General features: G+C 39.5%; 52 protein-coding genes (2 of these 52 running past the window's edge). 19 read left to right on the forward strand and 33 right to left on the reverse strand.

From position 1 onward, the window contains the following. The 5 genes from DQW11_RS04485 to DQW11_RS04505 all read left to right on the forward strand — a co-directional run. Positions 1-1,218, forward strand: the final stretch of a protein-coding gene (locus DQW11_RS04485) for a carboxypeptidase-like regulatory domain-containing protein (RefSeq protein ID WP_113922781.1). The gene continues 1,656 nt to the left of window position 1, outside the view; the window shows 1,218 of its 2,874 coding nt (coding positions 1,657-2,874); its start codon lies beyond the left edge, outside the window; it ends in the stop codon at positions 1,216-1,218. A gap of 85 nt (positions 1,219-1,303) precedes the next feature. Then, entirely contained in the window at positions 1,304-1,489 is a 186-nt protein-coding gene (locus tag DQW11_RS04490; protein WP_113923206.1) for a hypothetical protein, read from the forward strand. A 255-nt stretch (positions 1,490-1,744) separates the two neighbouring features. Continuing rightward, entirely contained in the window at positions 1,745-2,065 is a 321-nt protein-coding gene (locus tag DQW11_RS04495; RefSeq protein ID WP_113923207.1) for an ArsR/SmtB family transcription factor, read from the forward strand. Beyond that, positions 2,062-2,577, forward strand: coding sequence for an SRPBCC family protein (locus DQW11_RS04500; protein ID WP_232826671.1), 516 nt, complete (start codon positions 2,062-2,064; stop codon positions 2,575-2,577). The genes DQW11_RS04495 and DQW11_RS04500 overlap by 4 nt, the downstream gene beginning before the upstream one ends. A gap of 288 nt (positions 2,578-2,865) precedes the next feature. After that, entirely contained in the window at positions 2,866-3,252 is a 387-nt protein-coding gene (locus DQW11_RS04505) for a DoxX family protein (RefSeq protein WP_113922782.1), read from the forward strand. Between the two features lie 201 nt (positions 3,253-3,453). Here the strand turns inward: DQW11_RS04505 and DQW11_RS04510 are convergent, their stop codons facing one another. Next, positions 3,454-3,966, reverse strand: a complete 513-nt coding sequence (locus tag DQW11_RS04510) for a DinB family protein (RefSeq protein ID WP_232826672.1) — start codon at positions 3,964-3,966, stop codon at positions 3,454-3,456. Positions 3,967-4,098: 132 nt separating this feature from the next. On the opposite strand from DQW11_RS04510, the gene DQW11_RS04515 reads away from it, so the two are divergent. Both DQW11_RS04515 and DQW11_RS04520 read left to right on the forward strand, forming a co-directional pair. Then, positions 4,099-5,058, forward strand: a complete 960-nt coding sequence (locus DQW11_RS04515; RefSeq protein ID WP_113923209.1) for a helix-turn-helix transcriptional regulator — start codon at positions 4,099-4,101, stop codon at positions 5,056-5,058. 174 nt (positions 5,059-5,232) lie between these two features. After that, positions 5,233-5,625, forward strand: a complete 393-nt coding sequence (locus DQW11_RS04520; RefSeq protein ID WP_113922783.1) for a DUF302 domain-containing protein — start codon at positions 5,233-5,235, stop codon at positions 5,623-5,625. Between the two features lie 602 nt (positions 5,626-6,227). Here the strand turns inward: DQW11_RS04520 and kdsB are convergent. The 7 genes from kdsB to DQW11_RS04570 form a co-directional block, all read right to left on the reverse strand. Next, complete coding sequence (gene kdsB, locus DQW11_RS04525; RefSeq protein ID WP_317047866.1) at positions 6,228-6,968, reverse strand: 3-deoxy-manno-octulosonate cytidylyltransferase; 741 nt, start codon at positions 6,966-6,968, stop codon at positions 6,228-6,230. 456 nt (positions 6,969-7,424) lie between these two features. Beyond that, entirely contained in the window at positions 7,425-9,881 is a 2,457-nt protein-coding gene (locus DQW11_RS04530; protein ID WP_113922785.1) for a GumC family protein, read from the reverse strand. Then, positions 9,878-10,693, reverse strand: coding sequence for a polysaccharide biosynthesis/export family protein (locus tag DQW11_RS04535; protein WP_113922786.1), 816 nt, complete (start codon positions 10,691-10,693; stop codon positions 9,878-9,880). The genes DQW11_RS04530 and DQW11_RS04535 overlap by 4 nt, the downstream gene beginning before the upstream one ends. A 2,328-nt stretch (positions 10,694-13,021) precedes the next feature. Beyond that, complete coding sequence (locus DQW11_RS04555; RefSeq protein WP_232826673.1) at positions 13,022-13,963, reverse strand: polysaccharide deacetylase family protein; 942 nt, start codon at positions 13,961-13,963, stop codon at positions 13,022-13,024. 1,059 nt (positions 13,964-15,022) lie between these two features. Then, positions 15,023-16,192, reverse strand: a complete 1,170-nt coding sequence (locus tag DQW11_RS04560) for a hypothetical protein (RefSeq protein WP_113922790.1) — start codon at positions 16,190-16,192, stop codon at positions 15,023-15,025. 64 nt (positions 16,193-16,256) lie between these two features. Further along, positions 16,257-17,345: a glycosyltransferase family protein gene (locus tag DQW11_RS04565; protein ID WP_232826674.1), complete on the reverse strand. Its 1,089-nt coding sequence runs from the start codon at positions 17,343-17,345 to the stop codon at positions 16,257-16,259. Positions 17,346-17,699: 354 nt separating this feature from the next. Next, positions 17,700-18,761 (reverse strand): glycosyltransferase family 4 protein, encoded by a 1,062-nt coding sequence (locus tag DQW11_RS04570; RefSeq protein WP_232826675.1) that lies wholly within the window; start codon positions 18,759-18,761, stop codon positions 17,700-17,702. A gap of 369 nt (positions 18,762-19,130) precedes the next feature. Between DQW11_RS04570 and DQW11_RS22610 the strand changes: the two genes are divergently transcribed. Next, complete coding sequence (locus tag DQW11_RS22610) at positions 19,131-19,253, forward strand: DUF559 domain-containing protein (protein ID WP_394337136.1); 123 nt, start codon at positions 19,131-19,133, stop codon at positions 19,251-19,253. 250 nt (positions 19,254-19,503) lie between these two features. Here the strand turns inward: DQW11_RS22610 and DQW11_RS04590 are convergent, their stop codons facing one another. The 19 genes from DQW11_RS04590 to DQW11_RS04680 all read right to left on the reverse strand — a co-directional run bounded on the left by DQW11_RS04590 (position 19,504) and on the right by DQW11_RS04680 (position 39,209). Then, positions 19,504-20,754 carry a hypothetical protein gene (locus tag DQW11_RS04590; protein ID WP_232826676.1) on the reverse strand — a complete coding sequence of 417 codons (1,251 nt, stop codon included), beginning with the start codon at positions 20,752-20,754 and terminating at the stop codon, positions 19,504-19,506. Positions 20,755-20,850: 96 nt separating this feature from the next. Next, positions 20,851-22,002 (reverse strand): glycosyltransferase, encoded by a 1,152-nt coding sequence (locus DQW11_RS04595; protein ID WP_113922794.1) that lies wholly within the window; start codon positions 22,000-22,002, stop codon positions 20,851-20,853. After that, the gene (locus tag DQW11_RS04600) at positions 21,992-23,092 is read right to left on the reverse strand and encodes a glycosyltransferase (protein WP_113922795.1); all 1,101 of its coding nucleotides are present in this window, start codon (positions 23,090-23,092) and stop codon (positions 21,992-21,994) included. Before DQW11_RS04600 ends, DQW11_RS04595 begins: the two co-directional genes overlap by 11 nt. Then, entirely contained in the window at positions 23,089-23,982 is an 894-nt protein-coding gene (locus tag DQW11_RS04605) for a glycosyltransferase family 2 protein (RefSeq protein WP_113922796.1), read from the reverse strand. Before DQW11_RS04605 ends, DQW11_RS04600 begins: the two co-directional genes overlap by 4 nt. Positions 23,983-23,985: 3 nt before the next feature. Continuing rightward, positions 23,986-24,870, reverse strand: a complete 885-nt coding sequence (locus tag DQW11_RS04610) for a glycosyltransferase (RefSeq protein ID WP_113922797.1) — start codon at positions 24,868-24,870, stop codon at positions 23,986-23,988. Beyond that, the gene (locus DQW11_RS04615) at positions 24,863-25,702 is read right to left on the reverse strand and encodes a glycosyltransferase (protein ID WP_113922798.1); all 840 of its coding nucleotides are present in this window, start codon (positions 25,700-25,702) and stop codon (positions 24,863-24,865) included. The genes DQW11_RS04610 and DQW11_RS04615 overlap by 8 nt, the downstream gene beginning before the upstream one ends. Continuing rightward, a complete protein-coding gene (locus tag DQW11_RS04620; protein ID WP_157966032.1) occupies positions 25,702-26,955 on the reverse strand; it encodes a glycosyltransferase family 4 protein in 1,254 nt (417 codons plus the stop codon). Before DQW11_RS04620 ends, DQW11_RS04615 begins: the two co-directional genes overlap by 1 nt. 25 nt (positions 26,956-26,980) lie before the next feature. Next, positions 26,981-27,934 carry a glycosyltransferase gene (locus DQW11_RS04625; protein ID WP_113922800.1) on the reverse strand — a complete coding sequence of 318 codons (954 nt, stop codon included), beginning with the start codon at positions 27,932-27,934 and terminating at the stop codon, positions 26,981-26,983. A gap of 109 nt (positions 27,935-28,043) precedes the next feature. Continuing rightward, positions 28,044-29,156, reverse strand: coding sequence for a TDP-N-acetylfucosamine:lipid II N-acetylfucosaminyltransferase (locus DQW11_RS04630; protein WP_113922801.1), 1,113 nt, complete (start codon positions 29,154-29,156; stop codon positions 28,044-28,046). A gap of 85 nt (positions 29,157-29,241) precedes the next feature. After that, complete coding sequence (locus DQW11_RS04635) at positions 29,242-29,994, reverse strand: glycosyltransferase domain-containing protein (protein ID WP_113922802.1); 753 nt, start codon at positions 29,992-29,994, stop codon at positions 29,242-29,244. A gap of 2 nt (positions 29,995-29,996) precedes the next feature. Beyond that, entirely contained in the window at positions 29,997-31,790 is a 1,794-nt protein-coding gene (locus DQW11_RS04640) for an ABC transporter ATP-binding protein (RefSeq protein WP_113922803.1), read from the reverse strand. Further along, positions 31,790-32,443: a methyltransferase domain-containing protein gene (locus tag DQW11_RS04645; RefSeq protein WP_113922804.1), complete on the reverse strand. Its 654-nt coding sequence runs from the start codon at positions 32,441-32,443 to the stop codon at positions 31,790-31,792. Before DQW11_RS04645 ends, DQW11_RS04640 begins: the two co-directional genes overlap by 1 nt. 34 nt (positions 32,444-32,477) lie before the next feature. Next, on the reverse strand, positions 32,478-33,098 hold the full coding sequence (locus DQW11_RS04650; protein WP_113922805.1) for an acetyltransferase: 621 nt from the start codon (positions 33,096-33,098) through the stop codon (positions 32,478-32,480). A gap of 3 nt (positions 33,099-33,101) precedes the next feature. Further along, positions 33,102-34,178, reverse strand: a complete 1,077-nt coding sequence (locus DQW11_RS04655; RefSeq protein ID WP_113922806.1) for a DegT/DnrJ/EryC1/StrS family aminotransferase — start codon at positions 34,176-34,178, stop codon at positions 33,102-33,104. 12 nt (positions 34,179-34,190) lie between these two features. Further along, a complete protein-coding gene (locus tag DQW11_RS04660; RefSeq protein WP_113922807.1) occupies positions 34,191-35,420 on the reverse strand; it encodes a glycosyltransferase family 39 protein in 1,230 nt (409 codons plus the stop codon). Between the two features lie 79 nt (positions 35,421-35,499). After that, complete coding sequence (locus tag DQW11_RS04665) at positions 35,500-36,672, reverse strand: hypothetical protein (RefSeq protein ID WP_113922808.1); 1,173 nt, start codon at positions 36,670-36,672, stop codon at positions 35,500-35,502. Between the two features lie 337 nt (positions 36,673-37,009). Continuing rightward, a complete protein-coding gene (locus DQW11_RS04670) occupies positions 37,010-37,954 on the reverse strand; it encodes a GNAT family N-acetyltransferase (protein ID WP_113922809.1) in 945 nt (314 codons plus the stop codon). Between the two features lie 3 nt (positions 37,955-37,957). Then, positions 37,958-38,776 carry an FkbM family methyltransferase gene (locus tag DQW11_RS04675; RefSeq protein WP_157966034.1) on the reverse strand — a complete coding sequence of 273 codons (819 nt, stop codon included), beginning with the start codon at positions 38,774-38,776 and terminating at the stop codon, positions 37,958-37,960. Positions 38,777-38,801: 25 nt separating this feature from the next. Further along, the gene (locus DQW11_RS04680) at positions 38,802-39,209 is read right to left on the reverse strand and encodes a sugar 3,4-ketoisomerase (RefSeq protein WP_113922811.1); all 408 of its coding nucleotides are present in this window, start codon (positions 39,207-39,209) and stop codon (positions 38,802-38,804) included. A 325-nt stretch (positions 39,210-39,534) separates the two neighbouring features. Between DQW11_RS04680 and DQW11_RS22210 the strand changes: the two genes are divergently transcribed. Together DQW11_RS22210 and DQW11_RS04685 are read left to right on the forward strand one after the other, a co-directional pair. Continuing rightward, entirely contained in the window at positions 39,535-39,825 is a 291-nt protein-coding gene (locus tag DQW11_RS22210) for a hypothetical protein (RefSeq protein WP_157966035.1), read from the forward strand. Between the two features lie 611 nt (positions 39,826-40,436). After that, on the forward strand, positions 40,437-41,132 hold the full coding sequence (locus DQW11_RS04685; RefSeq protein WP_113922812.1) for a hypothetical protein: 696 nt from the start codon (positions 40,437-40,439) through the stop codon (positions 41,130-41,132). Positions 41,133-41,377: 245 nt separating this feature from the next. Here the strand turns inward: DQW11_RS04685 and DQW11_RS04690 are convergent, their stop codons facing one another. From DQW11_RS04690 to DQW11_RS04705, 4 genes are all read right to left on the reverse strand, one after another. Continuing rightward, on the reverse strand, positions 41,378-42,310 hold the full coding sequence (locus tag DQW11_RS04690) for a hypothetical protein (RefSeq protein WP_113922813.1): 933 nt from the start codon (positions 42,308-42,310) through the stop codon (positions 41,378-41,380). A gap of 516 nt (positions 42,311-42,826) precedes the next feature. Then, entirely contained in the window at positions 42,827-44,284 is a 1,458-nt protein-coding gene (locus tag DQW11_RS04695; protein WP_157966036.1) for a hypothetical protein, read from the reverse strand. Positions 44,285-44,574: 290 nt separating this feature from the next. Then, a complete protein-coding gene (locus tag DQW11_RS04700) occupies positions 44,575-45,078 on the reverse strand; it encodes a winged helix-turn-helix domain-containing protein (protein ID WP_113922815.1) in 504 nt (167 codons plus the stop codon). A gap of 658 nt (positions 45,079-45,736) precedes the next feature. Beyond that, positions 45,737-46,447, reverse strand: coding sequence for a DsbA family oxidoreductase (locus DQW11_RS04705; protein ID WP_113922816.1), 711 nt, complete (start codon positions 46,445-46,447; stop codon positions 45,737-45,739). 45 nt (positions 46,448-46,492) lie between these two features. Between DQW11_RS04705 and DQW11_RS22360 the strand changes: the two genes are divergently transcribed. After that, the gene (locus tag DQW11_RS22360; RefSeq protein ID WP_198669842.1) at positions 46,493-46,660 is read left to right on the forward strand and encodes a hypothetical protein; all 168 of its coding nucleotides are present in this window, start codon (positions 46,493-46,495) and stop codon (positions 46,658-46,660) included. 42 nt (positions 46,661-46,702) lie between these two features. Here the strand turns inward: DQW11_RS22360 and DQW11_RS04710 are convergent, their stop codons facing one another. Continuing rightward, positions 46,703-47,812 (reverse strand): Fic family protein, encoded by a 1,110-nt coding sequence (locus DQW11_RS04710; RefSeq protein ID WP_232826677.1) that lies wholly within the window; start codon positions 47,810-47,812, stop codon positions 46,703-46,705. A 48-nt stretch (positions 47,813-47,860) separates the two neighbouring features. On the opposite strand from DQW11_RS04710, the gene DQW11_RS04715 reads away from it, so the two are divergent. After that, positions 47,861-49,123 carry an aminotransferase class V-fold PLP-dependent enzyme gene (locus DQW11_RS04715; protein ID WP_113922817.1) on the forward strand — a complete coding sequence of 421 codons (1,263 nt, stop codon included), beginning with the start codon at positions 47,861-47,863 and terminating at the stop codon, positions 49,121-49,123. Between the two features lie 2 nt (positions 49,124-49,125). On the opposite strand, the gene DQW11_RS04720 is transcribed toward DQW11_RS04715, so the two are convergent. Then, positions 49,126-50,532, reverse strand: coding sequence for a tetratricopeptide repeat protein (locus DQW11_RS04720; protein WP_113922818.1), 1,407 nt, complete (start codon positions 50,530-50,532; stop codon positions 49,126-49,128). Between the two features lie 613 nt (positions 50,533-51,145). Between DQW11_RS04720 and DQW11_RS04725 the strand changes: the two genes are divergently transcribed. The 7 genes in view from DQW11_RS04725 to DQW11_RS04755 are tightly spaced (at most 53 nt apart) and all read left to right on the forward strand, a layout consistent with a single transcriptional unit that may run on beyond the window. Further along, on the forward strand, positions 51,146-51,826 hold the full coding sequence (locus tag DQW11_RS04725) for a GNAT family N-acetyltransferase (protein ID WP_113922819.1): 681 nt from the start codon (positions 51,146-51,148) through the stop codon (positions 51,824-51,826). A gap of 45 nt (positions 51,827-51,871) precedes the next feature. Next, positions 51,872-53,068, forward strand: coding sequence for an argininosuccinate synthase (locus tag DQW11_RS04730; protein WP_113922820.1), 1,197 nt, complete (start codon positions 51,872-51,874; stop codon positions 53,066-53,068). Further along, positions 53,055-54,023: an N-acetyl-gamma-glutamyl-phosphate reductase gene (argC, locus tag DQW11_RS04735; protein WP_113922821.1), complete on the forward strand. Its 969-nt coding sequence runs from the start codon at positions 53,055-53,057 to the stop codon at positions 54,021-54,023. The genes DQW11_RS04730 and argC overlap by 14 nt, the downstream gene beginning before the upstream one ends. Positions 54,024-54,033: 10 nt before the next feature. After that, entirely contained in the window at positions 54,034-55,164 is a 1,131-nt protein-coding gene (locus tag DQW11_RS04740) for an aspartate aminotransferase family protein (protein WP_113922822.1), read from the forward strand. Between the two features lie 53 nt (positions 55,165-55,217). Continuing rightward, positions 55,218-56,168: an N-acetylornithine carbamoyltransferase gene (locus tag DQW11_RS04745; protein WP_113923215.1), complete on the forward strand. Its 951-nt coding sequence runs from the start codon at positions 55,218-55,220 to the stop codon at positions 56,166-56,168. A 51-nt stretch (positions 56,169-56,219) separates the two neighbouring features. Further along, positions 56,220-57,020 (forward strand): acetylglutamate kinase, encoded by an 801-nt coding sequence (argB, locus tag DQW11_RS04750; protein ID WP_113922823.1) that lies wholly within the window; start codon positions 56,220-56,222, stop codon positions 57,018-57,020. A gap of 29 nt (positions 57,021-57,049) precedes the next feature. Further along, positions 57,050-57,671, forward strand: partial view of a M20 family metallo-hydrolase gene (locus DQW11_RS04755; RefSeq protein WP_113922824.1) — the 5' portion only. The gene runs 461 nt beyond the window's last position; 622 of the gene's 1,083 nt are visible here — the first part of the coding sequence; the start codon lies at positions 57,050-57,052; its stop codon lies off the right edge, out of view.

Raw genomic sequence — 57,671 nt, forward strand, 5'->3', positions numbered from 1 at the left:
AGAAATCCCTGGATACAAGCCATTTGCCAGGGGTATGGCGCAAGCGGTTGGTGGCCAAACAAAGACCACCTTTCTGATGAACCTGATTCGGTCTCCATCAGTATCACCAATCCTTCGGATTTGGTAGCGGTGTCCAACGGGAGAAGGGTAGAAAAAGTGGAACTGGAAAATGGAAAAACAAGAACAACATGGCAGGTCTCCTACCCGATCAACAACTACAACATCACCCTGAATATCGGGAAATATGGGCAGATCGCAAAGATTTTCCCCTCACAGGAAGGTGAATTGGATGTCGAATACCATGTGATGGATTATCATTTGGAAAATGTGCCTTCGAAGTTTGCAACTACTGAAAAAGCCCTGAATACCTTTGAGAAGTACTTTGGACCCTATCCTTTTCCACGCGACGGGATCAAATTCTTAGAAACACCACATGCCTTGGAACATCAGAGTGCGGTGGCTTTGGGTTTTGAATATTTCCAAAATGGCGAAAATGAAGATACGGGAACCAAACCCGACTTTGCAGCAGGCGAACTTCCTGACCAGATTCTTTTGCATGAGTTTGCCCACGAGTGGTGGGGAAACAGTGTGAGTTGCACGGATAACGCTGAACTTTGGATCCATGAGGCATTTGCGACATACGCAGAATCGATTTTTATCGAAGAACAGTACAGCTATGAAGATGCTTTGGATTTTCTGAATTCAATGCAGCCAAGTGTTTCCAATCAAAATTCCGTCATAGGCCATTTTGGTGTCAATCATGTTCATTATAATATCGGGGACATGTATTCTAAAGGAGCCCTTTTCCTCAATACGCTAAGACATGTCATAGACAATGACAGCCTGTGGTTTGGAATAGTTAAAGGAATCCCCCAAGATTTTAAATACCAAAGCATCAACACCGATCAGATTTTGGAATACTTCAACCAAAAAACCGGAATGCAGTTTAGGCCAATATTCGACCAATACCTGAGATTGACAGAGATTCCAGTGCTTGAACTTAACGTGAAAGAAAAACCGTCAGGCAATATCCTCCAATACAGATGGAAAGCCAATGCCGAAGGATTCGCAATGCCGATTTCCTATCAGACTGCATCGGAGGAAAAGAAATGGATAAGTCCAAACTCAGATTGGCAAAAACTGGAGTTGGGTTTAACCGAGATCAAGGATCTGGATTTCCATACAGACAGGTTTTATTTCAAGATTGAAGAGGACTGATTTTCAGCCGATTTGGCAGAAAAAAAATGCTGGTATTTTTTTTGAAATGATGGTTAGCATCGGAAATTATCTAAATTCGAACCAGATGAACCTAGTGGCTAAACTCTTCAAACCAGTTTGGAAATCTATCCGCAACCTCGCTTGGGCGTTGATTGTGGCTTTTATGTTGGGCGTCCATAATTTTTACACGGGTGAAACCAAATCCAAAGACGACATCGTATTCACTGTCGAGCAGGATGTGATTGAAGAAGATGCTGCTCCGAAGGATTGATTAGTATTGACATTTTTTCAGCAAACGGAAATCCCTATTCTTTGAATTTCTTTAATCTCTTTCCGAAACATAGAATTCCAAAACTGTAATAAGATCAACTTTCACAGAAACGCTTAGATGTAAGCGGGAAACACGAAAGGTTATTTCTCAATGCTCTCAGGGTTCTCTTGTGGTAAAAAAATGAAAAATCTTTTGCGCAACCAAATAATTGCATATATATTTGCAACCATATAGTAGCAAATAACAATTATGGATATCAGAAGAGATGTGTTTCAGGCAATAGCGGATCCGACAAGACGGGCAATTATACTGCTATTGGCAATTGGTTCGATGACTCCAAATGGGTTAGCTGATCATTTTCAAACAAGCCGTCAAGCAGTTTCTAAGCATATCAAGGTATTGACTGAATGTGAAATTCTGACTCAGCAACAGCAGGGAAGGGAGATTATCTACCATCTAAATGCAGATAAAATGAAAGATATCGAAAAATGGCTGGAGCAATTTCGACTGTTATTAGCAAAAAGATTTGACCAATTAGATGAAGTATTACAACAACTAAAACAAAACAAAAAATGAACCCAGCAATTCTTTTCAATTTTGAAGTGGACAAGGAATCAAATTCCATCCACGTAAAGCGTTCCTTCAATGCACCCATTAACCTGGTCTGGGCTGCTTGGACTGAACCCGATATCCTAGACCAATGGTGGGCACCAAAACCGTATAAATCTGTAACAAAATCCATGGATTTTCGGGTTGGGGGAAGCTGGCTGTACAACATGTTTGGCCCGGAAGGTGATATCTATTGGAGTCTGTTTGATTATGAATCAATTGATAAGGAGAAATCTTTTGCAGGAATCGACGCTTTTTGTGATGAAAATGGAAAGATCAACGATACAAAACCTAGGGTCAAATGGAGGAATGAATTCTCAGCGGATTCAGACAGTACTTTGGTAAATATCCACCTGAATTTTGAAACATTAAAAGATCTTGAGACCATCATCCAAATGGGCTTTAAGGAAGGATTTACTGCAGGACTGGAAAATCTCGACCAATACATCAATGCCCATTTTTCTGAGAAAACAGAATAAGCCTAACAATCAGGCAAGAGTCTCTATCTATCAGACCGAATCTTCTATGCACTTTCCGACGGAGGAAAAAAAGTGCCGCTTCAGGATACGTTTTGGGATGCTTACTTTGGTAGTTTTACTGATAGGTCTGGGATTAATTGGATGGTGAATTTTCAAAACAAATAATTGAGATTAATTGAAAAAAAATTGACGCAAATGACCTATAACAATGTCGTAATCGTCTAGTGGAATAATTTAATCTACCAGGTAATTTTGAAGAATAAATTTTGGCCAACCATTATAATCAAAATGAAAAAAGACAAAATCATTTACTGGACAGCGACCACTTTCGTATTCTTGTTTGAAGGTGTGATGCCGGCCTTGACAGGCCACACAGAATTAGCCAAGGAAGGTATCAGGAATTTGGGTTATCCGGAATACTTCGGAGTGATGCTGACAGTGGCTAAGGTGATGGGATCTTTGGCTTTGATAATTCCAGCAATCCCAAAAAGAGTGAAAGAATGGGCCTATGCCGGCCTTACTTTTGAATTAGTAGCTGCGTTTATCAGCCATTGGGCGGTAGATGGACTAAATGCACTGACATTTTTCCCAATATTTATACTGGCTGTTCTCATGGTTTCGTACATCTATTTTCACAAGTTAAATCCAGATCCCGGAGTAGTTCGCCAAGTTTAGTATTATAAATTTACATATACATGAAAAAAGCCCGGAGCAAGTCTCCGGGCTTTTCCCATTTTACAAAACTCATTTTTCTAGCTTCTCGTCTCTCGTTTCTCGCTTCAAATTTCTTGTCTCTTATACATTAAATCGGAAAACTACCAACTGAAACTGTCTACTCCAAATCTCGCATCTAGTCTCTCGCATCTCGCTTCTCTCTTATCTTTCCCAAAAATTCGGTGGTGCAATTCCCAATGCCCTCAAATAAACATAACCTTGTGCACGGTGATGGATTTCGTTGTCTATAAAATAAAGGATACTGCAATACACCTTGTCTTCATATTGGCCAAAAGCCACGACGGTATCCTGAAAGTGGTCCAAGGGGATTTTTGACCACCATTCATCCAATTCCCCGGTTGCTTTGTCCCATTCCTCAAGCAGTTTGGATTTGCTTCCATTCAATTCCATGTTTTCATCTAATGGTTCCCAAACATCTGTGGCCATGCCTTTGATACCCGGAACGGCGATACCCAAGAGTTCTTTGGCCAAATCAGAAAATGGCCTCATTCCACCTACACTGAATGAAAATAATTGATCCTCAGGAAATGCTTCGATAACTCTTCTGGTGAGTTGTCTGTGTCCCTGCCAATGAGCCAGAAGTTGGTCCGAGGAAATGATAGGCAATTCTTTTTCTTTGATTTCCATAATGCTTTTTGTTGTGATGTTTAACATTGTTTTAATACTTCAAAAAAACAGTAGCCCAGTGACAGCCCTATGTCAGTAGGGTCTGAAAAAAATTGGAATATTTTCGGGAAACATTTTTTCAGAAATAAAGTACCTTTAGGAACCATCTTTTTTTTAATAATGAACCGTCTTGACAGACTTACTGCTATCCTTACACATCTTCAATCCAAGCGTACCATCAAGGCGCAGGAGATTGCAGACCGCTTTGGTATCAGTCTCAGGACTGTCTACCGGGATGTAAGGGCATTGGAGGAAGCGGGCATTCCGGTTATTGGCGAGGCAGGAATGGGCTATTCTTTGTTGGAAGGTTACCGTCTTCCGCCGGTTATGTTTACAAAAGAAGAGGCCATGTCTTTTTTGGTAGCTGAAAAAATCTATGAAAAGGTAGCTGATACAAGCAGTGCCCAACATTTCAATTCCGCCATCACCAAAATCAAGTCGGTTCTAAGGAATTCTGAAAAAGATACTTTGGAAAGTATCTCACCTTTGATCGGTGTGTTCAGGAACAGGAATACACTTCACCAAAAAGGCAATATTCTCCAACTTATCCTCGACAGTTTGGGTAAAAATTTCCTGATCCATTTGGATTACACCACCTTCGAAAAAGAAGAAACTACCTCACGGATCGTGGAGCCCGTCGGGCTTTACCATGCTTTTGAACAGTGGTACCTCATTGCATGGTGCAGGTTGAGAGAAGATTACCGTACTTTCAGACTGGATAGAGTTATCAACCTCAAAATACTGAGTGAAAGATTCCAGGCCATCCACCCCTCTCTCAATGAGTATTTGGAAAAGGAAGCCAAAAACGAAAACCTCCTTAAAGTAGTATTGGAAATCCCCAAAACCGACGTAAAATACCTGAAAGTACAGCGGTATAATCACGGATTTATATTTGAAAAATACAAAGAAAGATCTGTGGAAATGACATTTATGACCTCTTCCCTCGAGGGCTTTGTAAGGTGGATTGTCATGTTGGCGGATTTCGTCAGGGTGATCGAACCCATGGTAGTCAAAAATAGATTGGTGGAATTATTGGGTCAGATGATCCAAAACAGCACTCACCCCCAAAATGAGCAATAAAAAATTTCTTTGGATAGAAGCCATCTCACTTTTTGAACAACACCTTTCGATTTTTGGAAATTCTTTTAGCCTGTTGAATAGGAGCAAACTTTGAAAAGAAATCCAAAACGTAACAATTATCACGTTTTACAAAATCCTGATCCTTTACTTTTATAAAAATAACGCAACATATCCATGAACTTCCATATCTCAAAAACCCTCCCAAAACAAGATTTTCTTGCTGTCAAGGAAAAAATCACCGAAGCCTTGAAATCTGAAGGCTTTGGAGTCCTGACAGAAATCGATGTACAGGCCACTATGAAAAAGAAACTGGACAAGGACTACAAGCCTTTCCTGATTTTGGGTGCCTGCAATCCAGTCTATGCTGACAAAGTGCTGACCATTGATCCCCACATGAGTGCCCTCCTGCCCTGTAATGTGACCCTGCGTGAATTGGAATCTGGCGAAATAGAAGTATCTGCCGTTGACCCTGTGGCTGCCATGGGAGGTATGGGAAATGAGAAAATCAAACCCCTAGCCCGTGATGTACAGCAAAAACTCGAAAAGGTAATCCAAAAGATAGTTTAAAGACCTTCAAGTGATTAAAGGTGGATGCAACTTTGTGGGAGGATAAAAGCAAAAATAATCCTTGATGACCCCATTGGAGATTTGAGGATTTAAACCTAACTTTTATAAAATTTACTAGCCATGTCAAAAGAAAAAACAGTAAAAAAGGAAGAGAAAAAGAAGCCTGGTAAAAACCTCAAAGAAAAAAGAGCTGAAAAGAAAGCCAAAAAAGACGGTAAGAAAAATGATTGATTTTCGAAAGAAGTCAATACAACAGGCCATAGAAAAGCCCTTGGAACCAGGTTCTAAGGGCTTTTTCTTTTTACATCCAAAAAGCTGCCAATAAATCGTTAGACCAAAAGAACCATAGATACATTCTTGCTTTCTTACCAAAGATTACTTGATAATGGTTTGGAATATAGAAATCTTACTCTTTCAAAATATTTCAATTTGGAACACTAGCGGGGAGGACGAAATTTTTCCGGGCCGGCGAAGGCCAAGTGTGGAGGAGGATTAAAATTTCTTGCCTTTTTTGGTTACTTTTTGTGGTAAGACAAAAAGTGACAAAAGAAAAGGAGCTATTTGATTCAAAAGCAAGGTTTTATTGAGAAATAATGATACTTCTAAAATTTTATTCTCCCCATATACCACGCCACTGCCCTTTCCAGATCCTCCTTGGTATCAACCGCAATAGCCTGATGGGTGGTCGGTACCATCTTGATCCGAACCCCATTTTCCAACAACCTCAACTGCTCCAACATCTCTGTGGTTTCCAAAAACGACTTGTGCAATCCTGTAAAAGCCAAAAGGGATTCCTTGCGGTAGGCATAGATCCCCACATGCTTCCAATAGGAAATCTCCACCGCTTTCTCCCTCACATATGGAATGGGGCTTCTGCTAAAGTAAAGCGCAAAATTATCCTTATCCAAAACCACTTTGACAGCATTTGGATTTTGGGCTTCAGCAGCAGAAATGGAAAACATCATAGAAGCCACCTTTACCTCAGGGTCAGAAAAAACAGCCGTCAGGTCCAAAAGCGACTGGGTATCCTGAAAAGGCTCATCCCCCTGCACATTCACAAAAATCCCAGCATCCATTGCCTGTGCAGCTTCAGCAATCCTATCAGAACCGCTTTCAAATTCCCTGGTACTGAAAAACACATCCCCTCCTACAGCAACAATTTGGTCGGCTATTGCCTGATGGTCTGTCACCACCACCACCTGATCAAAAACCCCGGTTTGGACTGTACTCAAATATGTCCTCTGGATGACCGACATGCCACATAGATCCTGTACCAACTTGGCAGGAAACCTAGTAGACGCATACCGCGCAGGAATCAAAGCAACTTTTTTCAATTTTTCCACAACAAGAGAAAGTAAACAGAAATTAGTATCAAGTAAGAAGTATCATGTACCAAGTACGAAGTATCAAGAATCAAGTACGAAGTATCAAGTATCAAGCCTGAACCAAACCCGACAACTTGACAACGCGAAGCTGACAACCCGACAACAATTACAACAACTAGAACAATTACAACAACTAGAACAATTACAACAACTAGAACAATTACAACAACTAGAACAATTACAACTACTACAACCAGAGACCCTTCGTTCCTCAGGATGACGCCCGACAACCTGACAACGCGAAGCAGACAACAATTACAACCACTACAACAAATACAACCTGACAACTGGATAACTTGACAACGCGAAGCTGACAACCACAACAACCTGATAACTGGACAACTTGACAACGCGAAGCAGACAACCACTACAACCTCCCCTGAGATTCTTCGCTACACTCAGAATGACGCTCCGTTACACCCTAAACTTCGCAAAAAACTTATCTATCCAAAATGTAGGTTTCTTCTCCCCTTCAGCATCTTCGTAATAGTTTCCGGTGACATTGTTTTTCTTCATGTAAGAATAATTGTAGCCATACCCATAATTATAGCCTCCAAAATCATACACATCTCCCCCGGCACGGATACCGTTAAATACCGCATAGAAATCCCTCACCTGATCGTTGGCATACAGGTCATTGATCATCAAAAGGTACTTTTTGTGGGTATAATCCTGACGGATGATATATAGATTGATGTCCGAAAAACGCAATAAGTCAGTGGTCTCGGATACCAACCCAATAGGTGGTGTATCCATGACGATGACATCAAAGTGCCCTTCCAAATAAATGAGAAACTCGGCCATCTTATCCTTCAGCAACAATTCTGCAGGGTTTGGAGGGATAGGTCCTGAAGGGACAATAAACAGGTTGTCGTATTTGGTTTGGATTACGATTTCCTCTTGGGTCGACCTATCCACCAAATAGGAGGACAAACCTACCTTGTTCCCAACGCCCACATAATCCGCGATCCGAGGCTTTCTTAGATCCAATCCGATCAACACAGTCCTCTTACCACTCAAAGCCATGGCAGCAGCAAGGTTGAGACTGACAAAAGTCTTGCCCTCTCCCGAAACTGACGAAGTGACCAAAATCTTTTTACACTTTTTCTCACTGGCAATGTAAAAAAGTGCTGACCTCAAGGACCTGAAAGATTCAGATACCATCGCCTTGGGATGCTCGGCCACGATCATATTGGTTTCCTTATTACTCAAACCAATGGTTCCCAACAAAGGAATCCGAAGTGAATTCTTAAGTTGGATCTGATCCATAATCCTGTTATTGAGATAGTGGTAAGCAAACAATACCAATAAAGGAATGAAAAAACCCAACCCAAATGCCAATCCATAATTCTGTGTTTTCTTGGGAAAAATCAGACTTCCCCTCCGGGCATAATCAAGGACGGCATTGTCTGAAACGTTGGAAGCTTTGGCAATGCCTGCCTCCGCCCGTTTTTCCAAAAGGTAATTATATAAGTTTTCCCTGAGTTTAAACTGCCTCAGGATTTTGGTATAATCAGATTCAGTTTGAGGCAACTGCGCAAATTTGTCATCCAATTGCGAAAGTTTTTTCTGGGCTTCGGCCTTTCTCCTTTTTGTATTGGAAACAAGGTTGTTGATATTTTCAAAAATGTTTTCCCGCAGCTTGCTGATCTGTTCATCCAACACCACCACATTGGGATGGTTATCATTGACTACTGCCAAAAGTTTTCGCCTTTCCATGGACACTTGTACCAAACTTTGGATCAAGCCGTTCAAAAACCCGTCACTCAAGCCTACAATTGAAGGCGCAATAATATCCCCATAATCCATGGTTTTAGTACTGAGGTAGGTCTGAAGAGATTCATAATAACTCAGCTCAAAATCTATGTTTTGGATCATTCCTTCCAATTCTTGGATATTGCCCAAAACACCTCCAAATTCCGAATTGACATCCATCAGTTTATTATCTACCTTAAAATTGAGCATGGAGCTTTCCACCATCTTCAGGGTATCTTCCAGGATATGCATTTGGTCGTCAATAAACCTCAGGGTGTTTTCAGTAATCCGGTTCTTTTCGCGCAAGTCAAACTCAATGTAGGAATCCATCAGGGCATTGACATAATCCCTTCCTTTCTCCACCACCTGCGACACCATCGTCACCTGCAATACCGTTCCCAGGTTATTGATAGGCCTCACGGTGACTGCCCTAGAGTAACGATCCAAAACATCCACAGGACTATGGATGATAAAATAGAGTTTATCATCTACTGCCATATCCTTTACTTGTTGGACGACAAACTTGGACCTGTCAGACAGAATGACTTCCCCGAATTTAAAGGTCTTGTTCAAAATGGCCTCATCCAATGGCCGGTTGTTTTTGGAATTGAAAAAATCAAAAAAAGTTTTGTCCTCCTGTGTCAGGGTAAACTCTGTATCTGAAACCTTGGTGAGATGGACAGTACCCCCTTCGGCCTGATGGACAGACCAGTCTACCAAAACCTTAATGGGTGATTTATCATACAACTCTACCTCCTTGATATTGGTGGAAGCATAATAGCTTACCTCAAAATGCACTTTTTTCAAAGCTTCCTCAGCCAGATTTTTGGAGCTAAAAAGCAGGATATCGTTTTCAAGGTTATTTCCTCCGGAAAAAATGTTGGACCTGTCCAATATCCGTACTTCAGGAGAATTTTTGGGTTTGATCAAAACACTGCCCTGCACCTGATATTCTTCTAAAGAGTACCTGTGAAAAAGGAATACCAATACCATCGCAATAAATATACAGGTGGCATACAACGGCCAATACCTTGAGTATTTGATCAGGTAATACTTGATGTCAATTGGCTTAGCTTCTTGCTCAAACTTCGAAATATCTATTTTGCCGTCAATCATAAATTACCACTGATTAATGCGAAAATCAACAACAAGGAAGTCGTTACAGAAATGATCAAACCCAAAGAAGCAGAAAAATTATCTGCATTGCCTATCTGCCTGATTTTCATAGGCTCCAAATAAAGGATATCATTGGGTTGTATAAAATAATAGGGCGATGCCAACAATGCCCGGTCATTCAGATTGATTTGATGGATTTTGGTTCCCCCATCATATTGCCTGATCAAAAACAGTTTGTTTTTTCTCGCCAGGATATTGGATTCACCGGCCATGGATATGGCGTCAAAAATGGTCGCCCTGTTTTTCATAATCACCATAGGTCCCCCAGCATTGAACTCACCCATAGCCGTAAAACGGATGCCTCCTATCCTGAGCTTCACAAACACCTCTTCTTTGAAATAGGCCCTGATTTCTTCCTGAACCTTGACCCTTGCCTCTTCTTCACTCAACCCTGCGATTTTCAATCTCCCGATCTTTGGCAAAAGGATAAACCCTTCCTGATCGAGAGAATACCCCGTAAAGTAAAATATATCCCCTGCCCCTCCGGCTCCACCGCCAACTCCGCCTCTCATGCTTCTTGAGCCCTGAAATTCAAATGCCTTGGTCAACTCCTCATTGGAAGAAGCAAAATCAATGTCTACAATGTCAAATGGCTGTAGGATATACCTATATTCCACTTCTGCAAAGGGGATAAACTCATCCAATTCAATGGGTTCATTTTCAGGAAGATTTTGGAGGTAGGTGATCCTTTTGTTGCTGATACAGGAAACTGCTAAAAGTAAAAAAACAATCCAGAGGGTAAGTTGCTTCATAAATACTAAGCGGGGTCGATAAGGCTTCAAATATAAATAAATAAAGTAAATATGGTAATAAATTCCCCATTTTGAAATTCTTCCACGGAAAGGAAAAAACTACCTCACGCAAAGCCGCAGAGAAAAGGAATGAAAAATGATGAATTCAGAAGGATGAAGGAAAAGGGATGAAGGAGTGTCGATCCCTGTGTGACCTAGGTGGTAATCAAACGAAAAAATTAATCACCACAGAGAGCGCTGAGAAAAAGGAGAAACAAAAAAGGATGAAGGAAAAAGGATGAAGGATGATGAATCTTTTCTCTGTGCCCTCGGTGAGCTCGGTGGTAAAAAAATTAGATCCAGCTTCTTGAGAAGGATAGGTTGGCCTTCGGATCTTTTCTCCGTGCCCTCTCTGCCCTCTGTGGTTAGTTAATTGCTCCACTTTGCGATACCATAGCGCCCATTGCGGTAAGTTCCATTCAGCCCTGAAAGGGCGAAATATCCCAACGATGGGTGTAGCCCATCGATAAACCATAACGAATCAATCACAAAAGCCCTGAAAGGGCGAAACATGACGAAGAAATTATTCCGCCCCTTCAGGGCTCGCGAGAATCCACCACACTTCTATGGATGGGCTTCACCCATCCCTTGGATATCCCGCCCCTTCAGGGCTCTAACCAACAAATTACAAAAACTCTGCGCTCCCTGTGTCCTCTGTGGTGAAAGAATAACTTTTTGATGTCCATTGCGATACCATAGCGCCCATTGCGGTAAGTTCCACTCAGCCCTGAAAGGGCGAAATACCTCAACGATGGGTGTAGCCCATCGATAAACCATAACGAATCAATCACAAAAGCCCTGAAAGGGCGAAACTTAAACAAGAAATTATCCCGCCCTTTCTCTAAGCAAGATATTGCAATACTCTGTGCCCTCTGTGGTGAAAGAATAACTTTTTATGTCACCCATCCCTTGGATATCCCTCCCCTTCAGGGCTCTAACCAACAAATAACAAAAACTCCGTGCCCTCTGTGCCCTCTGTGGTAATATCATTGACCTCACTTTGCGTCCCTTGCGAAACCTTAGCGCCCATTGCAGTAAGTTCAATTCAGCCCTGAAAGGGCGAAATATCCCAACGATGGGTGCAGCCCATCGATAAACAATAACAAATGAATCACAAAAGCCCTGAAAGGGCGAAACTTGACGAAAAAATTGTTCCGCCCTTTCTCTAAGCAAGATATTGCAATACTCTGTGCTCTCTGTGCCCTCTGTGGTGAAAGAATAACTTTTTATGTCACCCATCCCTTGGAAATCCCGCCCCTTCAGGGCTCTAACCACAATAAATAACAAAAACTCTGCGTCTCCTGCGCCCTCTGTGGTGAAAGAATAACTTTTTGATGTCCATTGCGATACCATAGCGCCCATTGCGGTAAGTTACATTCAGCCCTGAAAGGGCGAAATATCCCAACGATGGGTGCAGCCCATCGATAAACAATAACGAATGAATCACAAAAGCCCTGAAAGGGCGAAACTTAACAAAGAAATTATACCACCCCTTCAGGGCTCGCGAGAATCCATAACACTTCTATGGATGGGCTTCACCCATCCCTTGGATATCCCGCCCCTTCAGGGCTCTAACCAACAAATAACAAAAACTCTGATCCCTCTCTGCCCTCCGTGGTAATATCATTGACCTCGCTTTGCGTCCCTTGCGAAACCTTAGCATCCATTGCGGTAAAAAACAATCATATCACGCAAAGCCGCAGAGAAAAGGAATGAAGAAGAATAAATTCAGAATGAATGAACTCTGCGCCCTCTGTGCCCTCAGTGGTGATAAATCCATGACCTCACTTTGCGTCCCTTGCGAAACCTTAGAGCCCATTGCGGTAAAAAACAATCATATCACGCAGAGCCGCAGAGAAAAGGAATGAAGAAGGATAAATTCAGAATGAATGAACTCTGCGCCCTCTGTGGTAAGTTAATTGCTCCCCTTTGCTAAACCATCACGCCCATTGCGGAGAAAAAAAGAAAAATAAAGTAGGGCTAAAAAATCTTCTTTTGACAATCCCTACCTAGTTTAGAAATCTTTCGATAAAAAATCAATGCTAAAAATCGCTTAATCACCCGAACCAAAAGTAAAAAAAGACTAAACAAAAAAAAATACCCTAATCAGGGTATTTTTTTAAATTCCATTAATATATTTCTTTATTTCAGACTTATATTTCTATTAATATGGTTTTTTTAATATGAAATTAAATTTTATTTATTTACCCATTCTACCTAACAACCCATTTTCAACAGAATTATAACGTCATCGTACTTCCAACTTCCTTTCTTCCCAACTACCCTTCTCTAATTCCCCCTCACCAATTCCGCCGTTTCCTTCATGTTCAATGATTTCATCCCATACTCTTCTCTAAGCCCATCAAAGAAAACCAACAATTCCTCCAGGTACTGAAGATTTTGTTTGGGGAAGTGACCAAAATTGTGCGGATGCCACCACAAGTGATATACCATACCCTTTTCAGCAGTTCTTTGCATCTCCGATTTGATCCGTGAAAACCGTTGCAGGTGACTAATCCTGTTGCCTACATAAGGACGTAGCAACCTTGAGGTAGGAAGCAAAACAGGCCCTTCAACAGCATTTACCTCAGGCAAAGGATAAAAACTATCCTTTCCCAACGGGATCAACGTATCGCCTGTCCGGAACAACCTTTTCACAAAACTCCTTACCTCAGTATGTTTCCAAAACCAGTCTGCCGGATTGGAGCGCAAGGTTCTAAATCCCTCTTCCCAAGCCACCTGCAGCACCTGAGGGTCATATTGGTTTCTTGGAAAAACAAGACTCTCTAGCTTCGTATTGAATTTTTGTTCGGCCAGATTTTGGGCAGCCTTCAAATCCGCCCTAAACTGTGCCAATTCTTGACCCTTTTCGCAGGTATAATAATGGGCATAGGTATGGCAACCCAATTCCTGTCCTTTGGTTAGCAAAATTTCCTTGACCAATTGGGGTGCAAACAGTGTTTCAGGAAAAATCTCTTTTTGGGAATCCAACCAGGAGTAGGCCGAATACCCTTTCTCCTCATAAGAAGGCAAAACCTTAGGCGAATAATGCCTCCATTCTTCTACATTTTCAGCCATCAACCCACCTACCGCCGCCCAAGTGGCATGCACTCCATGATTATCAAACAGTTCAAGGATTTTGGGAATAACTTTTCTAGTCTCCGAATAATAGGAAAGGCACTTCTCCACAGGATATTTATCAAACCTTCCCCAGTGGAGTTCAAAATCCAACGAAATTGTTAAAATAGGCCCTATCAAATCCAAGAATAGTTAAACTCTTTCCAAATTATTTCAAAGAATACAATGATATGATTAAATCATTAAATTTTTACTTACAATACAATTGTTTTTACCTCCTTAAAATTCTAACATATTGTAGCCTGACTGCAGTAAATCCTAACCTTCAAAGAATTCTCAATGCTAAAAAGAAAAATAAATATCATTTTTTTAGCTACTTTTTTTCTTGACAAAAAAAGTAGCCCAAAAAGTCAAGACGGTTTACCGCACAATCTGGCTATTAAAACTCCCGTTTTAATCCCTTATCCACGCACAAGGCCAGTGCCGGCCTCCCGAAGTTTCGGGATCATCCAGCCCACCTCGAACAAATGAGGTTAATTTGAAAAGGGAATTTCGAAATTACTCAGGATCATGCATTAATGAGTTATCCAAAAATATTTCAACCTTATATCAACCATATTTCTACCTTATTTCAATATAAAAATGATATATGCTTCGCGATATACTTTGATATATGCCTGCGGCGATATAATTTTTAGCATCAAAACTGATTTACAGAGTTGAGGTTTGATCTCTGCAACTAAAATGATATATGCTTCGCGATATACTTTGATATATGCCTGCGGCGATATAATTTTTAGCATCAAAACTGATTTACAGAATTGAGGTTTGATCTATTTCAACTTTATTTCAAAAATATTTCTACCTTATTTCTACCTTATTTCACTAAATATCCACCAATATCCAATATCAACTAATATCTATAATTTCAATCTTATATCTACCGTATTTCAACTTTATATTTACAGTATTTCAACCATATTTCTACCTTATTTCAATAAATATCCATCAATATCCAATATCAACTTATATCAGTTATTTCAATTTATTTGAACCTTATTTCTACATTATTTCGAAATCAATATCTATGAATATTACATCAATATCGGATGGATATGTTTGCTTTCTTGTCACTACCCATAAAAAACTCGGATTGAAGTTCTATTGTCGCGGCTATGGACTGTCGACCATGGACTGTGGTCCGATTGATCCTCATATTGCCTTTGATGTGGAATCATGCAAAAGACCCCAACCATATCCCCCTATCATATACAAAAAAACCATATACGTACTCTTCATCCTCACCATTATCCCCAGATTATTCAGCGTCAAGGCATACACCACCCCCATCAACACCATCACGGCCAACCCGGCATAAAACACCCCCGGAATAGATAACCTTATTTTCTTATACCAAGCATACACCTGACCCAAAACCAACCCAATCAATAAAACAAAGGCAAAGGTGTTTTCAACCACCGCTACCAAATCCCAAAAATCCCTGACTTCATGCCAGAAAGGCCTGAAAAAAAAGGTCCACAACTTTTGGCCCCAGCCATATTCCTCCATGGGAACCTCCGATCCTGCCCCAAATCCCCTCAAAAACTCCTGTTGCCCGGAAATAAATTGCAAAACCGCCTCTAAAGAATATTCTTCCAAATGCATGGAGACAAATACCCTGTTCAATGCCAAAATCCCAACCGCCACTACCAAAATACTGACAGCTAACTTTGCAGGAAGGGAAATCCCTGGTTGAAACAATAAATAAACCCACGCCACGCCACCCAAGACCACTCCTGCTATAGGACGTACCCAAAATGAAAGCAATACCCCCAACACCAAAAATACCCAATGCCTCGGCAAATCCCCCATGCCTTTCACAGCCCAACCCATCCCCAATACCAAGAGAGCTTCCTTGCCAACTCCTGCTGACCAAAAATGGAGATTGGGAAGGAAAAACAAACCCAACCAACCAATCTGTATCCATTTGGAAGAGGTTTCAGGACAATATTTTACCGCTACCAAATAGATCTCCCTAATCCCCAAAAAGGAAAAAAAAGCATACAGGACATTGCCAAACAAAAATCCCAGACCAAAAACCTTGGAAGGGATATAATTGAGCCATTGGATAAAAAAAGTCCTGCTTCCCCAATAGTCCATCCAAGAAACAGGGTTTTGGGATATGTCAGCAGTCAGTTCCCAATAACGTATGGCATCACCCCCGTTTTTCTGAAGGTAATAGTTAAAAACAAAGGAAAACAGGAAATGATAAATGCAAAGGACCTGCAGAAAATTCGTCTGAATTTTGGACAAACCGATCTTTATACCCAGCCTCACATTCAACCAAAGTAACAATACCAGTAGCCCAAAGATCAATACCATTTCCACCCCTATCACCTCAAATCCTATTATTCTGCATTATGAATTCAGAATTCTACATTCCTTTTTATGCATTCAACACTCCCAAATAACTTTCCACACTCTTCTCGAGACTAAACTTCTCCATCCCAAAATCCCTGATTTTCCCTTTATCCAACTTGCCCAATCCCCCAAGCCATTCCTGAAGCCGAACCGTAAACAACTCACCGTCGGAGGAATCCATAAGAAAACAAAAATCCTTATCCTTTAGCATTTCCTCCGTGTCGCCCACTCCTGATGAGGCAATGACAGGCAAACCACACAAAAAATATTCTCCAAGCTTGATAGGAGCAATCCCTGCAAGACTAGGTGCAGATTTCCTTAAACTCAGACCCAAGTCAGCTGCAGACAGGTAAAATGGAATTTCTGAATACGCCCCATTTTTGATGACTATGGATTTTTGGAGGTTGTCGGGGATCCTTTCTTCCACATAACCGGGATTCCGTGTCAAAATCAGAAATTTTGAGTGTGGATGAGCCAAATGGTGCTTTTCAAACAACCCCAACATCTCATCTACCATATATTGGGGACCAACAGTTCCGGTATAAACCCACAACAAGTCCTTATCCATAATCCCCAACTCCTGACGGATCTTCAACCGGCTTTCAAGGTCGGGTTGAAAAATCTTGCTGTCACGTCCATTTCCTACTACATAAAATTTATAACGCTGTGAAATACCAATGTTTGCCACATGGATTTCCATTGCCCTTTTTGATCTTGTCAATACTTTATGTGAACGATGAAGAATCTTCTTCTCTTCATTTTTTAAAAACCGGTACTGATTTCCCTTGGGATCCAATCCTACATAGTCCACCCGCTCCTCTAAAGGAAAACCGTCTGCATCAAAAACCAAAGAAACGGGCTGTTTGCGAAGCCAAGCCCAAAGTCTATTGACCATCATCGCAGGCATCGTCGACCGGGGCATCAATATCTCGATATGATGCTCTTGAATATACCGCTTGATATAAAAAGTACCTTGATAAATAGACCAAAGCGCCCCGATGGAAGCCACCGGTTTGCGGTGGATCGGGTGTTGGATATAAGTGATATCAAGGGAAGCGGCCAAGTCAGTCAGCCGCTGAACTTCAATTTGACTTGCCCAGGAAAATTGCACCACATGCACACGGATACCCCCATGTTCTTGTAATCCCTTAAAAATCGGAAAAAACAGAGATTCCAGGTAATTCGTACTTTCCGAATCCCAGGTTACAAAAAGAAGGTTCTTTGTCTTATTCAGGGGTAGTATTGGTTGTGATTGTTGTAATTGTTCTAGTGGTTGTAATTGTTCTAGTGGTTGTAATTGTTGTCCGGTTGCCTGCTTCGCGTTATCAGGTTGTCGAACGTCACCCTGAGGAACGAAGGGTCTCTTTCAAGTGGTTGTAATTGTTCTGGTGGTTGTAATTGTTGTCGGAGCTGTTGACTGAAAACTGAGACTGCCGACCTATTCTCGTTTCTCGCCTCTCGTCTCTTCCTACTTCCCACTTAATTCCCTCTTAATTACTTCAAAATTCCGCTCTATGGTATAATGCTCCTTAACCAACGCAAACCCCTTCCCTCCCATTTCCCTTCTCAACTCCCCATCCAAAATTAACATTTTGAGATAGCCATACCACTCCTCCTGTGTCTTGGCCAAAAATCCATTTTCGCCATGAACAACTACATCCACATTCATCCCAACAGGAGATGCCACAACAGGCAAGCCACAAGCCATATATTGGATCAGCTTATAAGCACATTTCCCTTTTTCCCATGGATCATCGGGTAATGGCATCACACCGATATCCATCCCTTGGATAGCAAATACCTCCCCATCTTCTGTCCATTGGATCAATTTTAGACTCCCGTCAAACCGCCAACCCCTGTTTCCACCCACCACATGAATCACCACATCCAATTCTTTGCTTAATTTCTCCAAGACAGGCCTGATCTCATTGAGATACTTCAGGGTGGTAGGCGAACCAATCCATCCTACCACAACTGGATATGAAGAAGTGTATTCCTTAAAGGAATATCGTAAAGGATTTATGACAGTAGGTAAAATCACTACTCTTTTTGCCCCTGCCTTTGTCGCCCAATTTCCCAAATAAGAATTCCCTGCCCAAACTATATTGGCATGGCGCATCACCCCATCTATTTTTTTTCCCAACCATTTCCTCACTACCGGACGCCTTGCCATGTCATAACGGTGAAACACCGCATCATCATAATCCACCACATAACCTTTGCCCAACTTTGACAATACCCACTCTGCCCATGCAGGAAAAAAGGGAAACAACTCTTTTTCAACCCAAATCAAATCATATTTCCAAAAACCCATCAATATCCAAAGCCTGTTCAGGTAGCTAGACAACACATTGCTTTTGGTAACCCCTTGACCTTTGTATTTTTCTTTAAGGTAAAATTCATTGAAAAAAGGAGAAACTTTGACCTCATAACCTGCCTTTATCCAAGAAGGTAAAAATTGATAAGTCCGCAGCCGGCTACTCGCCCCCATCCTGGGGTACTTGGGAAGAAAAAGGATTTTTTTAGACACTAAGTAATTTAGAATAAGTTTTTTGCATAAAGCCTAAAAACTGGTTTTACTAAAGATTCGCTATTAAACTAAAGCTATTTGTTTATGGCGCAGGGCAATGAAGGCGAAGGTTACAATTGTAATAACTTAGCCTGGGATAGATATTCTGAGAATCTTGTTCTTAAAGCAAACTTATACAATAACGCTGTGGGGAGGAGGAAATTTTTCCGGGCCGGCGTCGGCCTAGCGGGCAGAAGGATTAAAATTTCTTGTCCCGATAGCAATCGGGATTGGTTACTTTTTTGGTTAAGCAAAAAAGTGACAGAAGAAAATGACATATCTATTTCTCTTAGCCAATAAAACATCATAAAGGTTTGTATCTGTCTAAGAATCCTCAATTGCCATAAACTCCGACTGATTATTGAACTTGACGGAGGCATCCACCTCAATCGGGATCAGGCAGAATATGACCTAGGCAGGAACTTCGATCTCAACCAAATTGGAATTGATTGATAAGAATTACAAACGATGAACTAAGGGTTGATATGGATGCAGTATCATTCAAAATCCAAGAAAAAATGTCCAAGATCAGACTTTCCATTGGAAGGAGGTAAAACCCCACCCCGACCCTCCCCAAAAAGGGAGGGAGAAACCAAACCAATATGGCAAATCCGAAACTTAGAGGATTCAATTCCAATACTTTCCCTGTATTTCAATCTTGTCAACATATTCCCCCTTCAGGGGGATACAGGGGGTAAAGTCTTCAGGGGGATACAGGGGGTGAAGTCTCCGCCTTCTTCCTGATAATCTCCTCCCTCTTCTGATAATACCGCATCTTTTCCTGCACTTTCAACAACCGCAAGTGCTTGTTGTATGCGATCAAAAAGAAACAAAACAACAAAAAATAAATCATCGTCATGTTCTTCATCCGCATGACAATTCCAAGGTTACTCAACGAGTTCATAAAAGCCAATGTGACAGGAATAAAAGTGATCATCCCGGCCTTGATAAACAAAGGCATATCCCTGATCGCCTCGGGAGTCCAATTCCTATAAATAAACAAACTCAACCACAGATAAAGTACATTTTCAAAACTACTGAAAAAGGATACTATATTATGTGCATCAAAGAACAGGGGTCGGAACATATAAGTGAATAACTTCATCGGCCAAGAATACGATGAAAGATTCACTCCTGAACCAACGTTTGAGTTATTGAGATACCCAACTTTTTGACCTGCCAAATCTCCTAGGGTCTCCAAAGAAAAATCTTCAATCCTAAGTGCTTCTAAAGTAGTGGAACTCAAATAAACAACCCCAATTAGAGTTATTGAACTCAATATAATCTTTGCTGTTGGTTTGATATCAGAACCCAATAATATGGCAATACCCGAACCTGCCAATAAGGCAAAACCAACATGTGGTCTCGCCATATAGACAAAAAACAAAGCAAAGACTGCCTGCCACCAACGGTCTTTGTATTGCTGGAGGGCAAACAGAAACCAAGCAATACCCCAAAAACAAATACTGTCTTTCCCTACCCCTGCTGACCAAAAATGGAGATTGAGAAAATAAAAGACTGTTGGAAACAAGGGGATATTCAATACAGAATGATTTGCAGGAAACAAATCCGCCACCATCACAAAAATATACCTGATCCCAATAAAGCCCAAAAAACCAAATAAGATATTGCCAGTCAAATAAGACAATCCCAACAATTGACTTGGGATATAACACAACCATAGGATAAAAGTCGTTCCATCACCAAAATAAGAGAACCAGGAAATGTCTCCTCGAACAATGACTTGTTGCATGGTAAACTTCCAATATCCCTGAGAATCACCACCAAAATTTAAAATATAATAAGTGAAGAATAGGCTAAAAAGAAAATGGTAAATTAATAAATATTGAAGGTGGAGCTCATATTTGGCAGGCAAACCAAATCTCTTAGAAATACTTCTATTAGTATTAGCCAAGGCTATAAGGCAACCGACCACAATGATTATATCTAACAATTTTTCTCCTTTTAAACTTTATTACAAAACCAAAAACACCTACTATCATTCCTTACGCCCAATTTTCTGCTAAGGTAAGCCTACTTTAGAAATCTACTATTTTTCCAAATTGCTTTCCAACAAGTTATTGTACAATTTCTCAATTTGTTGGCAATATCTTTCTGAGGTATAATTAGCAACCGCCCTTTCGTAACCTGCACGTCCCATTTGAATCCTAAGTTTAGGATTATCAATTAAAAGTTGGAGCTTTTTTCCAATTTCAGGAGGCGAAAAAGGAGGTACCAAAAAACCGGTTTTGTTGTCAATAACCACATCTTTCAACCCTCCAACAGCTGTTGCAACAACCGGTAGGTAATGTAACATTGCTTCTGCTGCAACCAGACCAAACCCCTCATTGGCCGAAGGGAGGGAAAATATATCCATGATAGAATAAAAAGGAGAAGTATTTTCTTGATAACCAACAGGTATGAACTGTCCCTCTAATCCAAGTTCAGAAGCCTTTGATTTTAATATTTCCAAATCCGGTCCTTGACCAACCAATAGAAATTTTACTCTCGGATTCCTGATTTCTTTAATTGCTTCCAAAAGATCAGAAAATCTCTTTACGGGATCATAAACTCTTCCAACCGAACCAATTACAATATCTCCATTTTCTATTCCCAATTCTCTCCTTAATAGGTCACATTCCACATTATCCGTCAATAAAGGTAATGGCACACCATTATTAACCAACAAAACTTTTTCTTTTGGAATTCTTGCTTTTCCCTCCAAGAAATCAACAACAGATGGGGAAATCCCAATAACTTTAGTCGCTACTTTACTTAGTTGCCTTTGAAGCCAAATTGCTTTTTTGGACCTGTTTTGTGGATCAGAAGTTTCTTCCAAAATAACAATAGGAACTCTTCCTAAAAAGCCCCCCACAGCAGCCATACTCATCCCCTCAAATACAGCTCCATGAATGATTTGAGGCTTATAAGACCTGATAATAGATAGGACTATCCGATATTTATCCCACTCGAAGGGGCTTTTGAAAGCCCCAACATCATAAATACGAACCCCTTCTTGTTCCAATGCCAATTTGATCGGGCCTTTAGAGTTGGTACAAATTATCCTTAATTCAAATTTTTCTTTGTCAAGATACTGGGCAAACCCCAATCTCACTTTCTCCACGCCACCCGAAGAAATTGTTTCTATGCAATGCAGGACCCTAATTTTTGAAAGGCTATTTCTTTCCAAATCATTTGTCATTTATCAACCCAGTATACAGTTTGGTCAAGTTGCCTACATAGCTATTTAACGAAAAAAACTGTCCTCTTTTGACAGCATTTTCTTTCATTTTATTTCTTTCAATTGAATTCATTGATAAAGTGGTCTTCATCCTACTTTTCAAATCCCCCTTGTCACCCGGATCAATCAAAAAGCCGCTTTTACCATCCTCAATGATTTCGGAAGGTCCTCCAACTTTGGTGGCTATTGTAGGTAAACCCATCAGCATAGCTTCGACCAATGAAATTGAAAAACCTTCTGATAAAGAGGGCAAGACAAAGGCATCAGCTTGCTTGAGAAAAGGAAATACATCCTTTTGGAACCCAAAAAAATGGATATATTTTTCTATTTCAAGGATTTTGGATAGCTTCTCTAGATTATTTTGTTCAGGTCCGGATCCAATTATCCAAAGCATGATCTTGGTATTTTTGATTTCATTGATCAATTCACTGAATTCCCTTAGCAGCAAGGCAATGTTTTTAATGGGAACCAATCTACAAGTAACCACGAAAACAAATTTATCCTCTTTATTAAGTTCCGTAAAAGAAGGAATCTCTGAATATTCAGGTAAAGCTACGGGGTTATATATTACAATAGCTTTATAGGAAGGGATTTCCCCAAGGGAAATAAGTTGGTCCGCAACTGCCTTTGAAATACCAATGACAACATGTGAAGTTCTATAAGTCAAATTAAAAATCATTTTCCAAAGCTTTCCATGATTTGGAAAACCAATTTCCTCACCAATCCTGACAGGTATTCTTGCTATTTTGGCAGCCAACAACCCGTGAAAATTGGCTTCGCTTCCCGAGGTATGGACTACATCAGGTTTATGATTTTTCAAAAAATCAATGAGTCTAAAAAACAGACCTACATTGGGAATCCTGAAGTTTTCGCCTAAAATATGAATTTCAAAACCCAATCCCTCTAATTCCTTAGAGATTCTACCCCCTTTTCCCAAAACAACAATTTGTAATTGGATTTCGGGATGGTCTTTGAATCCAAGTGCTGTCAATTTGATTCTTTGTTCTACTCCTCCAAAATCCAAAGCCGGAATTATCCTGCAAACTTTCATAAAGGAATACCTTTCATAAGTTCATGCCTTAATCTTTTGTATTTATTGTGATTCCATATAGAATCAAGAAAAATATTGGCCGACGGAATAAACCTTCCCTCAAAAAACAATAATCCGGCATATTTAAATACCTTCTTTAATGCCATATTAAAAGGCTCATTAACATTGAGTAAAATGGTCATTTGATTGGTCTTAACCTCATGGGCTTTCCCGATTTTTGTTTTTTCACCCTTTCGCTGATCTCTATCGTGACGGATAAATGCACCTGAGATCAAAATGGCCTGAAATCCGAAAAAACGCAACCGCTGTTGGAAATTAATATCCTCACCATAATGGAAAAACGATTCTGAAAAAAGACCGATCTCTTTAATTATCGACGCATCTAATAGCCATGCCGCGGCATTCACCGAATAAATCGGATAAAAAGGTTTTGCCCTTTTTAAGGTCATGTCAGAAACAAATCCCGGGCAAAGGCCTTCTGTCAGACAACTTTGAAACCCAAAATCTAATCCTTCCCCTTTGCCATTGAGATGAACAGGCGAAACCAAACCTATTTTTGAACCGAAGCCAAAACCTGCAAGACAACGCGAAATCGTGTTTTCATCTAAATAGGCATCTTGGTTGAGTAAAAATATATATTCAGCCCCCTCTTCCATCGCTAATTTAGCACCCAAATTATTGGCCTTTCCAAAACCGAGGTTTGTTTTGCTTTGGATCAGGTGCATTTCAGGAAAAGCTTCAGAGATAAAAGCACAAGTTACATCCGTGGATCCATTATCAACAATAATGGTTTTTAATGGATAATGTGATGCCTTGATGGAAGACAAAGTTTTTGGCAACCATTTCATGCCATTATAGGTCACAATGACACAATAGATTCTTGCTACCATGGATTACCTTTTGGTTTCATGGCCTCGTATCAAAAAAAAATACTCCTTCCAAGCGCCTATAGTAATGGCCACACAAACCGCAAAAATCGCCCACGACTCTTTAGGTGGAACCGTAAAGAATTTTTTGGCGGAAAATTTCACCCTTCGAAAAGAGAAATTAATTAGATGTTTCAAAAATGGAAGTGGTTTATGTTCAAACTTCCTCTTGTATGTTCCTCCTAAAAGTCTACGATACTTGTAAACCAATTCATTTACATGGTACCTAGAAGGATGTCTCACAATGACTTCAGGAGCAAAAACAATTCTATACTTCTTTGATATCCTTCCTGAAAGGTCTGTATCCCCATTTGATTTTAACTGATGGTCAAAACCTCCAAACTCTTCCATGGTCTTTTTATAAGAAAACCAATTTCCAGCCCCACATGTACCCTCTGCAACATATGATTTAAAATCAAATCCTGTATATTTTTCATATATCTCAGCATAAGTTAATTTTTTGTCATTCAGAAAAAAAAGCGGTACGTCTCCAGCCAAAATTCCAAGGGAAAAATCCTTGTCTGCTTCAAAATATCTTTTAGCATTTAGAAGCCAATCTGGGTCGGGTATACAATCTGAGTCGGTCAAAGCTAAAATTTTTGCAGATGCAAGTTTTATCCCTAGATTCCTTGCAGCATAAGAACCGGGAGTTTTTTCATCGGACACTTTTAAGCTCAACTTTTTGAAATAAATAGCATCTATTTCTGCAGACTCATTTGGATCATTATTAACCACGATGACTTCAAACTCATCTGAATGAAGCGTTTGGGCAATCAATGCTTTTAAACATAGATTTAACCTAACGTTGTCTTTATAGGCCGGTATGATTACTGAAAAATAAAAACTATCCATTGGATTTGATTTTCTTTAAAATGAGCTTAGGGATTTTCTTTGATTGTCTTTTGAAATACTTAATTGAATAGGATATTTTTTCTGAAAGGGATGCTTTATTTATAAACTTAAAGCTGAAATCAGAAACCAATCCAGGTGGAAAAAAGAAAACGGGCAAACCTGCAAACTTTGTACTATCATTGACAGCATGCATATTCATACACCAAAGTCTTTTTTTGGATGTGATTTCAAGCCTCTTTTCTTCAAATAAAAAATCAGTATGAGATTGAAAACATACTGTTTTAATAGGAATATTACTCTCAATTTTTTCTATTAATGAAATAAAAGGATTCGATCGGTTTTTTGATTTTCCAAGTAACCCGGTTCTTAAATCATGTACTAAGCCGAAAGTGAAATTGATTGACAAATATTTCTGAAAATCAAATTTAGACTGGACCTCATCGATATATTCCCTATGGATTAGATCATCACTATCTATTCTACTTGTAATTATATATGGGCAATCTTTATCGATGAGATTTTTGATATCCTCTGGTGCATGTGTTGTGAGAGATTCAAATCCTCCATTTCTTAAAAGGATTTTAAAATTTTGGTTGCTAGAAATCTTAGTCTGAAGCTGATTAACAAAAAAATCAGGAGTCCGAAAATCCAGATAAATTAACCATGTAAAATTTTGGCAATTTTGATTGACTACTGAGGGGAAGCAAGTTTTAAAGAATAAATCAAACCGATAATTCAGCCATTTTTGTTCATCAATGTTTTTATTCAAAATTCTTTCTTTGTACCCAAGATTAATTCTTGTGATAAGAAAATGGTTAAACTTAAGATTCATTAATTCTCAATATTTATTCTGTATAATTGCTCTAAACTTTCTCCCAATTTCAAATGGGAATAATTGCTTTCTACAAACTCCCTACCTGCCTTGCCCATAACTTCCCTAAGTTGATCATCCTCAATCAATTTCTTTAAAGCTTTTACAAATTCTTTCACATCACCCTTAGGGACAACAAAACCTGTCTCGCCTTGTACCATTCCATATTTTATACCTCCAACATCAGAAACAACTACCGGAAGATTAATAGCTTGGGCTTCTTGAACCACAAGGCCCTGTGTTTCACACCTGCCTGTGTCAGGGTCATTAATTCCGGGAAAAAGAAATATATCAGCTTGGTTAAACTCCTGAATTATCTTCTCTTGCAAAAGGCCTTTCGTAAATCGGACCCGGTCTCCCAAGTTATATTTTTTGGTTAATTCGATCAAATCTGGATATTGTGGCCCATCTCCGATAATGGTCAGGGTGCCGTTAAACTGGTGTTCTTTAACCAGAACATGCATAATTTCAATTGCCAAGTTTGCTCCTTTCAAAGGAATTAACCTGCCACAAAACAAAATATTAATCGATTTCTTGGGAATATTTGGCTTTTTGGAAAACTTATCGAGATCAAGCCCTACAGGAAGATGGAATATTTTGTTATTATCTTGAAATCCAATGTCATTCAAAAGTTTTTTCCCATAAGGTGAGTTAACTGTTAATTGAGATGCAAATTGGAATAAATTTTTGTACCTATTCCTATTCAATTTTTCCTCATTTGGGCTTAAATCAAAACCATGAAAAGACACTATTAAGGGAATATTTTTTAATACACCGATTTTTTTATAAAAGGACATCCATAATCCCGATGTTCCAAAATGGGCATGGATGATATCCTGTTCTTTTAATCTACCTAGAAAAATAAAGTTGTAAGCTACATAAAGTGAAAGACCGTGTTTTCCAAGCTTGAAAAAATTAAGGCACTTCAATATTTCGATAAAATAGGACCAATTAAAATTGGTAGCCAATGACTTCAAGATGATATAAAGTCTTTTCGTGAATTTTCTTGGTATCGGAGGTATAAAAATTGTGCTTTCTAAAAGTCGGTACTCCAGGATCTGTGGATGAACGCGATCCAAATTCCCTTTTGACCGGGAATAAATGGTGACCTCATGCCCCCGGTCAATTAAAAAGGTGATTTGGTTTATGATAAATGTTTCCGACAAAGTCGGGAATTCATTCACCACAATAGCAATTTTGAAATTCTCTTTCACTATTTAATTCAAGAAAGTCATCTTTTTAATCAACAGGTAAATTATTCCTTTTCGACCTTAAAGGGCTTAATAAGTACTTAAAACTTTTTGTTAAAAAATAATTGCTCAATTTTGGATTTACAATGATAAGTTCTACAATACCTTTAAACTCTGCTGTAAAATTTTTTATTTTATTTTTCTTCCAATAATAAGAAAGTAATCCAAATCTCCTGTTTAATAAGGGTCGACTTAGTAAAGGGTTTTTGTTAAAATGATTGTAAATAAAATTATATGTCTTGAATGCCTCTTTCAGACTTTTTTCATAATTAATTGATGACCAAACACCTCCATTATGAACGCGATAGGATGTCCCTGATATTTCTTTTTCATAATAAAAACTACCTTTTTCAGCTAAAAGAAGAAATAAAAATGTATCTCCATTTAAAACAGAAGAAAAATCTTTGGGGAAATTTCGGATGCAGTTTCTAAAAACCACCGTTTGTGTTGGAACTGTAAATACTCCTTGAGCCAAATCACTAAAATTCAGATCTCTTTTAATTGAAGTTGGCAAACTGCTCTTCCGTAATAGTTCACCTTTAGTATTCACAACCGATCTGTCATGAAAACTCAAAACATACTTACTATTGTTCTCCAAAAAATCAACTTGTCGCTGTAATTTATCCGGGTCTGTCCAATAATCATCACCTTCACAAATAGCAATATATTTGCCTGAACATTGCTTCAAGGTCCATTCAAAATTTGGAATTGCTCCCATATTTATCGAATGCTTGTGGTAGACAATTTCTATTGATCCGTTTGATTTGTTCAAATATTTTTGAACAACCTCTTCAGTTCGATCTGGTGAAGCATCATCGGAAATAATAAGCTCTACTTTAAAATTGGTTTCTTGAATCAATACACCTTCAATAGCCGTCGCCAAAAATTCGGAATGCTTATAGGTAATCATACAAACGCTTAACGTAATTGAACTTTGATCCATTTAATAAAAATTATAATAAATAATGATATAAACCATTTATTGTAAAAAGTCGATTAATAATTAAAAATTACTTAACAAGCTTCACTTAATCAAAAAAATACTGATGAATCTAATTACCTAAAGATTGTAACATTGTTCTGGTTTTTTTGAACATAGTTTCACGACCCCATATTTTTACCAACTTATTTCTTATAAACTCAACATTTAATTCAGGTAATTCTCCATTTTTGACATCTTCGATACAAAAGATTGGTATATTTTGATTTTTAAAATACATGTAAACTGGATTCCTCCGATCAAGAATTACATAAGCTCCTAAATACAACATTAATACAATGTTACCCATTGCCAATTGCCTCAAACTATTTACAAATACATATTTACATGAAAGTAAATTATTAACATATTCAGAATACTCTAAAAAACCATTTATGGGAATAAATCGATTGCCATATAAATCTGAACCTAAGTTAATTACCTTTTCCTTATTATTTCTATCCCCGTAATTTAAAGGGCAAATAATATTATCAAATTTAATTTTGAAATCTTTGATGTCATCAAAACCGTCCAAATGGTTGTTTAGTGGATTGGCACTATTTCCAAATAGTAAGTTATTTCCAAGTATTATGGAATTTTCAAAACCCTTAATAATATCATCCTCAATTGTCAAATAATTCCAATCCAAAAAGGAGATGGGATGGTTAGGGAAATAATTTGATACAAACTCAAATTCGTTCTCTAATACTGGCGCAAAAAAATTTATATTATTCATAACTAAATCATCATCTACTTTTTTATTCAAAAAAGGCAATAACCTATTTCTGATTATTTCTAAATCTGAATTTTCAAATTCGACTAACAATTTATTTGTTTTTTCCTTAAAAAGTCTTCCATCGTAATATTTAGAATAGTCAAATCCCCATCCAATCCATATTACAGGTACACTTTTTCTATTTTTTATAATAAAGTATTTTAAAAATTCACTATTCAAACCATGAATGATAATTGATTTATACTTCCACTTCAAAAACGGCCAAAAATAATAAAGATATGTTGGCTTTAAGAAACGGACTTTTGCAGATTTTATATAAAATAGTTTGCTCTTTTTTCCAAAGATTATAAAATCATTATAACCAGGTTCTACTTCTTCAAACACTCTGTAAGCAGAATCAAAAAACTTTTCATCTCTGACAATATGTAAATTTTTTTTCTTAGAACACATTATGGAGCTATTTTGGCATATCTAGAAAAAATTTATTTTCCATATTCTTATGGTGAGCTGATTATTCTTATAAATAAGAACATTATTATTTAAGTAATAGAATAAAATTTATCAGTATAATTGAAAGCTTTTTTTTAGCTTTATCAATAAGTTTTATTTTTTTTGGACTTTTTAAGTAATGTTCCCTTATGTGTTCATGGAAAAGTGAATATTTATTTGATTTTCTATTTCCTTCTAAAAGGCCGATTTGAATTTTTTCTTTCCAGATTAGGTAAGGCAAAGACAACTGGTCTCTTCTTGAAAATTTCTCAACTTCTTTCCACCATTTCATTAAAAAAGAAGAGTTTTTTAAGTTCTTCTTATTTATAACTAAAATGGAATTTTCATTTAATCCATTTCTCTTTGGCATTCCAAAAACACTGTAAACTATAACCTGCTTCAAAATTTCCCTGTTCAAATCTTTATTTCTTTTTATACAAATTTTAGCTTCCTCATAAAAACAATTTCTATGGGGATGTTCAAAACTTGATAAGAAGTTGTAGTTTGAAGATTTGACTAAGTCCAAAATTTTCGAATGATCCATTTGAAGATTTCCATCATGGTATACTAAATATTCAAAATCTGGCAAATACGTATATCCTAAAATTTTATAATGCTTTGAGGTTTTTGAGAAATCTTTTCCAATTGGTAAAGCTTTAATGACATTATAGATTGAGCTTTTTAACTCATTTTGATCTGTAAAACAGAAATATTCAATTCCAGAGTTTAATGAAAAATTTATCGGATCATTTAGGATGTCTTTACTCCCAAAGATGGATGTATAAACAGCAATTTTCACAACTAAAACTCCTGTGCCTCCACCATTCTTTTAAAACTCTCGGAACTGGAAGCCAATCCTTCAAAATTATCCATCTGCAAAATTTCCCCTTTATTCAATAGGATTATTTTATCAGCATGCTTTACAGTTGAAAGCCTGTGTGCAATCATAATGATAGTTATCTTACCTTTCAGGAATTCCATATTTTGTTTGATCAGCTGTTCGGTTTCTGAATCCAAAGCAGAAGTGGCTTCATCCATCATTAAAAAGTCAACCTCCTTATACAATTCTCTGGCAATGGAGAACCTTTGTTTTTGTCCCCCTGACACCATAATCCCATTATTCCCCAATCGGGTATTTTCCACATTTGGCAATCCTTTTACAAAATCCACAATGGAGGCCTGTTCCAAAGCTTTCCAAAATTTTCGTTGATTGGCTTCGTTTGGTTCAGCCCAAAAAGTCACATTGTTAAAAACCGTGTCGTCAAAAATAACCGGGTCTTGGGTGATATAGCCGATTTTCTTTTGGTAGGTGGTTCTGTCAAGATCAACAATTGACTTCCCATCAATTGTGATAATTCCACGATCAGGCAATACCAAACCTGAAAGAAGATTCATCAAGGTAGTTTTGCCTGAACCGCTCTCCCCTACCAAGGCAACAGTTTGGTTTTTTTTGATAGAGAAGGAAATATCATTCAAAATCACCGCTTCCCGATAATGAAACCCAACTCCTTTTAAAACAATTTCATTTTCAAAACCCTTGAAAACTTCCTGCCCATTATTTTCTTTGCCGGATTCCAATTCTATCAAAAACTCCTGCATATTTTCCAATGAACCGTGATTGGCCAAAAATGCATTCCAGTAATTCTGTAAATTCATCAGGTAAGTCAATGCACGATAAAAAAACAAGAGACTCAATAATATCAAATTGATACTTCCCCCAAATACATTGATTTCCAAAATAATGACACCCACCACTACCATAATCACCAAAGGCTCTCTAACCCCATTAATAAAAGAACTCAGGATACCAATCCTTTTGAGATAACCCTCTATTTCTAAAACCTTTTCTTTAAGCTTACCGCTGAAGTCTTTCAATTGACCTGTGGCCTTTAGGTATTTAAAAAAAGCAACCTTTTGGATAAGCAAACCCTGAAATTCGTGGTTACTGTCTGTTAGTTCTCTGGAAATAGACTTTGTTTTTTTAAATATCCAAGAATATAACAAATTACTCAAACTACCTCCAAGAATTACCAATAGCGTAAACTGCGGATTGACAGTAAAAGCCAAACCGGTGTACACCATCACCATAATAAATCCTTGCATTGCAAAAAAATACCCGTTGTAGGCTCCCAATACCTTGTTGACTTCACCGGAAACCGTATTTTGGATTCGCCCGGAATCAGCCATGACAAAAGATTTGTAATTATAATCTGTCAAAAGGTCAATTTGGGAAAACCTGATTTTCTGTATAAAATAACGTTGGAGAATTACCTTATAATACCCTTCAATAAACTTCACGATCCCTTTTAAGATAAAAAATACCAGCATTACCAACAATACGGAGGTGATGGTCAATGAAATATCCAAAGCATCTAATCCATCCAATAAAAAACTTAAATTACCTAGGGCCTCTGAAGATTTTTCTCCACCCCCCATCATTTCCAATAAGGGTAGAAACATCGCCAAGCCCAATCCGTCCAAAACGGCAACCCCGATACTCAACCCAAAAGAAATAAATATTCTAAAACCTAAAATGGAATAGAAATATAAAAAGTACTTAAAGGATTGTTTAAACTGTTTTTTTAAAAATTCCATTATAAGTTTTGAATCCTTTGATAAATATAAAAGTCGGAAAAAGAAGTATTGTCTGTTCCATCAAAAGGATACCTATTCTTAATCGTATTGATCAATTTGAAATCCTTAGCATTCTTCTCAGTCCAGTCAGTAAACTTGCGATGCTTAACATGTGGAGAATGATTTTTTGGATTTTGATTGGTATTGGAAGAATATATGATGACAAAATTTAAAGAAGAATCAAATAATCGAGTCATATACTCATGGAAAATCCTATCCTCAACCAAATGGAAAATCACATCTAAAGACAAGGTCAAATCCGCTTTTTCATTTGCATAGTCATCTGTCAATTTGAATTCTTTTGTTTGATCCCCATGAAAAATTGATTTACAAATCCCTAAGGCTGTGGTAGAAACATCAAATCCGGTATATTTTAGGTAATTCATCAATTTTAATTGGTTACCATCACCACATCCAAATTCAATAACTGAATTGATATTCTCCTTATCAATAAAACCGTTAATTACATCTGCTTTAAATTCTGCCAAATGATTATAAGAACCGGGACCTGAATTGCCTCCCTTTTGGTATCTTTTTTTCCAATATTCATTCGAGTTTTTAAATAAAAACATTTTACTTATCCACCTTTTAATTCGATTTAATTTTTTATTCATTGTTATTTTCTTTTGGTGAGTGAATCAGTTTCAATTAATTTTTATTTTTTATTATTCTGCCCGGAACACCTACCATGGTGACATTGTCCGGGACATCTTTGGTAATTACAGACCCTGCCCCGATAATGACAAGGTTTCCGATCTTGATTTTAGGTAGGATGGTGGCATTGGCCCCTATCCTGGTTTGGTTCCCTATTTTGGCAGCTCCCAGAATAACCGCCCTTGGACTGATTTCACAAAACTCCCCGACCTGCACCTCGTGGTGTACCTGCGCACCGGTATTGACCAAGGTACCTTTTCCGACTAGTACTTGAGACCCTATAAAGCAATGGTTGAAAATATCCGCCCCTTCAAATTGCGCAAAAGGGCTGATCGTATTTTGGAATCCCAAGAGGTTGACCATGCTTCCTCCTGCCCTGATAAACTTTTCATAAAACAGCACCCTATACCTTGGATTGCCTACCGCCAGGATAAACCTTGGGTCTTTGGCAAAATGGCTTTCAACCCTGTTGAATTCCCTGATGATGGCATACTTCTGAAGTACCATTTGCTCAGTAGTGATATCATCAAAAAATTCTAATAGATCCGGAAGAGCTTTTTGGGCAAGGATATCAAAACATTCTAAGGCATGTCCGCCTGCGCCTGCTACCAACATATCTTAATTATTTTGGACACGGAGCAAAATCCTGGCAATCATTTTCTGTTCCTCTTTGCTAAGGCCATGATACAAGGGAAGACACAACACCCTACTGCTGATACTGTCAGACACAGGCGTCTCACCCGAGGTATAATCCAAGTGATTCAATCCCGGGAAGAAATACCTCCTTGCCCCGATCTCATGATCTGAAAGCATTGCCATGCTTTTCTCTAGCTGAACTTCATTTTCAAAAATGATGGGGAAATAGGCATAGTTATAGGATTCGATACCTGCTATATCCAAAAACTTCACCTTCATTCCTTTGAGGATGTCAAGGTAATGGTGAAACTGAAACTTCCTAGCGGCAAGGATCTCAGACAGATAGTCAAGGTTTACCAATCCCATGGCAGCATGGAATTCAGAGTTTTTTCCGTTGATGCCGACACCATTGAATTTTAAAAAACCATCATGACCAAAGTTCCTGAGGTAGGACATCCGCTTGAGCAACTCAGGATCCTTGGTGAATACACCTCCCCCTTCTATGCTATGGAATACTTTGGTGGCATGAAAACTGCAGGTACTGATGTCTCCATATTCAAAAATGGAGCGTCCTTTGATTTTCACCCCAAAAGCATGTGCCCCATCATAGATCACTTTGAGGTGGTGCTTTTTTGCGATTTTCTCAATGGCTTCCACATCACAGGGAGTTCCGTACACATGGGTAGCCAAGATCGCAGAGGTCAATGGGGTGATGGCTTCCTCTATTTTGGAAGGATCAATATTCAGCGTCTTGGGATCAATGTCTACAAACACAGGCGTACAGCCTTCCCAAACAATGCTACTCGTAGTGGCGACATAGGAGAAAGGTGTGGTGATGATTTCACCGGTTAAGCCAAGAGCTTTGATAGCGATCTGAATGGCGATCGTGCCATTATTGGTGAAAAGCAGGTGATTTACATCCAGGTGGCTCTTCAGCTTAAGCTCCAGTTCATTGACCAACGGACCGTTGTTGGTGAGCCAATTACGCTCCCAAATTCCGTCCAGGTAGCGGTTGTATTCCTCCTTAGGAGGCAGAAAAGGTTTGGTTACAGGTATCAAATTGAAAATGTTTTAAAACTTGGGTAAAAAGGAATTTTCTAAATTATCGGTTACAAAATGCAGTTTTGGCTTTTTTTCATTTTCGGCAAATAAATGGCTTATACCAAGACCTGCCGGAATCAATATCACAGGCAGTACCGGAATCAAAAACCGGCCATCCCAGTCTTCCGTCATGATCCCTACTATCATGGCGTGAAAGAGGATATACACCATCACAAACACTGATTCTTCTCCTGTCACTGTTTTTTTGCGGATCGCCTTCATAGCAAAATAATAAACCGGGATCAGGTAAATTAAAGAAAACAAGTTGTGCCATGTAGACCAAAATGGACGGATATGGAAAAGGAAAAGGAAAATTTTGGAGAGGAATAACGTGCCCCAATAAATCGGGTTAAACAGAACAAAAAGAAATAGGCGGACCAAAGGAGAATGTTGGGCATCCGGAATGTATAAAGTATCAGGCCTTGCCACAGTAAGTAATTCATAATGGGGACTGTTCTTATACTGAAACATCCCAAAAATAACATCCCCTCTGATATACTCATTCATAAAACTAAATGTGGTCAGCATTTTATTTCCCAACAAAAAAAGTGGAATCAATAAACCCAAGCCCAAGCAGATCTTGAGGACGGGTCGATGGATGCTTGCAAAAATTCTATAAATCCAATAGGAAATGATCGCTGCTAACAACACGATTCCGGTTGGTTTTGCAAATAGGGTCAAAACCAAAACAAGGGTCCCGAGAATGATATTGGCGGGGGTAATTTCATTTTTGTACCATTTGACAAGGAAATAGAGGGAAATACAAGTCATGCTGACAAAGAAGGACTCACAGAGGATGTAATAATTGTAGATACTGATCTCAAAAAACAACATATAAAGAAAGCCCGTAAGAAAGGCTGCTACAGGATTCTTAAATAGCTTTAAGGAGGTTAAGTAAATCGCAACCAATGCCCCCAAACTTAACAAAACCTGGGAGATGATGACCATTTCCATTGAATCGTGAACCATCCTCACCAAAATCATAAACAAGGGGTAGCTTATGTACCAGAACTCATGAGGATCAAAAAAAAATCCCATTTCCATTATTCGATCTGCATATCCCAAATATCTTGGAGAGTCATCGACTACTTTAATTCCAAGCTTTAAAAACAACAAAGAATTAAGAATGGTAAAAAGAATTACAAAAACCAATAAACTCCATCTGGTTGAGTTTAAAACTTTAATTAAAACCTCCTTCATTTAAAATAGATTGAGATATTTAATCTGTAAGTTTTACTAGTGCCCAAAATATCCATCAATATCTAAATATCTATAAATATCAAAGTACAAGTTTATCTACCATATTTTTATTTTGTCCGACTTTCCTACTTATTACATTCCCTCCTACCAAAAACACCAAAGGCAATACCGGCATCAAAAATCGGGAATTCCAGTTATCAGATAGAAGTGCCACACTCAGTGCAGAACATCCAATCAGAGTCAGGGAAAAAATCTTGGGAAACCTTCCCAAGGAATTTCCCCTTATCGCTTGAAAAAAAGCAAAATACATGGGAATTAAAGCGCAAAGGGCAATAATATTATGTACCCAAGAATAATAGGGCCGCACATACATCAGGTAATAAAATAACTTTGTCCCAAATAGCTGAAGCGAATACAGGGGATTGAAAATCCAGAGATAAATCATCTTACCCAAAGGACTCCAATCTACCGCAGGTAAGGATAAATCGTTCGGCACTGTAAGCATCAGTGAGGAAGCATAATCCATATGGGCCATCTTATGGATATTATAGACCACTTCCCCATTTTGGTAAGCTTCTACAATCCCAAAAGTCCCTAACATTTGATTCACCAAGACCAGCAAGCCCACAATCAGCGTAGTAGAAAATGCGAGTTTCCAACCCAAAGTAGAAATCCTTTTCCATGCGAATGCGATGGCTACAGCCACCAAGCCCGCCAATAAAGCCACCCCAGTTGGTTTGACCATGATCGCCCAAATCATGACAAGGATTGCCAAAATCCCCTGAAAAGTATCCAGCTTACCCCGATAAGCTTGGGAAAGAAAGAAAAAACTGATACAATACAGACTGATCATCAATGATTCCGCATACAAGAAAAGATTCCAAAAAGAGATCATGATGAATCCCAAAAACCAGATACAGGTCAGCAGCGCAGCTTTGGGATTTTGATAAAGGTTGATAGAAGCAAAATACATGGCAATCAAAGCAGCGTAAGCGAATACGTATTGGAAAACCACAATGCCTTCAAATCCCGGTATGATGCTGTTTGCCCCAAGGATAAACAGCACGTAACCAATATACCAAAACAGATGAGGTTTGAAGAACATGCCGTTTTCCTTGATTTCATCAGCGTATTGCAGATATCCCCAAGTATCATCATCCGTCATAATCCCCATTTTCCAAAACCACAACCCATTCACCAAAACAAAAATCCCTGTCAGTATGGAAAGGTGGATAAAGTGAGTTTTGGTCATTTTAAAAAAGTTTCAATCCATTTCTCATCGTTTCATTGCCTAAATAAACCTCGCTCTGATGTTTTTAACCCCCTTGATCAGAAATGGCAGCTTATATACTTCTATTCTTGTAAAATAATTGGTTTAGGTCCACAACTTCCATTAAATCCTATAATCCCATTAAATCCCTCCAAAGGACTTTCGAAATCAAAAAGATTTTGTTCACTTAAGAATGTAAGAATCATCCTTAAAAATAATTTCATCAAAAGAAAGGAGAACATCGCATGAAAAATTCTAATAAAGAGTAACGAACTGTCAAGCCTAATAATTTTTATACACTAATTTATAAAACACCAATTCACAATTCGCTTTCCCAAGAAGGTGTGGAATATTCCGATGCTCCCCAACTTTTTTTCCATTTAACCAATCCCTGATTTGGTAGACCATTGATTGGGTTTGTGGAAACACCCATTGACAAGTATTTGTAATTTGGCGCTGACTTTTCAATAATTATATAAAAAAGCAAGTCAAGCGCACTATGGGATTTTCCGTCTTCGGTTGCCCCTATATACTGTACATGTAATACATCTCCGTGTGAAAAAGTAAGGCATCCACCAAGCATATTGTCATCTTTAAAGACAGCCCATAATTGAATTTTCCCAGGAAAGCTTTTATGTAAAAATGAAATTTCTTCTAAAGTATGTGTGGGGTTGGCATTGAATCTTGATCGAAGGTTTGGAATGAGGATATTCTCCCAAAAGAATGCCAAATCGGAGGAATAATTGACCCTGAGATGATGCTTTTCTGCTTTTTTTTTACCCCAAATTTTCCCCCTGTCTTTTATGCTTATTGGTAATGAAACTGTTTGATAGACTTTTTCTTGAATGGGTAAAAAATTACAGGAGGCTAAAACACCTTGCATTTCGTAGTAGGCTAGACTGTTTTTCCAATAAAATACGGGTGCTAAATGGATTTGAATGGATGTGGAATTTAATGCTTTGAAATATAATTTTAACTCAGTGATAATTTCCTGAATTATCGTAGGCTTCAAAGCTTTTAAAAATATTGGTCCACCAAATGTCAATCCTCTATGACTAAAAATCTTACCATTTTGGATTTCTGCAGGGAAGACCGCCACAAGGTTGTCCTCAAGAAATATACATGCCGAGCAATCCACAAATCTATCTTGATGGTATTGCATATAATTTCTAAAATGAATGAGGGAAGCATTGATGCTGTTTTCAATTAAATTATCCCAATCTTTTTGCAATTCTTGAATATAGGGTAAAATCCTAATCTGCATTGGTCAGGAAATGATCAATGGAATTTTTTTGAAATATAGGTTCTTCAAAATCCAACCCTCCAACCTATAACCGATTTGATCCATATAGTGTAGAAGCGAAACCCCATCACTATTACCTATTTCCCAGTTTTCCTCTTCGATGATTACCCATTGTGGCTGAAATAGCTTCCAATCCATCCCATAAAGTACTTCTCTGTCATGTTCCTCAGCATCTATGATAAGAAGATCAAATTCCTTAGGAACATTATTTTCTTTTAAAAGTTTTGCCAATGTGATGGTGGGAAGATTAATTTCATTTACTTTCAAACCTTCAGTTTGATACTGTGCCACGACTTTTTTATCGATGGAGGATAGCACATCATTTTGGACAAGGTAGAAAACGCTTTCTCCTTCCTTATTTGAAATCAAGGCAGTGATTGCTATATCCCTTGGCCTTATTTTTTGATGAAGTCTTTTAAACTTTGGATTGGCATCTATGCAAATACCTTTCCACCCTTTTCTATATAACGAATATGTATTGGATAAAAATTTAGGATGGTTAGACCCAACTTCCACATAATATCCAATTTCCGAAACATTTTTCTTTATAAAACTTTCTATGATTCTGTCCTCCCCTGTGAAGGCAAATGAATATTTTAAGCTTCTTCCTAAAAGTAATCTATTGAGGGAAGATAAAATCACAGAAATAGTATGGAAAAAGGAGTAAAAGGGTGATCTCCATGTAAAAAACTGAAAAAAGGAAAATTGCACCTCTTTGATCACTACCCCAAACAAAGTAAACCAAGCCCTATTGTATGCTGAGCCGTAGAGGTAAGGGAACAAAAATCCAGGAATTTTCAAATGAAATTTAAGATTTTAGTCTTATATATTGGTCATAATCTTTGATATAATCTGATGCATCATACTTTTCGGAGCAAATAACCAGGCATATTGCTTCCGGAGAGAAATCATGAACAATCCTCCAGGTCTTTTCAGGGATATAGAGACCTTCAGAGGAGGAATTAACGAGAAATGTCTTTTTATCAACACCATCATCAACCGTGACTGAAAATGATCCTGAGATTGCGATCATTACCTGTCGGTTTTTCAGGTTGGCATGATTCCCACGTGTCTCGCAGGGTTTCACACCGGTTAAATAATAAATCCTTTGAATTGGAAATTGGATTTCTATTCCTTGGTTGGCGACTACAAGGCGACTAGAATCAAGTTGGGAAGCTTTAAAGGGTATGTATTTACAAAGAGATATCTTGGTCATTTATTTGGCTTCTTAGTAATTTTTAAGACTTGATTGAGCATCCTGTTTACTCCTAAAAACAATGATTTTTATGATTTTTTTGGTGATTTTCAAAATTCTTTAAATTCAAAAAATCATACTTTTTTATAAATAACCATATTTTTTTTCACCAAATCTGGCCTTTTTCGGGAATGTTCCGTTACCCTTCTCCTACCCTTCCCCTACCCTTCCGTTACACCCTCGTTACCCATTCGTTACCTTTCGACCAATTTCCAAGAAAACGTATCACTTTTTCAAGAAGCTAGAATTCGAGGTGTAAGTCTCAGTTAATTGAGTACCAAGTAATATGTACCAATCCCCTTACGGACAACCTGAAAACCTGACAACGCGAAGCAGACAACTTGACAGCCCGACAACAATTACAACCACTATAACAATTACAACCACCTCCAAGAGACCCTTCGTTCCTCAGGGTGACGCCCGACAACGCGAAGCAGACAACCCGACAACAACTAGAACAATTACAACCACTACAACTCCCCTACAAATCCTCCTTCATCACGAGATTCCCCAGACACAGCTTCGCCCCTTCAATCCCATCCAAGGACATCCTACTGAGTACAAAAATTACTCATGAGTAACAAAATTACTCGGGCAATCGGGATTTGCAAACCCTCAAAAAACATTTTCGCCGCTGAAAAAATACCTGCCATCAGGCCCATTTTTTTGATAAAATCTTTGTCCTAAATAAAATGCGAGTGGATATTTCTAAAATGTATTTCACACCATTAAATAGATTTTTATCAAAAATTATATAATCAATTATTTTTCAGACTTTTATTGAATATTTTTTTGTCCAAAAACCCCATTCCCAAAAATGCATTTCAGAATTGCCAACAGGCCAATTCCAATTATTAAATGTGAGATAATTACTATTTCTTGGCACCAAAATTGAACTTTTAAATTCAAAGTTTTATGCGAATAATGTTTTCCCTTCGTTATTATGGAGTTGTATTCGCAGGAAGATAATTATGAATCCATTACCCTCATCTCGCAAGACTATGACCGCACTTCCAACTTCACACAAGCATTCCTTTTCCGACATCCTCGATTTTAAGACCTCTGTTGCATCGGTCATCGGTCATCGGTCACCCAACCTCTCACCTTTTACTTCCTACTTCTGACTTCCTACTTCTGACTTCATCCTTCATCCTTCATCCTTCATCCTTCCACCCTAATTCCCCCGACATGCTCATAATCCAGTACCGTGCCCATGATTACTTTCAGCACCAGCTTGACGAAAGCTTTATAGGCCTAGCCTTTGTCTTGACAGACAAATATGAAGGAGAAATGGATGTTTTTCCACCACACAAACCCAAGATTATCATCCATGAAGGGTTTATCTGCATCAAAAAATTAGAACTCAATGTGGGCGGGGAGAATGAAACCAGTAAATTCAAGAAGAACCTGGAGATAGAATTCAATGAAGTCAAAAAAGTGTATTTCGATAAATCCGATGAAACAGAGGATTTTTTTCTCAACATCCCCGAAGGCAATTATGACAGGTTGGGATTTGGCATCCACTTGTCAGACCATCTTGACAACCCTTCAGTCTACATCACCGCCTCTTACTACAGCAGCGCCTGTGAACTGATTCCTGTGACGATCGAACTTTTCGGAGCTAAGCCAAGATTCGACTTGGAAATGAACACTGACAATTCGCCTATGCTTTCCTTCACCTCCGACAGGACCATCAATCCCTCCATCATTTTTGAAATCAATGCCTCCAAATGGCTCGATACCCTGTCCATTGACGACTTGGAAAATGCCCAAAAAGTGGGAGACAGTATCCTCATCAATGACAAAAGCAACCGCCACCTCTACTTCAAACTCGCCGCCGAAATTCATAAGGGGGATGAGATATATGTAGAATTGAGGGAATAATGATCTTGGGTGGGAAAACATTTGAATGAGAAGCAAGAAACGAGACTGGTGCGGTCGCAGTTTGCGTTGTTAGTAAACACTGCCCCTTGGCCTTATCAATGGTATAGTATCAGATCTGTAGCCTTGGCGATTCCTAAATTGGACAACGCGAAGCAAACAACTTGACAACGCGAAGCAGACAACTTGACAACAACTAAAACCATTACAACAATTAGAACAAATACAACCGAAAGAGAATCCACCATTTACACCCTATTCTCCCATTCCCAAACCTTCCCTATATACAACTCCCCGCCAAAACTTTCTTTCCATTGTACGAGGCTTTCTTTTGGTAAGCCTGTTTTTGGGTCGGTCACGCCACCGAGATCAATGTATTTTTCACCGATATTGCGCATCAGATACCCTATCAGCAGATCAACAGCCCTGTTTTTCCGGCCTTCATCCGTAGAGGCTATGTATTGGGTCCGTGCCACCTCAGGATGGACAAAAACGGTTACACCGGCAAGTATCTCGCCTTTGTGATAAGCATTGAACTGCCGGATCTTGGTGGGATTATTCGTAGCCAGATATTCAATTTCAGCCAAAGTATGGACAGGTTCATAACCCAAAACCTGCCTGTGGTAAGGCATCAGGATTTCATCCCAAAAAGTCACAAATCCGTCATCCTCCTCGATGTGGATGCCTTTGTTCATGGCCTTTTGGACTCCCCATCTTTTGCCCCGGTCAGAGATAACCTTGGGCAATTCGATGGCATAGTTTGGATCCTCATCAACCAAGACCCCGCCGGCGGAGAGCATCAGGGCATCGTTGTCAAGCTTTTCGGCATGGTAAAATTCGGGGACAGGCTTGACCCGAACCCGGGAAAATCCCTGCTCAAACAGGTAATTTAAGGACCTTTGGATGATCTCCTCTTGGATAGTGGGACCAATTCCTCTTTGGAATATCCAACCGCCGAATGTCAGCCCCTGATGGGACAAGAAATTCTTTTCATGGCGATTGCCGGGAAGTACAGCGCGAAGTTCCCCTCCTTGGTAGACCATAAGAGAAACATCCGTGAATCGGTCTTTATGGTAATCCATAAAGTTTCTGGAATGAAGGAATACCCCATTGGAACTGTTTTCAACCAGCTCATTCCAGGCATCAAAATCTGATGGGGTATAGGATTTAATTTCTAACAATGTAATGGGGGATTAAGAATGAAAATGGCTTTGCATAAGGGTGTTCAATGAAAATCAGCATTCAGGACAGGTGAAGTCCGGTTGCTGCGATTGCGAGATGATGATTAAATTCAAGTGGTTCAGCTAAAAAAATCAGAAACAAAACCGCTTTGGTTCATTTCAATATCCATTTATTATCCAATATCCATCAATATCCAATATGATGAAATTGGTTTAAACAGGATAATATAATATTCATTTCCTTGTGCACCTTTGTGCCTTTGCGGGAAATTACCCTTTGCGCCTTTGTGTCTTTGCGGGAAATTACTCTCTGTGCCTTTGTGTCTTTGTGAGATACTTTTTGCGTCTTTGCGGGAAATTACTTTTTGCGTCTTTGTGCCTTTGCGGGAAATTTATCCAAAAACTTTGTTTACTCTTGTTCCTTTGTGGTTCAATTCATTACACTTTGTGCCTTTGTGTCTTTGTGAGATACTTTTTGCGCCTTTGCGTCTTTACGAGAAATTACCCTTTGTAGCTTTAAATTTTGGCAGCAACCGACCTTCCCCTCACATATTCCTCTCGCTTATACCTGACTTTGCCCCTATAAGCCAATATCAGCAGCCCCACAAAAACCAACCCTGCCACTAAATACACTTCAAAAGACATCATATTCCCAAAATGCATCCAATACCTTTGGGCGGGAAAATCATACATTTCTTGGTGGCCAAGCCCCAAAGCTTCCTCCATTCCGGCCACATTCAGCGGCAGCCAAAAAGCCGACATCAAAATATTGACCGCACTGATGACCACCACATCCTTGTTTACAATCTTGTAACGTCTGACCGACTTCAATAACAAGACCACCATAAAAGGTAAAAAAGCCAGCAAAAGCCTCGACTCCGGATGAACAAAGAATACCAACATCAGGATACTCACCGCCATCATCCCCATCCCCAACTTCGCTGATTCCTTTATCATCCTCGGAAAAAAAGCGAGAGACAGAGGAATCAAAAACCCATAGAACATCATATGGCCAAACAGAAAATCCCCCGGAAACCGCAACGTGTCCTTGACCAGGGACTGTACCAGCGCCACCATATCCAAGGAACCATTGCTCCCCGACAATAGAAAAACCACGAGCAAATAGATAAAAAGTATCCCGGCAAACCGCAACATCTTTTGAGGCTTGTTTTTCTTCAAAAACAAAGAATAACTCATAGACCAGTCAACCGGATTCCTAACCATAATGGCAAAAACAAAAAACACCAAGGTAAATATCGAAGCAACATGCAAGAGTGTAACCCAAATATTCTCCCAATCAAACCTCCCTGTTATCACGCTGACAACCACCAAAAACACCAGCATGACGAGCGATGCAAGCACAGGAAAGAAAGACTTTGGCCTTTCCTTAATGAAAACCACCAGTGGATCACTTGGTAAAAAGATCAGCAACAAGCCTGTCAGCATCATGGTAGGCCACACAAATCCGGCGATGATGGATACCAAAAAGAGTTTTTGTCTATTAAACTTGATGAAATAATTGGCTTGGGCTATACCAAGTACCAATGTCGCCAAATCAGTGGAAAAAGGGTTGTACCAAGGATCCTTAAGCACGGCAAAACTTGCAAAAACCAACACAAACCCCAGGATAGTAAGACCATCCCCCAGCCGGAGTTTGGTGGCCAAGGAGAAATACCAATATACCCCAAAACCTAAAAACAGAAAATGCAGCACCAACATGCCACGCATGAGGTTATCATTGCTTTTGAGGATTTCCAAGGCACCAAACAAGACATTGACAAAAGCAAAAGGCATCACCCTCTGCATCTGAAAAACATTGTAGCCACCTGTTTCTACGTCCTCCAGAAAGTTTCCTGCCACTTCCCTGAAAAACACCCCGTCTCCCATCGCTCCTTCGTTGACAGGTACTTTTTCTCCGGTAATCTGAAACACGACAATCGTGGCCAGAACTGCAATCAGCGTAAATCTTATCAAGTTATACTTGGGTTATTTTGATCCTAATCTATGACTTTTGGCTTTATTTTGTTGACCAATATAGGTCTGAAATTCAAATCCAGTTATTTTTTCAATTCACTCGACAGTCGCACTTCTCAATTAATATCCCTCAATATCCAATTTCAAATTAATATCAATAAATATCCAGTATCAATAAATATCTAATATAAACATTAGATTACTTGACGCTAACTATAAAAAACTCGGATAGATTGCAATTGTAGTGGCTATGGACTGTCGACCATGGTCTGTGGCCATATCAGATTTATTTATCCAAACACCAGCAATCCCCCCACCTCTTCCATTTCCTCTTCCAAGACAGAAACCTTAATCCTCCTCTTGACTTTCTCATAGGTCTTATTGACAAGGAAATCCAGATAAACCAGGTCAATTTCTCTGCCGATCAAGACCATTTCAATGGTTCCCGAATCAATCCCCTTCGCATAATCACCGATGATATACGCTTTCTCCACATTGCCCAGCCTTTGGACAACCTGTTCCAGCAGTTGGTCTAATCCCAGGAATTTCGACACCATGTTCCTGATTTCCTGTGAGAAAGGATGCGCATTGTTGGCCCGGTACATTTTGGTTTTTCCCTCATCTCCCGAAGTCAGCAATCCGGCATCTGTCAGCCGGTTAAGTTCCACGCGGACAGCATTGGTGGATTCATCAAACTCCTTGGCAAGAGAACGCAGGTAACTTGAATTGTTGTGTGAAAAAAACTTCAGGAGAAGTTTGACACGTGTTTTGGAGGTGACGAGTGAGTCAAGCATTTTGGGGAAACAGTGGGTGAGGAATAAGGACCGGGTGAAAGTCCTGAATAAAAAAATTCCGAAAAGTGTCAGTCCAAAATGGACCTTTTCCTATGGTCAATGAGCGATAAAAACCCAGCTTCGCCCTTTCAGTCCCAGCAAAAGACCCTGCAAAACCGAGTAAATATTTTACTCATGAGTAACAAAATTACTCGGGGAAAATAAAAAAACAAGTGCCAGCAAAAGATTTATCAAACCATCATAAGTCACTGATAAATAATATTTTATAAATGAATAGTTAAATGAAATAAAAAATGAAATTCAGCCTGAAATAAATGAATTTGGTATCAAAACCCGATCAATAAAAAATATTAAAAAAAATAAAGGGAATCAGATTGATTCCCTTTTCATCAACACTAATCGTTCAAAAACATTTGAAAAAATCAATAGAGAAGGCCTTCAAAGTTCTCTTAAGAATATATGGCTTGAGGTCAAAATTCATGAGGCTCCGCCACGGCGGACAGGTGTGGTCTATTTACGATAGCCATTTATAATCAATCCTAATGAATCCCAAGCCTTGAATCAAAAAGGTCCGCTACTTCGGTCTTCTGACTTCCGTCTTCCGTCACCTAAAAAAAAGTAAAAACCTAGATGGCAAGCAAGGAGATAACTAATACCATCAATCACAATTCCCCTCCACATCACAGATACTTCCATCCTTGCTTTCTACCACCTGAAGGACAGGATTGGTCTTCACAAAATCCTCCCAAGCCTTGTTTATAGTTTGATCAAAAGCTTCCTTTGGTTGGGCGCCTGAAATCCCATATTTCCGGTCCAAAACAAAAAAAGGAACCCCTCTTACACCAATCTGTCTTGATTCATAAATATCCTGCTCCACCTTTTCGGCAAACTCATTGGAATCCAGACATTGACCAACTCTCTCCTCTTTCAAGCCTACTTCCTTAGCCAATCTAATTAAAGTGGCTTTGTCATCAATATTGGCACCTTCGGTGAAATATGCCTTCAACAGCCTTTCTTTCATTTCACCACCTTTACCCATAGTCTTGGCAAGCTGTAAGAGACGTTGCGCCTTCATCGCATTTGCCACTACAGTTTTATCCATATGATAAGTCAATCCTTCTCCTTTGGCCATTTCCACCACCTGTTGGGTAACTTGGAGGGTTTGTGCCTTGCTCCAACCTTTGGTTTCTGACAAATAGTCCAGCGTACTTTTCGAAGGATCCGTCACCATATCAGGATTGAGGAGAAAGCTTTTCCACTCGATTTGGACTTGGTCTGCATATTCAAAATCCGCCAAGGCAGATTCTAACCTTCTTTTTCCTATATAACAAAATGGACACATGATGTCCGACCAGATTTCTATTTTCATAATTCAGATAATTTTACTTCTTTCATAAATCCATTTAAAAATGATATGGTTCCAAAACCAAAGACAAAAGAATGTCCTTCCTGTGCCATGGACATAGATTCCAAAGCGGAGTTCTGCCCCATCTGTGACTATCATTTCCCTAAAAAGAGTACCCTTTACCAATGGATCGCAATCCTGTTGGCAGTCCTGATGCTTTTGCTACTGTTTATTTAAACATCCCTCATTTTTCATTCTTAATTTCCAATTCTTCATTCCTTAAACCAGCTCCAAATGCCTTTCAAGAGAATCCTTGACAGCATCCGCAACCATATGGTAAAAAACCTCGGGATTATTATCTACCTGAACAGCCTCCAAAGCCTTATAATACGCAAGCCTTGAAGTAATATCTCCCTTGAGATTGGCGATGGTATATCCCCGCCTGAGCAAAACAAGGTTCATCACCAGCCTGCTGCTCCTTCCGTTCCCATCAATAAATGGATGGATACTGACCAGCCTTTCATGCATTTCTGCAGCCAAAATCACCGGATGCAACCGCTTCTTCTGCTTGTCATAATGAATGAAATATTCTTCCATCATCTTTTCCAACAAAAAAGGCTGAGGCGGCACATGGGCACTCCCGGAGATCCTCACCGGCACCGACCGGTATTTCCCGGCATTATTCCTATCAATCCCCTTCAAAATCAGATAATGCAATTCCATTAAAACCCGTGGACTGAATTCCATTTGGTCCTGCACCAATTGCTCCATATAGGAAATCGCCTCTGCATGATTGATCGCCTCGAGATGCTCTCTCATGGACTTCCCCCCGATGGTAATCCCCTCATTGACCACAAGGTGTGTTTCTTGCAAGGTGAGTGTGTTTCCTTCGATCCTATTGCTTTCGAAGGTATAGGCCACATTGAAAAATTCCTGCATCTTTTGCAATTGGGTATGATTCAAAGGCCTTCTCGATTGCCATTTGGCTTTCAAATCATCGATCTGCTTCAACTTTTCCTGTATGGAAGTACTCAATTCCTGCATGGTCAGAGCCTGCTGTCCTGAAAGATAAGCCACCCTCGATTCTGCCAATGCCAGTATTTCTCCGGCATTTTCTTCCATCGCCAACAAATTATAAACTTTCTCAGCAAGCCACATTTTCCTGACTTCATCAAAAGGAAGCTGAAGCGCTTCAGCGAGCGCTTTTAAATTATCTTCAGTAGGCAACCTGTTCCCTTTTTCATATTTAGAGATTAATGCCGGATCAATCCCTGTCTGAAAAGCCAGATTCCTCACTACAATTCCCTTTTCATTTCTTTTTTCCAAAAGGACTTGTGCCAATGTACTCATCTTGTTGACTTTTATTTTGTTGACAAATATATTCAACATTTTGTTGGTTTAAAAATTTTTTCTCATTTTGTTCTAAATTTAACCACTATGAACAAGCGGAATTTCCTAAAAAACATGGCTTTGACCGGCATAGCATCCTCTGCCTCGTTTCAAGCCTTCTCCAAGACCATTGACGCCTATGCCCATATCGCTCCTATAGACTTGGCCAAGGATGAAGATTTTTGGAAAAAGATCAGGGACGGATACAAGCTCAAGCCGGAATATATCAACCTCGAAAACGGTTATTACTGCTTTATACCCACAGAAACCCTCGAAAATTACATCAACCACATCAGAGAAATAAACTACCAAGGTTCTTGGTATTTCCGCACTGTACAATGGGAAAATAAAGACAAAGCAGCAGCAAGGTTGGCAGCGGCTTTTGGAGGAAGTCCGGATGAGGTGGCCATCACACGCAATGCCACAGAATCCCTTGACATCATCATCTCAGGATATCCTTGGCAAAAAGGCGATGAAGCCTTATTTGCCGAACAGGATTATGGAAGCATCCAAAACATGTTTATCCTTGCTTCCCGAAGGCATGGCATCACCAATAAAATCGTCTCCATCCCAAACCACCCAAAATCCGACGAAGAAATAGTCAAAATCTACGAAGACGCCATCACCCCAAACACCAAACTGATGATGGTCAGCCACATGATCAACATCACCGGACAGATCCTACCTGTAAAAAAAATCTGTGACATGGCACACCGTCACGGAGTGGAAGTCATGTTGGACGGTGCACATTGCATCGCCCATTTTGATTTCAAAATCCCCGACCTCCACTGTGATTATTACGCCTGCAGCCTCCACAAATGGCTTAGTGTACCTTTAGGCGCAGGATTGCTTTATGTCAAAAAAGATAGAATCAACAACATTTGGCCCCTTTTGGCACCTTACGAACTCGACCATGCCAATATCAAAAACCTCAACCACATCGGAACACATCCTGTTGCCACCGACCTGGCCGTCAATAACGCCTTGGATTACTTCGAAAAAATTGGCCCGGAGCGAAAAGAGGCAAGATTGCGCTTCCTACAGCTATATTGGAGTGACAAAATCAGGGACATTCCAAAAATCAATGTTAACACCCCGGCAGATCCATCGCGTTCCTGTGGAATAGCCAATGTAGGTATTGAAGGTATGGATCCAAATGAAATGGCAAAAACCCTGATGGACAAATACAAAATCTACACCGTAGGCATCAATTACGCCGGCGTCGTGGGATGCAGAATCACTCCAAACGTCTACACTTCGACAGAAGAATTAGATGTCTTTGTCAATGCTTTGAAGGAATTGGCTCAATAGTCTTACTTCTTGTAATCACTTAGGTAGTCCATTGCCAAATCACAACCTTTATCCAAAGCATTTTGAAAATACTCTTTTGCACGCAATGGATTTTGTATTTTCTTGAAAAGCTGACCCAACGCCATATGGATTTCACAATCGTCAGGATAGAGACTGATAGAAACGGTATAATCCTCTATTGCCAAATCAAAATGACCTTGAGCTTCGTAAATAGAGGCCCTTAGATCATAATAAGCAGCGTTTCTTGGGTCAATTTCCAAAGATTTTTGGACAAGCTCTTTCGCCTTTTCTAAATTCCCAAGTTCAAAATTTGCATTTCCCAATTGGTAAATAACATCTACATCTTCCCCATTCAGATCCATCGCCTTTTGAAAATCATTTTTAGCCTCCTCAAAAGAATCCAAACTTAAATATGCCAAGCCTCTGTTAAAATAAACACCATAATCATTTGGGCTTATTTCAATACATTGGTTATGGTACTCCACAGCTTTAGGATGGTTGCCCAAAATATCATAACAGGTCCCTATTTTACTCAGGACTGGGACAGTATTTTCCATAAGATTTGAAGTCTTTAAAAACCACTCTAAAGCCTTTTCATAGTTATCTTCATCATAATAGGTGTAGGCAACATTAAAAGTGTAATCGGGATTTTTTTCATCCAATTGATTTGCTTGAATAAACGAAATTCTTGCTTCTTCAGGATTTCCAAGATCATTCAAAATCAATCCCTTCAAGTTGTAAGAATCTGCATAGTTGGGATTAACCCTTATTGCTGAATCAACGTCAGTCAATGCCAACTTGAGGTCTCCCAATAAGTATTTTGAGTAAGCCAAATTGTGAATAGGCAAATGAAATTCAGGATTGATATCTATAGCTCTGTAAAAATCTGAAATAGCCCTATAATAATCCTCCATTTTAAAATAAGCCACACCCCTTAGGTTATAATATGTGGCATTCTTGGGGTTGGTGGCAATTGCTTCGTTAAATGAAGAAACGGCCATTTTGAATTCACCTTTATTTAAATGGTTTTCCCCTTGGTTATAGAATTCAATCTCCTTCGCATTTTGTTCCTTTGCAGGTTTGACAAATAAGTCAACAAAAACATCACATTCCTTAGCTAGTTTTTTACCAATTTCTTCCCCTAGCTTTTGTCCCGCTTCATAATCATCTCCAATTATTCCCTCTCCATAAAGGGTTTCAAGTGCCTCTAAGTTATCTACCACAACAGATTCAAAACACTTGCCTAAATCTTCCTTCGCAATTCCCTGAGGATTAATTTGATAAAGATCAGTAATACAGGTGCAAACTTCCTTTGAAATAAAATCTATATGGCCCTGTGACTTGGCTTGAATACCAACAAACACCAGTGTTACACTGATAAAAATAAATTTTGAGAAATAATTTTTCATTCAATTCGGAGTGGATTGGTATGTAAGAAATTCTATGTAACAACTTTTGTATGATGGGTACATCAAGTTTACAATTGTAAGGAAAAAAGTTAAAAACTAACCAAGTATTATTAATTTTATTTACTTTATTTAGTTTTAACATGAATGCCTTTTTTGGCGAGATCATCACATTTCTAATTTTCCAAAAAGCAGTACCAATGTCAACTAAACTGAAGTTGGATTATGATAAATAATTGACCTATTTTTTACCAATACACCAAATATTCCCTTGGTTTATAACCATCGGTGTAAGTTTATGGAGGTAAATTGAAATAACTGAAATTATTACTTGCATCTTGTTTCAAACCTTTTAACATTTGCACACGTTTTCAAAAGCATGTCAAACCTAAATCTCATAGCATTTAACTTAACCGAAACAAAGACTCTGTTTTTGTCTGGTGTTGCTATGCCATTTTTCACTCCTTTGAGGAGGTTTAGGAACAGCTTCAGGGTGACATCCCTGACCTAACATTTGGTGTCCTACGGGGACGACCTACAACAGCACGTTTAATTTCCTCCTATTTTCTCATCCGGCTCAAATAGCCAAATATTCATTTATTCCCAATTGGACAAAATGGAAAACATACCTTCATTTATCATCAGACCTGCAACTGAAAAGGACACCCTTTATGCTGAGACCATTACCACTGAAATGGAGGAATCAGCCAAAGCGCGTGGCACAGGTATTGCAAAACGATCTCCTGAATACATCAAAACCAAAATGCAGGAAGGCAAAGCAGTCATCGCTTTGACCAAAGAAGGCATTTGGGCGGGATTTTGCTATATCGAGGCATGGGGACATGGCAAATTTGTCGCCAACTCCGGTCTGATTGTTTCTCCGCAGTTCAGGAAATATGGTTTGGCTACCCAAATCAAAAATGAAATATTCAAACTCAGCCGTACCAAATTCCCGGATTCAAAAATCTTCGGATTGACTACAGGTGCCGCGGTCATGAAAATCAACTCCAGCCTTGGATACATTCCTGTTTCCTATTCCGACCTCACAGATGACGAAGAATTTTGGAAAGGCTGCAACAGCTGCGTCAATGTAGAAATACTCAAAAGCAAAAACAGACAAAACTGCCTGTGTACAGCCATGCTTTATGACCCATCCAAAAAATCAAAGGTGGAAGAGGTGGCATTACGAACCGATTTTAAGAAAAATCTGAAGTTGTTTGAGCGATGGACAAGACTCAAGAAATACGTCATGCTCAACCTCAAAAAAACCAAGGACAAAACCTTCAATATATTTTAAACCTATTAAGCCTGATTGCATTGGCTTGAACAAAAGACATCAGCAATGAAAAAAACAGTTTTAGCGTACAGCGGAGGATTGGACACTACTTTTTGTGCCCTTCACCTTACCAAGGATTTGGGTTATGAAGTGCATGCCGTATTGATCAATACGGGCGGATTTTCAGGTTCGGAACTTCAGGAAATTGAGGCCCGTGCAAACGGACTCGGTGTAGCGTCCTTCACGGTATTGGATGTGACCAAAACCTACTATGAGGAAGTACTGAAATATTTGGTATTTGGGAATGTGTTGAAAAATGCAACTTATCCCCTATCGGTAAGTGCAGAGCGAATTCTCCAAGCAAAAACACTTGCGGAATACGCCAAAAAAATCGGGGCAAAATCCGTTTCTCATGGAAGTACCGGCGCAGGAAATGATCAGGTACGTTTTGACATGATCTTCCAGACCATCGTTCCTGATATCGAAATCATTACCCCAATACGTGACCTCAAACTCAGCAGGGAGGAGGAAATCACCTACCTCAAAAAACATGGCGTTTCGATGAATTTTGAAAAAGCCAAATATTCCATCAACAAGGGAATTTGGGGAACATCCGTCGGGGGCAAAGAAACCTTGACCTCCAACCAAACATTGCCGGAAGAAGCTTGGCCTACCCAGGTCAGTAAATCCGGTTCAGAAGAAGTCGTCATCGGTTTTGAAAAAGGGGAAATCAAATCAGTAAATGGGCAGGCTTATTCAAATCCTGTGGATGCCATCCTGAAAGTACAGGAATTGGCTGCACCATATGGCATAGGAAGAGATATCCATGTAGGTGATACGATCATTGGCATCAAAGGAAGGGTGGGTTTTGAGGCTGCTGCCCCAATCATCATCATCAAAAGCCATCAGCTTCTTGAAAAACATACCTTGACCAAATGGCAGACATTCTGGAAAAACCAGCTTTCTGAATTCTATGGCAACCATCTCCATGAAGGCCACTACCTCGATCCTGTGATGAGAAACATGGAAGCATTTTTGGAAAGTACCCAGGAATTTGTCTCCGGAACCGTAAAAGTGATCCTTCACCCCTATCGCTTCCAATTGGTCGGAATTGAATCATCCCATGACCTGATGGCTTCCGAGTTTGGCAGCTATGGAGAAATGAACAAAGGCTACACCGGAGAAGATGTCAAAGGATTTACCAGAATCCTTGGAAACCAAACCGCCATCTTCCATCAAGTCAACCACCATGAAGAAGATTAAAACAGCAATCATCGGCGCAGCAGGATATACCGGAGGGGAATTGCTTCGTCTTTTGGTCTACCATCCTGCCTGCGAATTGGTTTATGTCCACAGCAACAGCCAAAAAGGCAAAAAAGTAACCGAAGTCCATCCTGACCTGATCGGTGACACCGAATTGGTTTTCACCGATAAAGTTGAAACAGAAGGTATAGAAGCTGTTTTTTTGGGACTTCCCCACGGGGAAACCAAAGGATTTTTGGAAAACCATCCATTTTCACCGAACACCGTGATCATTGACCTGAGCACGGATTTCAGGAACGAAAGCAATGGATTTGTATATGGCTTACCTGAAGTCAATAAGGCAAAAATCAAGACCGCCAAGAAAATCGCCAACCCGGGCTGCTTTGCGACGGGCATCCAGTTGGCCTTGGCTCCTGCTATCGCAAAAGGTTGGGTAAAAGACACCATACAGGTATCAGGAATAACAGGCAGTACAGGTGCAGGTAAAAAATTGGCTGAAACAAGCCATTTCAGCTATAGAACAGGTAATATGTCTGTTTACAAATTGTTCACCCATCAGCACCTCAAAGAAATCAAACAGACTTTCGGACAATTGAATCCTGTGTTCAAGCAGGAGTTATTGTTCGTGCCTTATAGAGGCAATTTCTCCCGTGGAATCTGGATTACAGCTTACTTTCCTTTCGAAGGAGATTTGGATGATGCTATAAAGGTGTACGAAGATTTCTATCAAGATGCTCCATTCACGCATGTTTCGGATCAGGACATCGACATGAAGCAAGCGGTCAATACCAACAAATGCATCATTCATTTACAAAAAGAAAATGGCCAATTGGTCATCTATTCGGCGATTGACAACCTTCTGAAAGGTGCATCCGGTCAGGCAGTCCAAAATTTCAACATTGCATTTGGACTTGAAGAGACTACCGGACTGAATTTAAAAAGTATCGCTTTCTAACCTACCGACCATGAACCTATTTGACGTATATCCTTTAATCAATGTCACCCCTGTCAAAGCCTTGGGGTCCAAACTTTGGGATGAAAAAGGAGATGAATACACTGATCTCTATGGCGGCCACGCTGTAATATCAATCGGACACAGCCATCCCCATTTCAACCAAAGAATAAAAGACCAATTGGACAAGATTACTTTTTATTCCAATTCTGTCCACATTCCTATTCAACAGCAGCTTGCCAAAAAATTAGGGGAAATGTCAGGTTACCCTGATTTCAATCTTTTCCTGTGCAATTCAGGAGCAGAAGCCAACGAAAATGCTTTGAAATTAGCCTCCTTCTCAACTGGAAAATCCGGCTTTATTTCATTCTCAGGTGCATTCCACGGCAGGACTTCCGGCGCTGTGGTATTGACTGACAATCCAAAAATCGTAGCCCCTTCCAACCAAAGAAGCGATGCTTATATCCTTCCTTGGGGAAATATTGATGCAGTGGAAACCCAACTTAAAGCAGGAAACATTGCCGGTATCATCATCGAAGGCATCCAAGGCGTGGGTGGAATTCAGGTTCCTTCACCGGAATTTTTGTGGGCCTTATCCAAACTCGCGAAAGAATACGGTGCTAAATTAATTCTAGATGAAGTGCAGTCAGGTTATGGAAGGACGGGGAAATTCTTTGCCCACCAGTGGGTAGAAGGATTAGTCCCCGACCTGATTACCATGGCCAAAGGAATGGGTAATGGTTATCCGATCGGGGGAGTATTGATCCATCCTGATTTCAAAGCCTCCTATGGACTTTTAGGAACCACTTTTGGTGGAAATCACCTTGCCTGTGCCGCAGGATTGGCCGTATTGGAAGTGATTGAATCAGAAAAACTGATGTCACATGCCGAAAAAATGGGGGAATACCTGATCGCTGAACTGAATAAAATCCCGCGGGTCACCGAAGTCAGAGGCAAAGGCTTGATGATCGGCGTTGACCTAGATAGAGACGCTGCACCTGTTCGTTCTGAATTGGTCACCAAATACAAAATTTTCACAGGCAGTTCAGCAGGAAAACAGACCATTCGCTTGCTTCCACCTTTAAATATTGGAATCAATGAGCTATCTTCGTTTATCGATAGTCTGAAAAAAATATTGGATTAATTTCATAATAAAGTCCCTTATCCTCCATGAATTTGGGACTTAACCCTAACGAAATGATGCACTTCACCAAATTTGACGACAAAGCCACCGCAGAAAAATTGATCCAAAAGGCCCTTCATTACAAAACCAATCCTTGGATCGATCAGGCCAAAGGTCAAAGAAAACGAATCGGTTGCATTTTTTTAAACCCATCTCTCAGAACCAGAGCGAGTACGCAGATCGCGGCACAGCAATTGGGAATGGAGGCCATCGTGATGAACATGGACAAAGAAGGTTGGGCGTTAGAAATGAGAGAAGGTGCCACTATGAACAAAGGAACTGTGGAGCACATCAGGGATGCTGCCGGCGTATTGGGATCCTACTTTGATATTCTTGCGATTAGGGCTTTTCCTTCCCTGACCAACAAGCAGGAGGATTTGGAAGACTTTGTCTTTAACCAATTTATCAAATATTCGGGCATTCCTGTAATCAGCTTAGAATCCGCTATCAGGCATCCATTGCAGAGTCTGGCGGATATGGTGACCATTCATGAAAACCGGAATCAGGAAAAAAAACCAAAGGTTGTCCTTACATGGGCACCACATATCAAAGCCATACCACATGCTGTCGCCAATTCATTTGCAGAATGGGCCATAGGATGCGGGCATGACCTGACCATTACCCACCCACTGGGCTATGACTTGGACGAAAAGTTTACGGAAGGTGCCAAAATAGTCTTGAATCAAAAAGAAGCTCTGGAAGGCGCAGATTTTGTGTATGTCAAAAATTGGTCAGGCTTCAATGACTATGGGAAAATCCTAAGTACCGACAGTTCTTGGATGCTGACTGAGAAGCACCTCAAACATGCCAAAAACGCCAAAGTCATGCATTGTCTTCCTGTAAGGAGAAACCTTGAATTGTCTGATGAAATACTGGACGGACCAAGAAGCCTCGTCATGCAGCAGGCCCACAACAGAATTTTCGCGGCACAATCTGTCATCAGCCATATTTTGGATCAAAAGTGATTTTGACCCTTCCTTTTGCGGGAAATTCCTAAATTCCAAACCTATTGAACCATGAATATCAGCGTCATCAAAATCGGAGGAAATGTCATTGACTTCCCGGCAAAACTGGAAGAATTCCTTTTCCTTTTTTCAAGGTTTCCGGGAAAGAAAATACTTGTACATGGAGGAGGTATCATGGCAACCAAGTTTGGGGAAAGCATGGGTGTCATGCCTGAAATGGTCGATGGAAGACGCATCACTGACAAAGAGACCTTGGATATCGTGACCATGGTATATGCAGGTCTTATCAACAAACAGATTGTCTCCAAACTCCAAGGACTGAAACAAAACGCACTAGGGATGACAGGGGCTGACGGCAACCTGATCAGATCAGATAAAAGACCAGTCAAAACGATCGATTACGGATTTGTAGGGGATATCAAGGAAGTCAATGTAGACTTGATCCAAATGCTCCTTGAAAAAGATATCATTCCGGTGGTTTGTGCCATTACCCATGACAAGAAAGGTCAATTGCTCAATACCAACGCTGACAGCATAGCTTCAGAACTCGCCACTAACCTGTCCAAAAACCATAAAGTCAACCTCTATTATTGCTTCAATAAATCAGGTGTCTTGATCGATGAACAAAATGACAACTCGATCATCCCTATGATCAATGAGGAAATCTACGCTGAGCTCAAAAAGGAAAATGTGATCCACTCCGGCATGATCCCAAAATTGGACAATGCCTTCGCCGCCTTGAACAAGGGAGTCAACTTTGTTTGGATCGGAAAAGCAGAAAACCTGCTTTTGGCTTCAAAAGGAAAACTATCCGGCACCACCATTGAAAAACATCGGTACGACTTATACTGACCCTTGGTCAAGTGAATTTTAAATTCGAAATGAATTACTCCGATCCACTGTTTCAATCCCTTTATGAGGAAACCACCGCTTTGTTGGCTTCATTGATAGAGACACCTTCTATGAGTAAGGAGGAGGAAAAAACCGGAGACCTTATTGCCGCTTTTTTTGAAAAGAAAAACATCAAAACACATAGAAAAGGAAATAACATTTGGGCTTATAACAGGCATTTTGATTCTAAAAAGCCCAGCATCCTTCTCAATTCCCATCACGATACTGTCAAGCCAAACGCAGGTTATACCAAAAATCCTTTCAAAGCAATCTTAGAAGATGGCCGGATTTACGGATTGGGAAGTAATGATGCAGGCGGATGTTTGGTAAGTTTGATTGGGGCTTTTTGTTATTTCTATGAAAAAGAAATTCCCTATAACCTAATCTTGGCGGCCACAGCTGAAGAAGAAATATCAGGAAAAAACGGTATAGAAAGTATATTGAACGAACTTTCGGAATTGGAACTCGCCATCGTCGGAGAACCGACTTTGATGCAAATGGCGGTGGCAGAAAAAGGACTGCTCGTCATTGACGCTATTGTAAAAGGAAAAGCAGGGCACGCAGCAAGGGAAGAAGGAGAAAATGCGATTTACAAAGCCTTGGATGATTTGA

Origin of the sequence: Cognataquiflexum aquatile, assembly GCF_003316845.1 — a bacterium.
Lineage (GTDB): Bacteria > Bacteroidota > Bacteroidia > Cytophagales > Cyclobacteriaceae > Cognataquiflexum > Cognataquiflexum aquatile.

What these genes read in the sequence shown, in the direction of transcription:
- DQW11_RS04490 (WP_113923206.1), top strand. Translation starts at nt 1,304, where the DNA reads ATGAACCTAGTGGCTAAACTCTTCAAACCAGTTTGGAAATCTATCCGC.
- DQW11_RS04500 (WP_232826671.1), top strand. Translation starts at nt 2,062, where the DNA reads ATGAACCCAGCAATTCTTTTCAATTTTGAAGTGGACAAGGAATCAAAT.
- DQW11_RS04505 (WP_113922782.1), top strand. Translation starts at nt 2,866, where the DNA reads ATGAAAAAAGACAAAATCATTTACTGGACAGCGACCACTTTCGTATTC.
- DQW11_RS04510 (WP_232826672.1), bottom strand. Translation starts at nt 3,966, where the DNA reads ATGTTAAACATCACAACAAAAAGCATTATGGAAATCAAAGAAAAAGAA.
- DQW11_RS04515 (WP_113923209.1), top strand. Translation starts at nt 4,099, where the DNA reads ATGAACCGTCTTGACAGACTTACTGCTATCCTTACACATCTTCAATCC.
- DQW11_RS04520 (WP_113922783.1), top strand. Translation starts at nt 5,233, where the DNA reads ATGAACTTCCATATCTCAAAAACCCTCCCAAAACAAGATTTTCTTGCT.
- DQW11_RS04530 (WP_113922785.1), bottom strand. Translation starts at nt 9,881, where the DNA reads ATGATTGACGGCAAAATAGATATTTCGAAGTTTGAGCAAGAAGCTAAG.
- DQW11_RS04535 (WP_113922786.1), bottom strand. Translation starts at nt 10,693, where the DNA reads ATGAAGCAACTTACCCTCTGGATTGTTTTTTTACTTTTAGCAGTTTCC.
- DQW11_RS04560 (WP_113922790.1), bottom strand. Translation starts at nt 16,192, where the DNA reads ATGGTATTGATCTTTGGGCTACTGGTATTGTTACTTTGGTTGAATGTG.
- DQW11_RS04595 (WP_113922794.1), bottom strand. Translation starts at nt 22,002, where the DNA reads ATGACAAATGATTTGGAAAGAAATAGCCTTTCAAAAATTAGGGTCCTG.
- DQW11_RS04600 (WP_113922795.1), bottom strand. Translation starts at nt 23,092, where the DNA reads ATGAAAGTTTGCAGGATAATTCCGGCTTTGGATTTTGGAGGAGTAGAA.
- DQW11_RS04605 (WP_113922796.1), bottom strand. Translation starts at nt 23,982, where the DNA reads ATGGTAGCAAGAATCTATTGTGTCATTGTGACCTATAATGGCATGAAA.
- DQW11_RS04610 (WP_113922797.1), bottom strand. Translation starts at nt 24,870, where the DNA reads ATGGATAGTTTTTATTTTTCAGTAATCATACCGGCCTATAAAGACAAC.
- DQW11_RS04615 (WP_113922798.1), bottom strand. Translation starts at nt 25,702, where the DNA reads ATGAATCTTAAGTTTAACCATTTTCTTATCACAAGAATTAATCTTGGG.
- DQW11_RS04625 (WP_113922800.1), bottom strand. Translation starts at nt 27,934, where the DNA reads ATGGATCAAAGTTCAATTACGTTAAGCGTTTGTATGATTACCTATAAG.
- DQW11_RS04630 (WP_113922801.1), bottom strand. Translation starts at nt 29,156, where the DNA reads ATGTGTTCTAAGAAAAAAAATTTACATATTGTCAGAGATGAAAAGTTT.
- DQW11_RS04640 (WP_113922803.1), bottom strand. Translation starts at nt 31,790, where the DNA reads ATGGAATTTTTAAAAAAACAGTTTAAACAATCCTTTAAGTACTTTTTA.
- DQW11_RS04645 (WP_113922804.1), bottom strand. Translation starts at nt 32,443, where the DNA reads ATGAATAAAAAATTAAATCGAATTAAAAGGTGGATAAGTAAAATGTTT.
- DQW11_RS04650 (WP_113922805.1), bottom strand. Translation starts at nt 33,098, where the DNA reads ATGTTGGTAGCAGGCGCAGGCGGACATGCCTTAGAATGTTTTGATATC.
- DQW11_RS04660 (WP_113922807.1), bottom strand. Translation starts at nt 35,420, where the DNA reads ATGAAGGAGGTTTTAATTAAAGTTTTAAACTCAACCAGATGGAGTTTA.
- DQW11_RS04665 (WP_113922808.1), bottom strand. Translation starts at nt 36,672, where the DNA reads ATGACCAAAACTCACTTTATCCACCTTTCCATACTGACAGGGATTTTT.
- DQW11_RS04670 (WP_113922809.1), bottom strand. Translation starts at nt 37,954, where the DNA reads ATGCAGATTAGGATTTTACCCTATATTCAAGAATTGCAAAAAGATTGG.
- DQW11_RS04680 (WP_113922811.1), bottom strand. Translation starts at nt 39,209, where the DNA reads ATGACCAAGATATCTCTTTGTAAATACATACCCTTTAAAGCTTCCCAA.
- DQW11_RS22210 (WP_157966035.1), top strand. Translation starts at nt 39,535, where the DNA reads ATGTACCAATCCCCTTACGGACAACCTGAAAACCTGACAACGCGAAGC.
- DQW11_RS04685 (WP_113922812.1), top strand. Translation starts at nt 40,437, where the DNA reads ATGCTCATAATCCAGTACCGTGCCCATGATTACTTTCAGCACCAGCTT.
- DQW11_RS04700 (WP_113922815.1), bottom strand. Translation starts at nt 45,078, where the DNA reads ATGCTTGACTCACTCGTCACCTCCAAAACACGTGTCAAACTTCTCCTG.
- DQW11_RS04705 (WP_113922816.1), bottom strand. Translation starts at nt 46,447, where the DNA reads ATGAAAATAGAAATCTGGTCGGACATCATGTGTCCATTTTGTTATATA.
- DQW11_RS22360 (WP_198669842.1), top strand. Translation starts at nt 46,493, where the DNA reads ATGGTTCCAAAACCAAAGACAAAAGAATGTCCTTCCTGTGCCATGGAC.
- DQW11_RS04710 (WP_232826677.1), bottom strand. Translation starts at nt 47,812, where the DNA reads ATGTTGAATATATTTGTCAACAAAATAAAAGTCAACAAGATGAGTACA.
- DQW11_RS04715 (WP_113922817.1), top strand. Translation starts at nt 47,861, where the DNA reads ATGAACAAGCGGAATTTCCTAAAAAACATGGCTTTGACCGGCATAGCA.
- DQW11_RS04720 (WP_113922818.1), bottom strand. Translation starts at nt 50,532, where the DNA reads ATGAAAAATTATTTCTCAAAATTTATTTTTATCAGTGTAACACTGGTG.
- DQW11_RS04725 (WP_113922819.1), top strand. Translation starts at nt 51,146, where the DNA reads ATGGAAAACATACCTTCATTTATCATCAGACCTGCAACTGAAAAGGAC.
- DQW11_RS04730 (WP_113922820.1), top strand. Translation starts at nt 51,872, where the DNA reads ATGAAAAAAACAGTTTTAGCGTACAGCGGAGGATTGGACACTACTTTT.
- argC (WP_113922821.1), top strand. Translation starts at nt 53,055, where the DNA reads ATGAAGAAGATTAAAACAGCAATCATCGGCGCAGCAGGATATACCGGA.
- DQW11_RS04740 (WP_113922822.1), top strand. Translation starts at nt 54,034, where the DNA reads ATGAACCTATTTGACGTATATCCTTTAATCAATGTCACCCCTGTCAAA.
- DQW11_RS04745 (WP_113923215.1), top strand. Translation starts at nt 55,218, where the DNA reads ATGATGCACTTCACCAAATTTGACGACAAAGCCACCGCAGAAAAATTG.
- argB (WP_113922823.1), top strand. Translation starts at nt 56,220, where the DNA reads ATGAATATCAGCGTCATCAAAATCGGAGGAAATGTCATTGACTTCCCG.